We start from the raw sequence: 55781 nt of genomic DNA, 5'->3' as shown, positions 1-55781 counted from the left end.
TGTTGATTCGCCCTATCTTAATGCAAAGGGGACGCCTTGACCGGGAAAAGCGCAGTAAAAAAGGCAGCCGAAGCTGCCTTTTTTGCGCTGAACGCGGTATGCCGAGAAAGAGGGCTTATTCGCCTTTCTTGACGGTACCAGCCGTACGAGCAAAACGGGCGCGGAACTTTTCAACGCGGCCAGTTTCCACGATACGGGTTTGAGCGCCCGTGTAGAAAGGGTGCGACTCGGACGTCACGTCACACTTGAACAGTGGGTAGGTCTTACCGTCTTTTTCGGTGGTTTCGCGAGTCTGGACAGTGGAACGGGTGATAAAGGAGTTGCCCGTTTGCAGGTCCAAAAACACCACGTCACGGTATTCTGGGTGAATGCCTTCTTTCATGATGATTCCTGTTTTAACAAATAAGGACCGCCAGCAGGGCTCGTATTTACAAAAAACAAACCGCATCGCGCAGTTTTTCAAGCCTTGTAAATACCGGCACTAAAAAGCAAGAGGGCTGTTTTTTTAACCCGGTTTTAAAGGCCAGGTTGAATAATGCCTAAAGACTTTTTGCCACGTATCCGATGAAGCCTGAAATTTTAGCATCGAGCGGCCGCTTTTCAAAGAAAACTCCGTAAAAGCGGTGCACAAGTGCAACAAGGGGCTGTTTGGAGGTGGGGGCGTCGCCTGTAAAGCTCGGGAAATAGCAGTGCATACGGCATCGTTGATAATAAGAAAACACCCCAAAACCCAGACGATTGCTAGATTGTAGGGGTGTTTTAAGAGCCGGTTTCTGGAAAATCAGCCAGCTGTGTTGCGTTTGCGGAAGGATAGAATCCAGATACCTACAGCCAGTTCCAGCGCGGCAATGATCCATAAGCCGCTCTGGAAGTTGCCGGTGGAATCCTTCAGCGCACCCAACATGAAGGGAGCGCCAAAACCGGCCAGATTAGCAACCGAGTTGATGAAAGCCACGCCAATGGCAGCCGCAGAGCCGGCCAGCACGGCATTGGGTAGTTGCCAGTAAACGGGAATGCAGCCCATGGTTCCGGACACTGCAATGATCAGGCTGATGAAGGTCAGGATGGTATTGTTGCCCAGGAACAGACCGACACCGGCCAGGCCAATGGCACCAATGATCACCGGAATGCCTGTGTGTAGGCGCGCTTCGCGGCGGCGATCCGCACTAAAGCCCAGCGCCAGCTGGAAAATGGCCCCAAAGACATACACCAGCCCCACCAGCAAGCCGACCTGTAGGGGGTCGGTCGGGCCAAGTGAGCGTACCAAGGTAGGTGCAAAAAAGGCCAGGGTGGAGTTAGCGGCCACGATCCCAAAGAACATCAAGGTTAGTGTCCACAAGTCCCGATTACCCAGGGCTTTCTTGAAGCTGTGTTCACGTGGGCCGGCGGCCTTGGCGTCCAGAACCAGCTCTTCCTGGATCAGATCCTTTTCGCGCTGGCTGAGCCAACTGGCTTTGTTTGGGCTATCGACAATGAAGATGACCGCCAGAATGCCTGCGAAAATGGTGGGCAGGCCCTCCAGCAGGAACAGCCATTGCCAGCCAGACCAATCATTGACGCCATGCAGGCGGGTCATGATGAAGCCAGCCAAGGGTGCACCGACGACTGAGGCTACGGCCGAGGCGGAGATAAAGACCGCAAAGGCCTTGGCGCGACGGTGGGCGGGGAACCAGAAGGTCAGGAACAGCAGCACACCGGGTTGAAAACCGGCTTCAAAAGCGCCCAGCAAAAAGCGCATGACGTAAAAGTAGGCGGCTGTTTTGGTAAACATCATCAGCACGCAAATCAGACCCCAGCCAAACGCGATGCGGGCCAGCGTCTTGCGTGCTCCGATGCGTAGCAGCAGCCAATTACTGGGGACTTCAAAAAAGAAGTAACCCAGAAAGAAAATGCCTGCGCCTATGCCGTAGACCGTTTCAGAAAAGCCTAGCTCGGGCTGCATCTGCAGCTTTGCAAAACCAATATTGAGCCTGTCTATCCAGGCCAGCATCCACAGTAAAAAAATGAAGGGCAAAATGCGCCACATTACTTTTCGGTAGATCTGATCCAGTTCCTTCTTGCTGGCGGGCGAAGCGCGAGCTCCGTCCACGGGGATACTGCTTGTCATGGGGCCTCTCCTTGTTGTTGTGTGGGTACAGCGTGTTAGTGCGGCTCTGCAGGCAAGCGCTCGGCCATCAATTCGCAGGCGGCAATAATGGGATTGATCACTGGCACAGCCAGCTTGGTTTGCAGTGCCTGGGCGCTTTGCGCCAGGGGGCCGCCACCGATGATGACGGCGCGTGCCCCATCTTGTTGGATGCAGGCCAGAACGCTGTCTTCCAGTTCCTGGTTCTGGCGTTCAGGCTCCTGGGCCAAGTCCAGGGGGGCGGTGGGTGTCAGGCGCAGGCCTGAGAATTGCTCGCTCCAGCCGTAACGCTGCACCTGCTCCAGAATGGATTGCTCCAGGCCCGGTGTGGTGGTGGCGATGCCAAAGGGGGAGCCTGCTCGTGCGGCCTGCAGCATGGCGGCCTGGCCTATGCCGATTACCGGTACCGACACCTGTTCGGCCAGGGCTTGCAGGCCTGGATCGCCAAAGGCGCCCACAATGACGCCATCCGCGTGCTGCGCCTGGGCGAGCACCTGTGGATGTTGTGCAATGGCAGCGGCCTGCTCCAGTTCGTTCATCTCGGTCAGCATGCCTGGCCCTTGAGGAGCGGTGAGTCCTTGAACAAGGATGTCGCTGCGTCCCAGATGCTCGAAGCAGGCCTGGGCGATGGCAACCATCATGTCCGTGGTGGGACGGGAGGTATTGGGGTTAATGAGTAATACGGTATGAGACATAAATAGACGCAATGGCCGAATGAACCCGGCCGATAAAAATTGAAATCAAGTATCCAGAGGACGGCCGAAGGTTTCCGGCGCGAACTGCAGGACGGCAGCAAAGGAGAGGTACATGCCTGACATCAAAGTAAACATGCCAGCCACGCCGTAGAGTTCCAGCATCCAGCCGCTCAGGGTCGGTACGAAGGCACCTGCCAGTGTGCCCAGAGCCAGAATGAAGGCGGTGCCAAAGGCGCGTACGCGAGTGGGGTAGAGCTCGGGGGCGAAGATCCAGATCGTGGTGTTCAACAGCAGGACGCAGAATTGAAAGGACGCGCCGAACAGCAGCACCAGATAAATGTTGGAGCTTAGAAAGCCGAAGGCCAGACCACTGGCGCAGGCCAGCAGCGCACCGACTGTGAACACTCGTTTGCGGGGAGTGCGGGAACCCAGGTAGGAAGCCGTCAAGGCACCGAGCAGGCTGCCTGACTGCATCAGGATGGTGAAGGTATAACTTTTCACCAGGGAATAACCTTGCTCCACGAGCAGCGTGGGCATCAAGGTCAAGACGGTCAGCTGGGCGCCGTAGGTCATGCAGACGGCAATGCCGGTAACCAGAGTGCGCTTGGCCAATGCACCCTGGAAAATCTCCCCCAGACGTACACGTTCTGCTTTGACTGCCTGCGGTCCGCTACGCAAATAGGGGTAAGGGTTGGGGACCGTCCGTCCCAGTTTTCCCGAAGCCAGTATGTTTAGAACCTGATTGGCCTCTTCGATACGCCCTTGGGAGACCAGAAAGCGTGGTGTCTCAGGAATGTAGCGACGGTAGAACAGCACCATGAAGGCGGGCATGACGAGCAGGCCAAACAGCCAGCGCCAGCTCTCAGGGCCGGGAAACAGGGTGAAGACCAGCAGGCCAAAGGCAGGAGCCAGCATATTGCCCAGCCCCCCACCAGCTACGTTAATAGTGCCCACGGCCGTGCCGCGAAACCGCGAGGAGCAGAATTCGGCCAACATGGTAACGGCAATTGAAATTTCGCCACCCAGGCCAAAGCCCACAATCACACGGCCCAGCCCCAAGACCCAGTAGCTAGGCGCCAGAGCGCAGATCAGCGCACCCAGCGTAAACAGGGCCAGGTTAATGGTCAGCATGACGCGTCGGCCATAGTGGTCAGCGATATAGCCAGACAGCAGCCGGCCCAGGGCAGCAGCAGCGAAGGTCAGGGTGTTCAGAAAGCCCACGTCGCGTGGGGTAAGACCCCAGTGCTCCTGGAGCAGGGGGCCTACCAAGCCCACCGCATTTTGTTCCAGCACATCAAACAGCACGCCCAGCAGGATCAGGGCCAGCACCTTGCGGTGCGAATTAGTGACGCCTATGGTTTCCAGTGAGTTTTCCAGCTGATGCTGAACTGTATTGCCATTGGCCGCAGAATGAGCCTGTGCAGAATCTGCGGGCAGAGCTTGATGGGGGCTTGTCATGATTTCTCCTCGTTCAGGAACGTGCTGGGCACGTCCGCCTCCTAACAATATTTTTTCAGTAATTATTGATATGAAAAAATATTTTCAAAACTAGGGTAAACGAGAAAGTTTTTGCATGGGTGGAGATGTCCCATGCAATGCATTGATATAAAAGGGTTTTTTTTGGATATCAAATCATACGGATTTGGGTATGATCCTTATTTGATTCCCCGGATGGCCTAAAGCTCTTGAAAGTTGTCGTGGAAGGATTCCACCATGCCTAGATGGCGGCGTCCGGCCGGGCCGGCATTATCCATGACTTGGCTAAGCACCAAATGGCATAAGCCAATGACCGCGACGTGATTGTCCAGTACGCCAGGGGATTGCACATCGCAGCGCAGGGTCCAGCGACAGGCGCTTTTTTCCGAACTGAGCTGATCGCTGATATGCAGCACGTTGGGACTCAAGAGCGCCAGTTGTTCAATCAGCTGATCCATACCGTGGACCCGGCGACGCAGAGCAAAGATTACGACCACATCATCCTGCTGTATGCCGGCCAGATGCTCGCCCATGGTTTCGCCGGGGCCGGGGATTAACTGGGCATTGGGAACGATCTGCAGCAGTTGCCAGCGAAAGTAGCTGGCCAGGGATTGGCTGGACCGGAAGCCGAGCACCCAGACTTTGCGTGCGCCCAGAATGGCGTGGGCAATTTCGTCCAGTAGCGCTTCAGGAATGCGTCGATAGGTAGAGGCCAAATTGGCCTGGCTTTGCTGCAAATGCGTGGAGAGGGAGCGTTCCGTCTCGGTGGCGGCCAGCAGCAGGGGCGAGCCAGCGTTTTTCTCGGACCGCACTTGTTTGCGGGCGGCTTCGTAATTGGGGTAGCCCAGGCGTCGGATAAAACGGGTCACTGTGGCGTTAGAGACATTGGCCAGTGAGGCCAGCTCGGACGCCGTATAACCAGCCAGATCACCCGGAAAATCCAAGGCGAATTCCGCCAGGCGTCGCTCTGAAGGAGATAGATCGTGAAGAATCTCGCGTAGGCGTCCAACAAAGGACTTCACGGCGGTTTCAGACATAGCGTTCCGTACTCTGCTTTAGTGTGTTCTGGATTTTACGGGGAACCTAGTTTAACTGTATCAAAAAAGCGGGATCGCCCTGTTTGGCTTAAAGGTCGCCGCGCTCGGCCATGGATACGGTTTGGGTGGGGGTGACGATGATGTGATCCAGCAAGCGTATATCAACCAGCGCCAGGGCCTGACGGATGTGTCGGGTCAGTCTTATATCGGATGCGCTGGGGTGGGCCGCACCTGAAGGGTGGTTGTGCGCCAGAATAATGGCACAGCTGTGATGACGGATGGCCGCACGCAGGATCTCGCGCGGATAGACCGAGGCCTGGTTAATGGTGCCTTTGCTGATTTCTTCAGCACAGATCAGTCGCAACTGATTGTCTAGAAACAGGGCTAGGCAATGCTCTACTGGTAAATGACCAATATGCGCCAGACAATATTCGCGTACCTTGTCGGCCTGATCCAGGACAGGCTGGCCCGTCAGGGTTTCCAGTGCGCAGCGGCGGTGCAGTTCCCGGATAACCAACAGTTCGGTGCATTTTGCCGGGCCGATTCCGGCCAGCTGACGCAGCGCGGACGCATCGGCTGATAATAATCCTTTGAGTCCGTTAAAATGGTCCAGCAACATCTGGCCCAGTTCAACCGCATTAAGCCCGCGCGTGCCAGTACGCAGGACAATTCCCAGCAGTTCAGGAGTGGTCAGGCAGGCAGGGCCGTGCGCCAACATGCGCTCACGGGGTCCCTGACGGCGTAAAGTGGATGTGGCCATAAGAAACGCTAAAATGCGGTAATTGAATGATTTTCTATAGTGAGCGATCGTGAGTAACACTGCTAGTTCCGAACTTGGAATTGTCCGTCAGGATTCCTACCTGACCCTGCACTATCGTATTGAGCTGGCCAGTGGCCCGGCGGCAGGCTCTGTGTTTGCAGATACCTATACGGGGCGTCCTGCCACCTTGCAATTGGGTAATGGCCAATGGGCTCCCGGCATGGAAGCGCCCTTGTTGGGTCGTCGTGAAGACGAACGCTTTCAGGTAGAGATTGCCGCCCAGGATGCCTATGGGGCCCGTAATCCGGACTTGCTGCAGCGCATTACTCGCGAGATGCTGGCTGACAACGCCGCTGAAGGTGTGCAGTTCGAGCCCGGTGATATGGTGGAGTTCGCCGCACCGAATGGCAGCCGTTATTCGGGCGTCCTTAAGGAAATCGACGAGAAAACCGCTTTGTTCGATTTCAACCATCCCTTGGCCGGTGTGACCTTGCGCCTGGATGTTCATATTTTGGGGATTCTGTAATGAGCCAAGCTACTCCTGTTCAGAACGCTGAGGTTGTTCTGGCCCAGCCACGCGGATTCTGTGCTGGGGTTGATCGCGCGATTGATATTGTCGAGCGTGCCTTGGAATTGCACGGCGCACCCATTTATGTGCGCCACGAGATCGTCCACAACCGTTACGTAGTGGAAGACCTGCGCAATAAAGGGGCCATCTTTATCAAAGAGTTGGACGAGGCTCCTTCGGGTGCCATCGTGATTTTCTCGGCGCATGGCGTGTCGCGTCAGGTGCGGGATGACGCCGAGCAGCGTGGTCTGAAAGTATTTGATGCCACCTGCCCTTTGGTGACTAAGGTGCATATCGAAGTCTCGCGTATGCGCGCCGAAGGCCGTGAAATCATCATGATCGGTCACGTGGGTCACCCGGAAGTGGAAGGCACGCTGGGACAGGCGGATGGTGGCATGTATCTGGTGGAAACCCCAGAAGACGTGGCCAATCTGAAAATCAAGGACCCCGATAATCTGGCTTTTGTGACACAAACCACCTTGTCGGTGGATGATGCCGCCGTCGTCGCGCAGGCCCTGCGCGAGCGCTTCCCCAATATTGTGGAGCCCAAGAAAAGCGATATCTGTTACGCCACGCAAAACCGTCAGGATGCGGTCAAAATCATGGCACCCCAGTGTGATCTGGTTCTGGTTGTGGGCAGCACTAACAGCTCCAACTCCAACCGTTTGCGTGAAGTAGCTGAACGCAAAGGAGCCGAGGCTTATCTGCTGGACAAACCCGAGATGATCGACCCGGCCTGGTTGGTGGGCAAGAAACGGGTGGGTGTGACGGCAGGGGCTTCTGCGCCGGAAGTGCTGGTTAATCAGGTTATTCAGCGTTTGCAGGAATTGGGCGTAGGCCGTGTACGCGCTCTGGATGGGGTGGAAGAAAACATCGCCTTCCCCTTGCCGCGTGAACTCTCGCGCAAAATTGAAAGCCTGAATAAATAAGAAAATAGATTTTCCCAGGGTGGACAGGAGACAAAATGATTCTGTATAGCTACTTTCGCAGCTCAGCCGCTTACCGGGTGCGGATTGGTTTGAACCTGAAGGGTCTGGAGTATCAGATCAAACCTGTTCATCTGGTCAAAGACGGCGGCCAGCAGCACCAGCCTGAGTATGTGCAGGTGAATCCCGTGCAATTGCTGCCTGCGCTGGATGATGATGGTTTGATCATCACCCAATCTCTGGCCATTCTGGAGTACCTGGACGAGCGCTATCCCGAGTTGCCGCTATTGCCTAAAGCCTCGGCAGAGCGGGCCTGGGCGCGGTCCATGGCGCAAACCGTGGCTTGCGATATTCATCCTTTGAATAATCTGCGCGTCCTGCAGTATTTGAAGAACGAATTGAATGTCGAAGAACAAGCCCGTAATCAGTGGTATCGCCACTGGGTCAGCGTGGGCTTGGAAGGGCTGGAAGCTCTGGTGCAGCGACATGGCAAGAAAGACCAGCATTTTATCTTTGGTGATACCCCCGGTCTTGCTGAAATCTGCCTGATTCCGCAAATGTTCAATGCGCGTCGTTTTGAAATTGATCTGGCAGCGTTTCCGCGCCTGCTGGCGGTTGAAGAAAAATGCCTGGAGCTGTCCGCTTTTCAAGAGGCTGCTCCGGATCGTCAACCTGACGCTGCGTAAAGCTTGCCCTGATGGCCGTCCAGAACTGGGCTGGCCAGCCTCTACCCGCCGACAGGCGGGTTTTTCTTGCCCTCCAATCTGCATGCACTCCCGTCTCGGGAGGTAAAGGACTAGAGATGAATATTGGTTTTTGTGGTTTAGGCCGTATGGGCCAGCCTATGGTGCGTCGCTTGTTGGAAGCCGGTCACCAGGTTCGTATTTGGAACCGTTCCAAAGAGAAGGCCAGTGCCTTGATTCAAGCGGGGGCGGTCTGGTGCGATACGCCGGCGCATATGGCCGAGCAATGCGAGTCTGTGTTCTTGTGCGTCTTTGATGCTCAGGCTGTGCACGACACCGTACTGGGCGAACAGGGTTTGGCCAGCGTGCAGGGTGCCTTACGGATTGTGGTGGACCACTCCTCGATTCCTCCTCAGGCGACCCGTCAGATGGCAGCCCAATTGCAGCAGCGTTGTGGTGCGCATTGGTTGGATGCTCCGGTGTCGGGCGGTGTGGGTGGGGCGGAGCAAGGCAGCTTGGCGATCATGGTCGGGGGCGATGCGGCTCAACTGGACCAAGTGCGTTCTGTGCTGGCGGCCTATTCGCAGCGCGTCACCCTGATGGGGGCGGTAGGGGCTGGCCAAGTAACAAAGTTATGCAATCAGACGATTGTGGCCACGACCCTGACAGCGATTGCTGAAGCCTTGAGTCTGGCCAATGACAATGGCGTGGATGCATCCAAAATCAGTGAAGCGCTGGGTGGTGGCTGGGCCGATTCGGTCTTGCTGCAATTGTTCGTGCCACGCATGACCGCGCGCGATAGTCAGGTTAAGGCGTCGGTGGACACGATGTTGAAGGATTTGAACACGGTGGCCGCGCTGGCCAGTGTCAGCCACACCAGCATGCCAGTGGCCCATGCGGCCCAGCAAACGTATCGTGCCGCCCATCGCTTGGGCTTGGGGGAAGATGATGTCGCTCGTATTACGCAGGTGAATAGTTACAATTACGGGGAATAAACTACCATCTGTCAAACTTAGTTTCGGTATTATGTCGGCTATTTGAAGTTGGGACTGTAGGTCTACAAAAGGGAAGTCATGAAGAAAAGCACAGGGCTGGTCACACTGGTTGTCGTATTAGCGGCCGCATATGGCGGTTCAACCTGGTATACCGGCAAGAAAACAGAAGCGCTGGTCCAGGATAAAGTGGCCCAGTTCAATACCTTGGCCGCCGAGCAGCTCCAGCAAATGGGGATGAGCGAATCGGTTGTTATGAATGTGATCGAGTATCAACGTGGGGTATTGTCCTCCAACGCGCGTTACACCATCACCATCAAACCGACAGCCGCTGACGAAAAACCTCTGGAGCTGACCTTCGAAGACAAGATCAGCCACGGTCCACTGCCTATGTCGGCATTGGCGCTGGGTAACTTTACCCCTGTTGCGGCCTTGTCGCACAGCACCCTGGTCAAGACCAAAGACTCCGAGGGCTGGTTCAAGCTGACTGGCGACAAGACTCCTTTGTGGGCGGATAGCCTGGTGGGTTTTGACGGTGCCGTGGACTCTAACGTGCATTTTGAAGCCATCAAGCATCAAGGCGACGAGATCAAGGTTGATTTCAGCGGTGGTCAACTGCGCACCAAAGCCGGTGGCAAGAGCAAAGATATCGTTGTCACAGGTAGCTTTCCCAACTTGTTTGTGGATGACATCAGCGATGATCCTTTGACGCTGCAAGCTTCCAACTTCGTGCTGGACTTCAAGCAAGACGGTGACATTAATGTCAACGGCAAGCAAGTTGGCAAGCTGAGCGTTGATAACGTCAAGATGAGCACGGCAGAAACTGACGGTATTACCTTCAAGCAAATTGCGGTGAACTCCGATGCGGTCACCAAAGACTCCATCAGCGACACCAAGGTCAGCTACCAGCTGTCCGAGTTGGTTTTTGAAGACAAGGTCAAGCTGGGTTCGGCTGAGCTGGTCATGAATTTTGACCGTGTGTACGCTCCTGCTATTGCTGCTTTCTCCAAGCTGCTGTCGGATTCGAATCTGCAAAACGATATTGAATCGGTCGATTCGGCTACTGCCCAGAAGATGCTGGAATTGGTTCTGCAAGCTCTGGAACACAAACCTGTGCTGCGTATTGAGCCTTTGCGCTGGTACACCGCTGCCGGTGAGTCCAAAGCCAATCTGCGCGTTGAACTGCAAAAGCCTAACGCATCGGCTCAAGAGCTGAAAGAAAGCCCAGAACTGTGGGTGGAAGCGATTCCTGCCGCTCAGCTGGATGTGCTGATCTCCAAAGCCATGCTGCGTGGTCTGGCCGCCGAGATGGACAAGTCTGAAGGCCTGTCGGCTGAAGAAGGCAATGCTGCCATGCTGGATATGGTTCTGGATGCCGCCGTAGCTCCTTACGCCGAGTCCAAAATGGTCAAGGTTGACGAAAACAGCATCTCTACCGAAATCAAGTACAACGGTACCGATCGTGTTTTTGACATCAACGGCCAGCGCTTTACCTCCGAGCAATTGCTTGGCCTGGTTCTGATGGGCATGATGTAATTCGTCTGGGCTTTGTCCAGCGTGAAGCCCACCGATTCGGTGGGCTTTTTTTATGTATTTAAGGAAGCGAGAGGCTATGGCCAGCTTATCGGATCAATTATCTCGATTGGTGTACAGCACCGATCAGGGGCGTATGTGCCCGGATTGTGGGCAGCCACAAAATCAATGTTGTTGTGAAGAAACACGCCGTCAGGAACAGCTGGCTCAGGTCCAGGGGCCGGTGCGCTTGAGTCTGGAGACCAAGGGGCGTAAAGGCAAGGGTGTGACCGTGATTAGTGGATTGGTCATGCCGGAAGATCAGCTCAAAGCCTTGATCAAAGAATTGAAAAATGCCTGTGGAGCCGGGGGGACGCTAAAAGAGGGAACGCTGGAGATTCAGGGGGATCACCGAGCCGTTGTGCAGGCACGCCTGGAACACAACGGCTTGACGGTCAAGCGGGTCGGCAGACCCTAGTAGACGCTTAGAAGCTATAGCCCAAGCCTACGCCACCAAAGACACTGCTTTTCTTCTCGACCAGCGGGCTGTCTTTGGCTTCTTCACCCAGAGTGTTCACACCCAGCAAACCTTGCAGCGACCAGCTTTCGCTTAGCTTGTGAGTGTATTGGCCGTACAGGGCGTAGGAGCGCAGGCCCGAGTCAGGGCGGTACGTACGCAGTTGGCCGCCGCTATTGACGACTTCATGCGATTGCACGCCAAAGTAGGTGCGCATGGCTTTTTCGTTGGACCATTTCAATTCGGTGCCCACTGAAAAGCTGCTGTCCTGGTTGTTCCAGAGGCGGTAGCTCAGATCCAGCACGGCAGTGGCGCCATAGCCGCTTTTCAGGGCCTGGTAGTAGCTCCCCTCAATTTTTGCATCGCCCAACTGGTAGGCGGTAAAGACCCCCAGGTTTCCATGACGATCAATGTCATCGGTACCATGCAGGCGGCTGCCATCACCGGCATCGCGCGAACGCGACAGGGAGGCATAAGTACCAATGGTCCAGTTATCCGTCAATTGGGTTTGCAGACCAATGGCGGGCATGCCAGCCTTGGGGGCCAGAAAGAAGTGGCCATTGCGGTGGGAGATCAGGGGGTAGGCACGGCCGCTGTAGCTGTCCGAGCCTTCGTACTTGGGAGCAAAGCCCATGCCCAAACCAATAGTCGTTTGCTGAGCGAGTGCCTGGCTGCTTCCTATAACGCAGAGAGCCAGTAACAGGCAGGGACGCAGAGCAGAGCGGGGTAGTTGGGGCATGACAGATTCCTTTTGATACGGGGTAAAAATAAGCCCGCTCGTCGCGGGCTTCGTTATCGTATCAAGCTTTGGTGCAGGCTTGTCAGATTAATGACCGGCCAGTATGGTCCGTTGTTCTGGCCCTACACCCCACTCAAGCTCGGATATACAGCCAGTTTTCTGCCTGTAATTGAACCAAGGCAGTGATAGCACCTTGGCCTAGTGTCTGGAAGCGTTCAGGCGCCTGGAGAGCCTGGTTACGCAACGTGTTAGGACACAGGTAGGTGTAAGTGTCGCATTCGTCTTCAGCGCCTTGTATGCAGGTTTTGACAGCCTGGGCGTTGACGATGATGCGGATCTGGGCGTCGGGTATGTCTTTGAGCAGGTTGCGCGCATTGCTGCGGGCGCGCTCCAAAGCGTCGGGGGTGGGGGCGTGCAGGAGAACACGGGTGCTCATGAGCGGTATACCTTAGTGGAATTAGCGAGGGCCGAACACGCGGGCGGCTATGTCGGGCGAAGCACCTGTCTGCATCTGAATATGGCCTTGCTCATCTTTCCAGACCATGGCGGGGGTAGCGCGCAAGTCCCAACCCATCATCAGGTCTTCATTGCGTGTCAGGTCCGCCTCAATGTCGCTTGGGATCGCGTCTATGGCTTTGACACCGGCATTGCGGTCTTTCAGCATGGCAAGCGAATGCTCGTTTAACGCTTGAGTCGGATTTTTAGCCGCTAAAATAGCCGCCGATTTGGGGCCGCTGCTCGGTGCCAGAATGCCGACCATGATGTGGCGTAGCTGTACTTTGCCTGACTCTACCCAAGGGCGCGCCATTTGCCAGAACTGCATGCAGTAGGGGCAGTTGGGGTCGGTAAAGACGTAGACCACGCGTGGCGCCTTGTCGTCCCCGTCTTTGATCCAGCGGGATTGTTCCAGCTTGCCCAACATGTCTTTGGCAATAGCGGGTTGCACCAGCTTGTCCAGGCCTTCGGGGCGAACTTCTTCGCCGTTGGCATCAATCATCGTACCCACCAGCATATGCTGACCATCAGGCAGGGTGTACACGGCCAGGGCGCGGTTGCCGCTATAGGCCCCCCAGGCTTTTAGACCACCGGGAGCATCAAACTCGCCCACAATAGACAGCCCTTGCTCTTCCAGAGCCTTCAGGGCGGCAGGACGGTCTGCCGCTTGTGCGACGGTACTGGCACACAGCAAACCGGCCAGGGCAAGACGAATCGAAAAAGAGGAAAGCGGCATGGTGGTTAATCCTGCAAAACAGTCGTTAAATGTATATATCCAGAAAATATATACTAAGAACTAAATTGAATAAAAGAGTGGGACTAAGCCGTACCGGGATAGTTCCCCGTTCTTGTTCTGATCGAGCTGTTTCTCCGGCCTTGCCGGATGTTAGGTACGGATCTTCAGATTGGCCAATTCCAGCAAACGGTAGGTTTCGTGTACTGGCAAACCCATGACGCCGGTGTAGCTACCGCTCAAATGGCTGATGAATGCGCCACCCAAACCTTGAATGCCATAAGCACCGGCTTTGCCCATAGGCTCGCCACTGGCGCAGTATTCCTGGATTTCTTGATCACTCAAGGTTTTGAAGCTGACTTCGCTGATGCTGATGCTTTCAAATTCCACCCCGCCTACCCCTAAGGACAAGGCCGTCATGACTTGATGGCGTCGGCCCGACAGCTCGCGCAGAATGCGCGTGGCGTCCGCAATGTCAGCCGGCTTGCCAAAAATATCCTCGCCCATGCAAACCGTGGTGTCAGCACTCAAAATAGCGCGCTCCTGATCCAGGCTGTTTTCCTGAGCGCGCCATTCCAACGCACGCAGCAATTTGTCGCGAGCCGTGCGGCGAACGTAATCCAGTACGGCTTCCTGTTCCAGGCGTGGCTCATCCTCCCCGGGAGGGCTGGGGACATTCAGTACCTCGTGGTTAATCTGAATGCTGTTGAGCAAGTCATGGCGTCGCGGGCTGGCGGAGGCTAAATAGATGGGCTGAAAAGGCATAAGAGACGAAAACGAAGAAAAGAGGGCTCAGGCACGGTGATAAGGGTGACCGGTCATAACGGACCAGGCACGATACAGTTGTTCGGCCAGAAAAATGCGTACCAGAGGGTGGGGCAAGGTCAGGGAGGACAGGCGCAGCATGCCGTGGCAGCTTTGCTTTAGGGATGCATCCAGCCCATCAGGGCCACCGACCAAAATGGCAATGTCCTGACCGCTGCTACGCCAGCGCTCCAGTTCCTGGGCCAGCTTGACGGTGGTCAGGTCCTTGCCTCGTTCGTCCAGGGCAATGCGCATGGCCTGGGCAGGAATGGCAGCTTCAATACGTTTGGCTTCGGCCTGCATCATCTGGGCGGCTGTTTTGCCACTGGTACGTGGTTCGGCCTTGATTTCGCGCAGTTCTATCGCGCAGTCTTGCGGCATGCGGCGCGCGTATTCCTGCCAGCCTTGTTCCACCCAGTCGGGCATGCGCTGACCGACCGCGATGACAATGAGTTTCATGAAAAGTCGTCAGAAAAAAAGAGGGAAAAGCCCCCATGCTGCGCCTCTGGCTTGCTGCCCTCGAGGGAGCGTTTTTTACCTTGGGGCGGCCCGGCGGTAAAAATACCCCCACGCTGCGCCTTTGGCTTGCTGCCCCCCGAGGGGGTGTTTTTGCCTTGGGGCGGCCCGGCGGTAAAAAAAAGGCCGCCTGTTTAGGAGCGGCCTGGGTACCGCCGATAGGGCGGAGGAAGCGCTTAGTCCTCGTCCTCATCAGCGCTGGCGTAAAAGCCAGGCTGAGGAACTTGGCGCGATTGTGGCAGCAGCTCTACGTCGACTGGACGTTCACCCCACAGTTCTTCCAGGTTGTAGTACTGGCGAATGGCGGGCTGCATGCAATGCACCACGATATCGCCCAGATCCAGCAAGACCCATTCGCCGGTATCCTCGCCTTCGTGGGCCAGGATGTCGACTTTGTTTTGACGTGCTTTATCAAATACGCTTTTGATCAAAGCGCGGGTTTGCCGGTTGGACGTACCACTGGCGATCACCACACGATCGAACAGGCCGGTCATGTGGGTAGTGCTAAAGACCTTGATGTCTTGAGCTTTGACGTCCTCGAGGGCATCGATGACGAGACGTTGAAGTGTTTCTATATTCATAAAAAGAACTATACAGGGCGCACCTGTGGGTGGGAAAGATAGAGTCGTTTTTTGTCAATGTATTGAGCGACTTTTTCCGGGACCAGTGGGGTGATGTTGTCACCGCGCTGCACTCGCTCCCGAATTTCGGTGGCCGAGATGTCCATGGGAACAAAGTCGATCTGATGCAAACGACGCTGAAGCTGATTTAATTTTTGCTGCAAAGCGGCTGGCGTTTCCAGGGGATTGCCAGGGCGCTGGGCAACGGCCAGCTCGACGTATTCAAGAATTTCCTGCCAATCGTTCCAGCTGCAAAAATTATGCAATTGGTCGCTGCCTAAAATCCAGTAGTACTGAGACCCGGCAGGCAATTCGCGCACCGTGTCTATGGTGTACGTTGGGCCGCCGCGCAGGATTTCTACGGGGTTGACCTGCATGGCAGGGTGGCTCTGGGCTGCCAGCTCGGCCATGGCCAGACGATCCAGAGTGCTGGCACCCAGAGTATTGCGCTGCCAAGGCTGGGCTGCGGGCAACAACTGCACCTGGTCCAGCTTCAATTGCTCAAAAGCGGCCACCGCCAAGGCCACATGGGCCTTATGGATGGGGTCGAAACTGCCACCCAGCAAACCAACACGCTTTAAATCCATTCGCGTGGCACCAGGTACTGCGCCAGAGCGGCTTCCGGTGTGCCCGGTTCGGGCGACCAGTTATAGCGCCAATTGGCCTGGGGTGGCATGGATAGCAAGATGGACTCGGTGCGTCCGCCCGATTGCAGGCCAAACAGGGTGCCTCGGTCAAAGACCAGATTGAACTCGACATAGCGGCCACGACGTATGGCCTGGAAGTCCCGATGGGCCTGGGTGTATTCCTGATCCTTGTGGGCACGCACAATAGGCGCATACGCATCGGTAAAGGAATTACCCACTGAACGTGTCAGGGCAAAGCTGGCCTCAAAGCCGGGCTCGTTCAGGTCGTCGTAGAAAATACCGCCGATGCCACGGGTTTCATTACGGTGCTTCAGATAAAAATACTCATCGCACCAGCGTTTGTAGCGCGGGTAGTAATCCGCTCCGTGTGGAGCCAGCGCATCGTGGCAAACCTGATGAAAATGACGGGCATCATCTTCGTACAGGTAGTAAGGGGTCAAATCCAGACCGCCACCAAACCAGAACACGTCTTGTTGGTCGGCTTGCTGGGCTTGCGCCACAAACATACGCACGTTCATGTGTGTGGTGGGGACAAAGGGGTTGCGCGGGTGAATGACCAGCGAGACCCCCATAGCCTCCCAGGGACGTCCGGCCAGTTCAGGACGGTGGGCGCTGGCCGACGGGGGCAGGGTGTGGCCTTTGACATGGCTGAATAAAACGGCAGCCCGCTCAAACACGGGGCCGTTTTCCAGCAGGCGGGACAGACCGCCGCCGCCTTCCGGACGATCCCACTGGTCCGACTCGAAAGGCGTGCCATCCAGCTGCTCAAGTGTGTCCACGATGTGGCTTTGCAACTGACGGAAATAAGCCTGGACGGTATCAATGGGTAAAGACATGAAAAGACCTTGCTACGTGAATCAGGATTCGCTGCTGGGCAGAGCGCGCCAGCCAATATCAGTGCGAAATTGCTTGCCGTCGAAGTGCGTTTGGGAAATGGCCTGGTAGGTCGCTTCCTGGGCGCGTCGGATCGAGTCAGCCATGGCGGTGACACACAGAACTCGGCCACCCGTGGTAACTACCACATCGTCTTTCAGCTGGGTGCCAGCGTGGAAGGTAATGCAGTTGTCGGTATCCACGGCAAACTGAGTGATGGCGTCGCCCGTACGGGGCTCTTCGGGGTAGTTGGCCGCTGCCAGTACTACACCAATGGCGGTGCGGCGATCCCATTCGATGGTGGCCTCGTCCAGCTTGCCAGCCAGGGCCAGTTCGAAGGTTTCGGTCAGGTCGCTTTTGATGCGCATCATGATGGGTTGGGTTTCAGGGTCGCCCATGCGGCAGTTGAATTCCAGCACCTTGATAGGACGCGTGGCGTCCGGGCCATCGTCAATCATCACGCCGGCGTACAGAAAGCCCGAGTAAGGCAAGCCTTCTTTGGCCATTCCCTGCATGGTGGGGTGAATGACTTCACGCATGATGCGGTTGTGCAGCGTGGGGCTGACGATAGGGGCGGGGGAGTATGCACCCATGCCACCGGTATTCGGACCCTGGTCGCCGTCTTTCAAGCGTTTGTGATCCTGGCTGGTTGCCATAGGCAGAACATTCTTGCCATCACACATGACGATGAAGCTGGCTTCTTCGCCGGTCAGGCATTCTTCCACGACCACGCGTGCACCGGCTGCACCAAAGCGGCCGTCGCCCAGGATGTCGTCAATGGCGCCCAGCGCTTCTTCCAGGGTCGTCGCCACAATCACACCCTTGCCCGCAGCCAGGCCGTCGGCCTTGACCACAATGGGGGCGCCTTGCTGGCGGATGTAATCCTTGGCCGCTTCGGGATCGGTAAAGGTTGCGTAAGCAGCGGTGGGAATGTTGTGACGCACCATAAAGGCTTTGGCGTAGTCTTTGGAGCTTTCCAGCTGCGCCGCTGCCTGGGTGGGGCCGAAGATTTTCAGGCCGGCCGCACGGAAGGCGTCCACAATGCCTGCGGCCAGAGGGGCTTCGGGGCCCACGATGGTGAAGGCAATTTTTTCTTCTTTCACAAAGGCAATCAGTTCCTGAATATCGGTGATGTTCAGGTTTTCAATGCGCTCGGCACGGGCCGTACCGCCATTGCCCGGGGCAACATAAACAGTTTGCACCCGTGCAGATTGGGCCAGGCGCCATGCCAAGGCGTGTTCACGGCCGCCGCTGCCAACAACAAGTAGCTTCATAGTGATGAGTCGGGCAGGGCCCGCAAAGAGGAGTTTTCAGGAACCAGGTTATTCGGCTTCGTCCATGACCGCGGTGGTGTAGACCTCTTGGACATCGTCCAGGCCTTCCAGTGCGTCCAGAAGTTTTTGCATTTTGATGGCATCGTCGCCAGCCAATTCGGTCTCGTTCAGGGCTTTCATGACCACGCCTTCGACTTCAGGGGTCAATCCGGCTGCCTGGAACGCCGCTTGTACGGCGGGGTAGTCGCTGGGCGTACACAGCACTTCAATCAGGCCTTCTTCGTCGGTGACGATATCGTCAGCACCGGCCTCCAGACCGACTTCCATAATGGTGTCTTCCGAGGCGCCCGGTGCGAACAGAAACTGCCCACAGTGGCGGAATTGAAACACTACCGACCCGTCCAGACCCAGATTACCGCCATTTTTTGTAAAGGCATGGCGCACGTCCGAGACGGTACGCTGACGGTTATCGGTCATGCAGTCCACGATCACGGCTGCACCGTTAACGCCATATCCTTCATAGCGAATCTCTTCGTAATTGGCATCGTCTGTGCCACCTGCACCGCGCTGGATCGCGCGCGTGATGTTGTCCTTGGGCATATTGGCAGCGGTTGCCTTGTCCCAGGCCATGCGCAAACGTGGGTTGGACTCGGGGTCAGGGCCGCCGGCACGTGCGGCTACGGTGACCTCACGAATGATCTTGGTCCAAAGTTTGCCCCGTTTTGCGTCTTGACGACCTTTACGGTGCTGAATATTCGCCCATTTACTATGTCCGGCCATAAAGTATTACCAATTCAGTAGACTACGTTCAAAGAAAAACAGATCTATTTTAACCTGTCTGGACGACAAGGCCCGAGCTTGGGCGAAAGTCGCTAGAATCTAAGCACTTGGCATTCTATCCGGAAGAGAACAAACAATCATGGCCGATCCAATTTTGCTTGCTCAGAACAGCACGACTCCCCTTTACCTGCTGCCCGCTCTGGCCAACCGGCATGGTTGTATTACGGGGGCAACAGGAACGGGTAAAACGGTCACCTTGCAGGTACTGGCCGAAGCCTTCTCCCGTCAGGGCACGCCGGTGTTTCTGGCCGATGCCAAAGGGGATTTAAGTGGTATTTCCCAGGCGGCGCAGCCGAATCCCAAATTGCAGGAACGCTTGCAAAAGCTGGGCCTGCCCGAGCCAGCCTGGGGCGCGAACCCGGTCACCTTCTGGGACATTTTTGGCGAGCAAGGCCATCCGGTCCGGGCCACCATCTCCGATATGGGCCCTTTGTTGCTATCCCAGATTCTGGAGCTGAACGATACCCAGGAAGGGGTGTTGAATATCGTTTTTCGCGTGGCTGACGACGAAGGGCAACTGATTCTGGATTTGAAAGACTTACGTGCCGTGTTACAGGACGTTGCGGATCGGGCCGCGCAACTGCGTAATCAATACGGCAATATCGCTGCTGCCAGTGTGGGGGCAATCCAACGGGCCTTGCTGCGTCTGGAAACCCAGGGGGCGGATCGCTTCTTTGGCGAGCCGGCTTTGGATGTCATGGACTGGATTCGTACGGATGCCTCGGGTCGCGGGGCGATTAACGTGCTGGCTGCGGACAAGCTGATGCAGTCCCCTCGTTTGTACGCGGTGTTCTTGCTCTGGATGCTGGCTGACTTGTACGAGCGTCTGCCAGAAGTAGGTGATCTGGATAAACCTCGTCTGGTTTTTTTCTTTGATGAAGCCCACTTATTGTTTACAGGTGCACCCAAAGCCTTGCTGGAAAAAGTCGAGCAGGTGGTTCGCCTGATTCGCTCCAAAGGCGTGGGTATTTATTTTGTGACGCAGAACCCGCTGGATATTCCAGACACGGTTCTGGGCCAATTGGGTAACCGCGTGCAGCATGCCTTGCGTGCCTTCACGCCCCGTGATCAAAAAGCAGTCAAGACAGCTGCGCAAACCATGCGCCCTAATCCAGGCCTGGATATTGAAGCGGCCATTACCGAACTGGGTGTGGGTGAGGCCCTGGTGTCCATGCTGGATGCCAAAGGTACTCCAACGCCTACCGAGCGTGCCTGGCTGGTTGCGCCCGGGAGCCGGATTGGCCCCGCTACCGATGCAGAACGACAAGCGGTGCGCCAAGCCTCTTTGTTCGGCCTGAAGTATGACCAGGCTATTGATCGCGAGTCAGCCTATGAAGTGTTGGCTAAACGCACGACTGATGCCGCAGCCAATGGCGATGCGGGCGCCAGCAAGCCTGGAGCCGTGGATGGTAAAGAAGACGGTCTGATGGGCGTCGTGAATGATTTTCTTTTTGGATCAACTGGGCCGCGTGGTGGCAAGAAAGACGGTTTGGTGCAAAGCATGATTAGAACCGAGACCAAACGGGCCGCCACCAAAGTGCTGCGTGGGGTATTGGGTTCCTTGTTTGGAGGAAAACGCTAGTGCCCACGGAACAGCCTCATTTAATTGTTGCCACCCCTAGACCTTCAGAAACGGAGCGTTGGGCAGGGCATTTTCGGCAAGCTTATCCTGACTGGACTGTGGACGAATTTGCTGTGGGCCAGCCTAGTACGGGCGCTCAGTATGCGGTGGTCTGGCAACCGGATACGGCCTTGTTTGAACAGGAGCCAGGGCTGCGTGCGGCCTTTAATCTGGGGGCTGGGGTTGACGCTGTCGCCAGCAGCATCCCGTCCACGGTGCCTTTGTATCGTCTGGAAGATGCCGGCATGGCCGAACAAATGGCGGAATATGCCTTATATGGTGTATTGCAGGCAGTAGGGCGTTTTCAGCCTTACGAAGAGCAGGCCCGTCAGGGGCAGTGGAAAGCGCATCGTCCGGTGGACCGTCGGCAGTGGCCGGTAGCTGTGCTGGGCTTAGGGGTGATTGGGCGCAAAATCGCTCAGGTCATTGCCAGTCTGGGTTATCCCGTGCACGGCTGGTCGCGTCGTTTGCATGAGGCCGATTTCCCCTGCTACGCCGGTGAGGAGGGCTTGCAGCAGTGTCTGTCAGCCAGCCGTATTCTGATCAATGCCTTGCCTTTGACACCGCAAACCAAGGGTCTGATCAATCGTGACACCCTGGCTCAGTTGCAGCCGGGTGGCTATTTGATCAACGTGGCCCGTGGTGCACATTTGGTCGATCAGGATGTGCTGGACGCATTGAACAGCGGGCAGTTGGCGGGGGCGATGCTGGATGCCTTCACACAAGAGCCCTTACCGGCGGATCACCCCTATTGGGGAAATCCGGCCGTGATGATTACGCCGCATATTTCGGGTATTACCTTGCGTGAGCAGGCGCTGGAACAGATTGGTTCGCGCATAGCCCAGTTGCATCAGGGTCAGGCCGCCAGTGGTCTGGTGGATCAGTCTCAAGGTTATTGATCCGTTCTTCGTGAATGCAATGGGGGACTGGTTCCGTAAGGTAGCCAGTCCCTCAGATTTTGCTGGCGGCGCGATCGTATTGAGCATGCCTCCAGCGAGCAGGAAAATTTCAGAATAAGGCCGTTAAGGCCATGTAAAACCACAAGGAAAGGGAATGAGTAAAGTTCATCGTATTGCCGTGATCGCAGGAGACGGGATCGGTAAGGAAGTGATGCCGGAAGGCTTGCGTGTGCTGGAGATAGCCGCGCGTCGTCACTCGATTAATTTTGACTGGCAGGTACTGGACTGGAGTTCGGAGTATTACCAACAGCACGGCTGCATGATGCCGTCTGATTGGAAAGCGCAGTTGTCCGATGCCGAGGCGATTTTCTTTGGTGCTATGGGTTGGCCAGATCTGGTGCCGGACCATGTGTCGCTGTGGGAGTCGCTGTTTAAATTCCGCCGTGAGTTTGACCAATACATCAACTTGCGTCCGGTGCGCTTGATGCCGGGTGTGCGCTCGCCCCTGGCTGGTCGTGAGCCTGGCGATATTGATTTCTTCATCGTGCGCGAGAACACCGAAGGCGAATACTCCAATAGCGGCGGCATCATGTTTGAGGGCACGCAGCGCGAAGTGGTGATTCAGGAAAGTGTGTTTACCCGCACAGGTACCGACCGTGTCTTGAAGTTCGCGTTCGAGCTGGCTAAAAAACGCGGCAAGCACGTAACGGCTGCGACTAAATCCAACGGTATTTCCATCTCCATGCCCTGGTGGGATTCCCGCGTTGCGGCGATGGGCGAACAGTACCCGGATGTGAAGTGGGACAAGTATCACATCGACATTTTGTGTGCGCACTTTGTGCAGCACCCGGACTGGTTCGATGTGGTGGTGGCTTCCAACCTGTTTGGCGATATCTTGTCCGATTTGGGCCCGGCATGTACCGGCACGATTGGCATTGCGCCATCAGCCAACCTGAATCCAGAGCGTGTCTTCCCATCCTTGTTTGAGCCCGTGCATGGCTCGGCACCGGACATCTACGGTAAAGGCATTGCCAACCCGGTGGGGCAAATCTGGAGTGGTGCCTTGATGCTGGATTTCCTGGGTTATCCGCAGGCTGCGGCAGAAGTGGTGCAAGCCATTGAGCAGGTTCTGGCCAATGGCCCACGCACCCCTGATTTGGGTGGCCAAGCCAGCACCAGCCAGGTGGGTGAAGCCATTGCCCAAACCTTGGAGGCGATGGCCTAAACGGTCAGCTTGACTTGGGTGGGCGTAGCCCCGCCCAAGTGATGGTGCCAAACATGATGCTGGCTCCTTCAACATTGGCTGATTGTTGGGACATCTAAACTAAAGTGGCAAAGGTCTTGGTACAGGCTAGCTATGCTCTAGCCGTTTTATGACGTCTTGGTTCTGTGAGGTTTCGGCTTGCCTGGTATGGCGGACAGAACGTCGTGTTGGATATCAGTCTGTTTTAAAGCGTTTTCTAACTCTAGCAACAGTCGAGATGTGCTCAGGAAATCAGCGTTTGTGGATTCAAACTTTGGAAGAAGCATTTGAAGCCATACTTCGTAGCGACTCATAATGCTTTTATAGGTTTCGGCCCCTTTAGGGCTAAGTTCCCAGATGGGCGAGCGGTCATGACGTGGGTTGAGCAGAGGGTTGACCAAGTTATCTTCCGCGAGCTTGTTTAAACGTTTTTGCGCACCTTGCCGGGTCATTCCCATGCTTTCCGCGACCATCGGTGCTGTCATAGGTTGGGTTGCCAGAGCCAAAGCCCCTAAAACCTGCCAATCGGTGCTGTCAGCGACCAAGGTTCGTACCAGCTCATCCCCATTATTAAGTAACGCTGTTTTTAGCCGGAAAATGGAGAGGATAGTGTCCGTCAGTAATTTATGGCGGTTCTCGTCTGAAGAGTGAGTAATGGTGATGTACTCCAGTTTGCACCAGCTAGCGGATACTGTGGTGGATTGGTAGACATGTCATAGTAACGGTTTCAGCCTTGATCTCGCCGTTTACAGGGCTGACTGTTGCTACTTACATGTTTTTTTCTCTCGCTATTTTGGTGGAAATTGCTACTTTTTGGCGTCGGCTTTTTGTCAGCAAAACGCCGTCTCTAGCGTTCAATATGATGAGCGTCAGGTTGGTTGCACCAGCCAGGATCTCTATGATTTGAATGACTGTGAAGAGTGTTCCAAAGTTGTCTTTGCTCGCCATGTGGGAGAGCATGATGGCGCAGGGTATTAAGACAGTTATTCCTAAAGCGGCAATGATTTTCATGCGTTTCATTTTGTTTACTAGAACTGCGCTGGACGTCGAGCCCATCATGGCTCGGCCAAGTCCACCCGTGATTGCAAGCAGTGGAACCAAAATAAACAAACCTGGGAAAACGATTGCATTTTTTAGCTGTGCAATGTCTTGTCGCGTCCCAAGAGTTTCTACGAGAAGGGTGGACAGAAAGAAGCTAAAGATGACTAACCCGGCGAGACAGCCAGCAATGGTATGGATTTTTCGTTTTACCTTTAACGTTATGTGTGTCATCTAGATCTCCAAGGGTGTTTAAGACATGATGGATGCCACGTATAGCAGCAAGGTGGTCATTGATGGCTAGTTTGCTAAACTGACAAACCGTTTCCAATATGGTAACTGGTTGTCAGTTTGTTGTGCGTCAATGTTAAGACAATTTGCTCTGGCAAGAGAGCAGTAATGTTTAATTAAGCTTGCTGTCGTGGAGCTTTACCCTGGCGGCTGTTCGGCTAAGGCTTGCGTAATAAGCTGGGATGCCTTGTGTGATGGCTATGGGCAGCACACGTGCTGGTCAGAATCCGGACTGGCAGGAGGGAAGTGAACTGGCTGTGGTGATACGGCCAAGCCAGCACCAGTCAGGTAGGCGAAGCCATCGACCAAACTAGGGAAGCGATGGCTTAAATGGTCAGCTTGACTTGGGTGGGCGCAGCCCCGCCCAAGTGATGGCACCAATCATGATGGCGCCGCCCAGCAGTGCCCGACTAGTGGGGTACTGGGCAAAGAGCAGGGCGGCAAAGGCGATGGCGTAGACTGGCTCCAGGGCGATCACAATACCGGCGCTGCGCGCATTCAAAACAGTCAAGGCCGATACCAGCAGGTAATGCGAGAGTGCCGTGCAAAATACGCCCAGCAGTGCAATCCACATCCAGTCGACCAAGGTGCTATCGCCCAGCAGGTGGAGTGCAAAAGGCCAGCACATCAGGGCCACAAATAGGTTTTCCCACCAGGCCACTTGTTGTGCGGGCAGATGCTTGGCGGCACGACGATTGATCAAGGTGAACATGGCAAAGGTAAAGCCGGAGGCCACCGCCCAGGCCAGGCCGATGGTGGATTGATCCTGGAAATCAAATGAAGGGGTGACCAGCAATAAGCCGAAGGTCACCAAGGCCAGAATGATCCACTCAGACGAGGTGACGCGTTCGCGCAGCACGGCCCATTCACACAAGGTGATGAAGGCGGGGAAACTGGCAAAACCCAAGGTGGCAATGGCGACACCACCGACTTTGACTGCCACAAAAAATGTTGCCCAGTGAATGGCCAACATAAGGGAGGCCATCAGCAAGATGCGAAAATCGGCTGCTTTCATGCCTTGGCGCAACCCTCGCCCTTGAGAGCGAATGCTGATGAATAAAGCCAGTACCGCAAAGCTGGCACGGCCCGCTGTAATCAGCATGGCACCTACCTGAATCAACTCACCAAAAATACCGGTCAGTCCGAATAGAACGGCAGCCACATGAATGGCAGCCAGAGCACGTCCATGCGTCATGGAAAGCGATCCGAGAAAAAAAGAGTCAAATTAGGCTATTCTGGTGCTTTATATCAGCCAGTGATAGGGCAAGCGGGGCAGGCAGGCAATACGTGTAAGACATTATTCTAAGACATTGCTACAGCCCCCTCATCAAAGGAGTAAAACAATGACGCAGACGGTCAAGGCCATACGGATTGAACGTAATGGTGGCCCCGAGGTTTTGCAATGGGCCTCGGTAGAGTTAGCAGCCCCTCAGGAGAAGGAAGTCACCATACGCCAAAAGGCTGTGGGATTGAACTTCATCGATATTTATTTCCGCAATGGTTTGTATAGCAATCCTTTGCCACACGGCTTGGGGTTCGAGGCGGCTGGTATTGTCGAGGCGGTGGGCTCGGGTGTCACGCATCTGAAAGTTGGTGACCGGGTGGCCTATGGCCAAAGCCCTTTGGGCGCCTATGCCGAAGCTCGCAACCTGCCCGCGGATCGTGTCGTACGTATTCCTGATGGTATTTCGTTTGAGCAGGCGGCGGCCATGATGCTCAAAGGCTTGACCTGCTGGTACTTGCTGCGCCAGACCTATCGCGTTCACGAGGGCCAGACGATTTTGTTCCACGCAGCTGCCGGTGGCGTGGGTTTGTACGCTTGCCAGTGGGCCCGCGCCTTGGGTGTGAAATTGATTGGTACGGTGTCCAGCCCCGAGAAAGCGGCTTTGGCTAAAGAAAACGGTGCGTGGGAAGTGATTGATTACTCCCACGAGGATGTGGTGCAGCGCGTGCTGGAATTGACTAATGGCCAGAAAGTGCCGGTTGTCTATGACGGTGTCGGTAAAGACACCTGGGAGCGTTCGCTGGATTGCTTGCAGCCGCGTGGCCTGATGGTCAGCTTTGGCAATGCCTCCGGCCCGGTAACGGGTGTGAATCTGGCGACCTTGGCGTCCAAGGGCTCTTTGTACGTGACCCGTCCTGTGCTGGGTGCTTATGTGCCCACACAAGAGGCCATGCAGGAAGCGGCGGACGAAATGTTTGATCTGGTCCTGCAGGGCAAGATCAAGGCATTGATCGGTCAGCGCTTCCCCTTGGATCAGGTTGCCAAGGCTCATGAGGATTTGGCGGCACGCCGCACTACGGGTTCTACCGTGTTGACGCTGGATTGAGAAGAAAAATCGGGTGCTGAACCCGATTGTTTTGCCGCATAAAAAATGGCCTTCAATATGAAGGCCATTTTTATTCAGCAGCGTTTTATTCACCTGCATTCAGCAGGCGAAGATCAGCCCTGTTCGTGGTACTGACGTACGCGTTCGACTTCATTGCGTGAGCCCATAATCACGCCAATGCGTTGGTGCAGTTCGCTCGGTTGTACGTCCAGAATACGCTGTGTGCCGTCAATGGACAGGCCACCGGCCTGTTCCACCAGAAAGCTCATGGGGTTGGCTTCGTACATCAAACGCAGCTTGCCTTTCAGACCCGAAGGGCGGGAATCGCGGGGGTACATGAACAGCCCGCCGCGTGTCAGGATGCGATGCACATCGGCCACCATGGAGGCAATCCAGCGCATATTGTAGTTTTTACCCAAGGGGCCTTCAGGACCGGCCAGACAATCGTCGATATAGCGTTTTACCGGGGCTTCCCAGTGACGCATATTGGACATATTGATGGCGAACTCAGCAGTGTCTTCAGGGATGGTGATGCGCTCGGTAGTCAAAACCCAGGAGCCCATTTCCTTGTCCAGCGTGAAGGCAGCAACGCCGTCACCGACCGTCAGCACCAACATGGTTTGTGGGCCATAAATGGCATAGCCGGCAGCAACCTGACGCACGCCGGGCTGTAGGAAGTCCTGCTCTTCAATGATGCGCTCGCGAGCTTCAGGCGGCACGCTCAGCACCGAGAAGATGGTGCCAATGGACACGTTCACATCAATGTTGGACGAGCCGTCCAGAGGATCGAACAAGAGCAGGTTCTCGCCTTTGGGGTAGTAATCGGGAATACGGTGCAGGGTGTCCATTTCCTCGGAAGCCATGGCGGCCAGGTTACCGCCCCATTCGTTGGCTTCCAGCAGGATTTCGTTGGACAGTACGTCCAGCTTTTTCTGAACTTCGCCCTGGACGTTCTCGGAATCCAGGGAACCCAGAACGCCGCCCAGCGCCCCTTTGCTGACGGCATGGCCAATGGCCTTGCACGCCCGTGCCACTGTTTCCAGCAGCAGGCGCACATCGGCGGTGACCGTTTTCTTCTGGCGCTGTTGCTCCACCAGATACTGAGTAAGGTTTTTCTTCAAGACAGACTCCGAGGTCAAAGAGTTAATGCTTTATGTACGATTTCGGCCACATTGCCCGACAAGCCCGGTTCGGCCTGGATACGCTCCAGCGCCGCTTTCAGCGGATCGCGGGCTTCGGGTTCAAAGCGGGCCCAATTATCAAACACACGGGCCAGACGGGCCGAGATTTCCGGGTTGAGCTTGTCCAGGGCAATGACTTGCTCGGCCCAGAAGTCGTAGCCTTCCGGTGTGTGCACAGCCTGCATATTATTAATGCAGAACTGGAAAATCAGTGAGCGGGCGCGGTTCGGGTTGCGCAGTGAGAAGGCAGGATGCAACATCAAGGCGCGTACCTGGGCAACTTGTGTGCCGGGGGCGGTAGCCTGCAGGCTGAACCAGCGATCCAGCACCAGAGGATTGTCCTGCCAGCGCTGGAAAAAGTCATCCAGGCCATCCTGACGATCCTGGGCGTCGCCGTAATTGACCAGGGCACTCAGGGCGCCCATGCGATCCGTCATATTGCTGGCCTGATCGTATTGATTGCGGGCCAGTTGTGTGCCTGTATTCACACCAGCGACCAGCAGGTAGTTCAGGGCCAGGTTGCGCAAGGAGCGCTGACCCGCTTGCAGAGCATCCGGGCTGTAGGGGGCTTGCTCCAGGCTCAAGTACTGATACAGCTCTTGCCAGTAAGGAGTCAAGGCCAGGCCCAGCTCACGTTGCAACTGACGGCGTGCCTGCACAACCGCGCGTGGGGTCATGGGTTGGGTCTGCTCCAGCAACTCGCGCTCGCTAGGCAGGGACAGAATACGGGCTTTATAGGCAGGGCTCAGAACTGGGTCTTGTACCAACGCATGCCAGGTTTGTACAACGGTGGCTAGTTGGGCGGCAGATGGTGCACGACCTGAGGCGGCCGACAGAATCAGACGACTTGCCAGCAGTTGTGCGGCTTCCCAACGGGCAAAGGGGTCGGTGTCATGACGGGCCAAGAGGGCCAACTCAGAGTCGGGACGGTAATAGTCCACCCGCACAGGTGCGGAGAAGTTACGCAGCAAGGACAGAACCGGAGCATCGGGGATTTGGCTGAAGGTCCAGCTTTGTTCGACTTCGGTGAAGTCCAGAACCAGCGTATCGCCCTGGTGTTCGTCCAGATGCAGGGTCAAGGGCTGGCCTTGCTGATCCAGCATGCCCAGGGCAAAGGGGATATGCAAAGGTGGTTTCGGGGTGGACTTGTTCTCGATGCCGGCCGGTGCATTACTCTGGCGCAAGGTCAGAGTCGCTGTCTGGGTGGCTGGGTCGTGCTGCAGGCTGACTTGAACACGTGGCGTGCCGGCTTGCTGATACCAGCGACGGAATTGCTCCAGACTGTGGCCGGGTTTGGCTTGGCGATACACGCTGTCCATGCTGTCCACAAAATCATCGCAGGTGACGGCCTGACCGTCATGGCGCTTGAAGTACTCGCGGATACCGGCTTGGAAATTGTCTTCGCCCAGCAAGGTGTGCTGCATGCGAATGACTTCCGCGCCTTTTTCGTAAATGGTAGCGGTATAAAAGTTGCTGATTTCCTGATAGCTTTCGGGGCGAATGGGGTGCGCCATCGGGCCGGCATCTTCAGGAAACTGGGCGGCGCGCAACACACTGACATCATCAATACGTTTGACGGCACGCGCGCTGGCGGCTTGAGCACCGTCCAGACCCTTAGCCAGCATGTCGGCGGAGAATTCCTGGTCGCGAAAAACGGTCAGGCCTTCTTTCAGGGACAGCTGGAACCAGTCGCGGCAGGTGACACGGTTACCGGTCCAGTTATGGAAGTACTCGTGGCCAATAACGGCCTCTACGGCATGGAAGGACGCATCGGTGGTGCTTTGGGCATCCGCCAAGACATAGGCGGCATTAAAAATGTTCAGGCCCTTGTTTTCCATCGCGCCCATATTGAAGTCGCGGGCGGCCACAATCATGAAGCGGTCCAGATCCAGTTCCAGGCCAAAGCGTTGCTCGTCCCAGCGTACTGAATGTTCCAGGCATTCCATGGCCCATTCGGTTTTATCGCCGTCTCCTCGATCGCAATAAACCTGCAATAAGGCAGGGTGACCATTGGCTTTAACTATTTCGCGCTCGCGAACATCAAAGTCGCCCGCGACCAGAGCAAATAAATAGGCCGGTTTTGGAAATGGATCTTCCCATACGGCTTGTGTACGGCCATCTTCTAATAAGGTGCTGCTTAGCAAATTGCCATTGGACAGCAAATAGGGGTAGAGCGTAGCGTCGGCACGCAAAACCACTTCATAGCGGGCCATGACATCAGGGCGGTCTGGAAAGAAGGTAATGCGGCGAAAGCCTTGGGCTTCACATTGGGTAAACAAGTTTTGGCCGGAGACATACAGGCCCATCAACATAGTGTTGTCTTGCGGGCGGCAACGGCTGACCAGCACCAGATCGAATTCTGGCTGCTGGGGTGAGAGCGTCAGGCCCTGCTCATTGAGCTGGTAGTCCTGGGCTGTCAGGGTGACGCCGTTGATACTGACTTCAAGCAGTTCAATGTCTTCGCCATCCAGCACCATAGGGTGGATCTGGCCGTCCTGGCTGCGGGCTCGAAAAGCCAGGCGAACCAAGGTTTGCTCGGCCGCCAAATCAAACTCCAGCCGAACCTTCTCTATTTGGTAGGGGTAGGGCTGGTAATCGTGGCGGGAGATCGTAGGTAAGGTGTCTGTGCGCATGTGATCCTGGTCCGACAATCGAAAAAAGATGGTCTATTGTAATGTTGTTTGAACGCCCATACTGATGGCTGGAAACAGGCAGTAAACTAATTGTTCGTTGTCACTTCGGTGCCGTAATCAATCGGGCTTGAACGTGTACGCGAAAAACAAGCAAGGGTGAAACTATGACGTTATTTTCTGAAGGGTTTTCCTGGCGCGCCCTACGCCTGATGAGCCTGGCGTTTGCGGTATTGACTACGGCTTGCGCTGCGCCCAGTTGGTCTGCCAAATTAACGCGCTACCAGCAGTGGCCCGCAGTGACCAGTGGCGATACCTACTACATCAAGTCCGCGCCGGATAAAAGCAGCAATCTGCAAGATCAGTCCTTTGCCGATTCGGTGCGTGCCGCGATTGGGGTAACAGGACTGGTTCAGGCGCAGGATTTGAAATCGGCGCGTTTTGTGGTGCAAATGGATTATGGCAATCCGCAGGAGCAAAGTTGGGTTCCGCAGTTTGCCGATAGTTTTTATGGTCCGTCTGCCTGGGGAATAGGGCGCGGCTATTATGCGCCAAATGATGGGTGGGGCGGCGGTTTCTTTTATTCTCCGAATGTGGTGAATGTTCCTGTCACTGTGTATAAAAATTATCTAAATGTAATTATTACAGATAATCAAAACTCGAACGCTGAAGTGTATCGTGCCACTGCGGTGTCTTATAGCCATTCTGACAATCTGGACCAGCAGATGCCATTTTTGTCCCAGGCCATATTTGATCGCTTCCCCGGCAATAATGGACAGGTCATTGATATCCGATATCCCTTACCTAAGGATTGAGCCGCAAGAAACCCGGCATTATGTAGGGGATTTATAAAAATAAGAAAGGGACCACTTTTTCAAGTGGTCCCTTTCTTTTGTTTGGTTCCTGGCTTTATTTGATAAGGAACTCTTCACGGCTGCGGCCATTGGATTCAGCGTCAATGATCCAGCGTGGTGGGCGACCGCGGCCTGTCCAGGTGTCCTGGGTGCCGGGGTGGCGGTATTTGGGAGGCAGGCTGGTTTTAGGACTGTCAGAGCCGGCACCAGCACCGCGACGTGCGGATTTATCCATAGCATCAGCGACTTCTTCAATCGTGATCTCGTTATCTTGCATGGACTTGACGATAGACGCGATGACAGGACGGCGCTGTTTGACTCGTAGGGATTTCATCTGTTTTTGCAGACGCACAATCTCTTTTTCTATCTTCTGCTTTGCGGAGCTGTAAGTTTCGACTGACATATAGGATTCCTGTTTCATGTTTGTAGTTATCTGATAAACCCTGCCTGCACAAGCTCATGTTTATCATGCGAAAACAGTGTACTTTGATTCTCTTGAAAATATAAGTAGTTTGGATAAAAAATAAACGTTAATTTAAAAGGCTGTTTGGTTTTTGTAATTGTTTATAGCCATTAGCCAATTCTATGGCTCATGATTAATTAATCTAATCAGGGGTTATCATGAATTTGGATGGGTTTATACCAAAACCATATAGGTGATCGTCCAATTAAGAAAACTTTAAAATAGTTTTAATTCCGTATCAGAAAATGTCGTAATTGGTTTTTTTGTACCGCTCAGTGGAAAGAGGGCATTGGAAAGGCGATTAAAGCCGTAAAACAGCCCGATCAGTACGCCGGCATCGCATACGGTGGCACATTCTGTTTTAATGCTCAGATAGACGGAACCCGATCGGATGCTAGACGTCCCTTGGTACCCATTTTCGTCCCTTGCAGCCTTGGGCTTGCGGGGGATCTGTCAGTAGGAATAAACGATGAAGCTAGTTGATCCGGCTATCAATGCCCTGGAATGTGCCCGTGGACTGTTGCTTGACCCCTGGGGGCTGAACGAGAGCCATTTGTCTGGCGCGCTCGGTGAAATCTTCACCCATCAGGCTGACTATGCCGATTTATATTTTCAATACACCCGCAGTGAAGGCTGGAGCCTGGATGAGGGGATTGTAAAAAGCGGTAGTTTTTCGATTGAGCAGGGTGTGGGCGTACGGGCAGTCAGCGGTGAGAAAACCGCTTTTGCCTATTCGGATTCCTTAAGCCCCGATGCCTTGTTGTCCTCGGCGCGCGTGGTGCGCTCGATTGCCCGTCAGGGCGGTTCAGGTAAAAGCGGGATTCTGGTGCCGTCCAGCTCGCTGCGCCCCACGTTGTATACCGGTACAGACCCCATCGCTAGTTTGCCCGCCCCTGAGAAAGTGGCGTTGCTGGGACGGCTGGATACTCTGGCCCGTGCGGCTGATTCGCGCGTAGTGCAGGTCATGGCTAGCCTGGGCGCGGAATACGATGTGGTGTTAGTAGCGGGTAGTGATGGCCGCCTGGCCGCTGACGTGCGTCCTTTGGTGCATTTGTCGTTGTCCGTCATTGTTGAACACAATGGCCGTCGTGAACGTGGCTCGGCGGCGGGCGGCGGGCGGGTTGATCTGTCCTACTTCTCCGACGATATGTTGCGCAGCTATGTGGACAAGGCCGTGCGTTCGGCTATGACCAATCTGGATGCCAAACCTGCGCCTGCCGGACAGATGACGGTGGTTCTGGGCCCAGGCTGGCCTGGCATCATGCTGCACGAAGCTGTGGGACACGGCTTGGAAGGGGATTTCAACCGTCGCGGCAGCAGCTTGTTTGCCGGTCGGATTGGCCAACGAGTGGCTTCTAAAGGCGTTACCGTCATTGATGATGGCACTTTGGAAAATCGCCGTGGTTCGCTGAATATGGATGACGAGGGCAATGCCACGCAACGTACGGTCTTGATTGAAGATGGTATTTTGAAAGGCTATTTGCAAGATACTCATAACGCTCGCCTGATGGGCGCAGCCGTGACCGGAAATGGTCGTCGTGAATCTTATGCCAGCCTGCCCATGCCCCGTATGACCAATACCTTTATGCTGGGTGGCGATAAAGATCCTCAGGAAATTATTGCCTCGGTTAAAAAAGGTCTATATGCCGTGGACTTCGGTGGTGGGCAGGTTGATATTACGAGCGGTAAGTTTGTTTTCTCGACCTCGGAAGCCTGGGTGATTGAGAACGGCAAGCTGATGTATCCCGTTAAAGGTGCGACCTTGATTGGCAGTGGCCCTGACGCCATGAATCAGATCAGCATGATTGGCAATGATATGCAGCTTGATTCGGGTGTGGGCACTTGCGGTAAAGAAGGGCAGAGCGTACCGGTCGGGGTGGGTATTCCGACTGTGCGTATGGAAAATTTGACGGTAGGTGGCACAGCCTGATTTTATTCGTCGCCTAATAAAATGGCTTGAAATGAAAATTGCCCAAGATCATTCCATCTTGGGCAATTTTTTTTACGGTATTTTTTTTTTGCGCTGCAGCATATTGTTTTCTGTTTTGGCGTGGACCGTGCTTTCGGTTCCACTTTTTGGTCGACCCTTAGTTCGTCCTTTAACCGCCCATCAAGAGGCTTGTCTACTTTTGATGGGGATCGGTTTACGGGCACGGGTGGCTAGCCAACACAGAAGTGCACCGCAGCAGACCATGGCAGAACCTTGCCAGAATGTCAGCGTTAAAGGCGCTTGCAGCAAAAGAGTGGACAGGGCTGCCGAGAGTACCGGAATAAAGTAAGAGGCCCCTGCCAATATCGTCACATTGCCATGCAGAATGCCGACATTCCAGGCGGCATAACCAAAACCCATGGCAATTGCGGCCAGCAATAAGTACACCAGCGCCGGGATGGTAAACACCATTTCCTGTGCTCCTTCGCCCAGGTATTTAATCCACAGTACGCCAGCGGTCAGCATAAAAAATAAAGTGATGCCGTTTTTGCCCTGGGCGATACGGGCGGTCAGGGTGCTGTAGCTGGCCCAGATCAGTGCGCCGGCACCAGCCAGGCCATAACTTAGCGGGTTGTCCTGCACATTCAGCCAGATACTGTGCAGGCTTAAACCCTGTTCGCCACCCAGAATCCAGCCGATGCCCATCATGGACAAGAGCAGGCCCGGCGCGATCAGCCAGTTGGTTTTCTGCCCATTGAACAAAATAGCCGCCACGATGGTGAAGGTGGGCCAGAGATAATTGACCATACCCACTTCAATCGCTTGCTGGCTGTTGTGGGCATAACCAATGGACAGAGCCAGACACAGCTCATAACAGACAAACAGAATGCTGCCCCAGAGCAGGTAGCGGCTCGGGAACTCTCGCAGACGTACCCAGCCTACGGATAAAAGAAGGAAAACAGAGGCCAGGGTGTAGATCATGGCGGCCCCGCCAGTGGCACCCAGATAGTCGCTGACGCTACGGATCAGGCCGACGATGGTGCTCCAGAGGATAATGGCGATCAGCCCAATCAGGGTTGCCTTATCAGATTGCTTCATGCTGGTTTCAATGCCTGCAAGGCACACCGTGTACGGGCAGCGGCTTTACTTGGCTAAGAGACTTATGGGTTAATGGGCCGGGTTTGGTTCAGGCTGGGGCGGTTTGTCTGCACGGTCCTGATGCAGCACGCCATGTTTGGGCCGGGCCCAGACAGGCAAGCTTCGGCCAGATCGCTTGACCGTGTATTGTAAGCCTCGCGCCGTCTGGGGCCACTTAGGGATAAAAAAAGGTAAGGGCAGGGCATGGTGCTCGCTTTTCTGGCGAATTCCTGAGGATTCAGGCGCTTATATTTTTTGGACTTTGAGTCAGATTCACGTGTTTACGCTCTCTATGATTTTGAGTGTAAATCGGTTTGACTTAGATCTTTTCTAGGCATATCATTTCAACACGAATTAATCGTGCTGAATTATTTTGTTTGGCTAATTAAATGACTACAGATCAACACTACGATTTACGAATTTTGCGGGCACTGCGCCAGATTACGCGCTCGATTGCCCTGCATTCCAGGCAGCTGTCGGCGTACAGCAATATCACGGCGCCCCAGTTGATCTGCCTGCGCACCATTATCGAGAAAGGCCCGTTGACAGCCACGGCGATCAGCCGCGAGATGCACGTCAGCCCCAGTACCGTCGTCGGTATTTTGGATCGCCTGGAAGATAAGAAACTGGTGCTGCGTGAGCGTGGTCGTGAAGATCGTCGCATTGTGTTTGTCAGTGCGACGCCTGAAGGGGTGACGCTGGCACGCGATACCCCGTCTCCCTTACAAAAGAAGCTGTCGGACGCCTTGAAAGAGTTGCCCGAGCTCGAGCAAGCCACCATGACTTTGTCGCTGGAGCGCATTGTGCGTTTGCTGGATGCTGACCCGGATGTTGTGCTGGAGGCCGATGAGACGGCCTCGCCCATTCTTGAGGTCCCGGAAGGGGATGTACCCCCCGAATCCGGGTTGGTGGTTTGACGGTTCCCTCTATCCCGGACAGCTCGGCAGCTCATATACCCGCTGCCGATGCGGTCCCCAGTGAGCTGACGCGGGTATTGCGCGCCCCTTTATTGCGCGACGCCGCGGCCATCCATCAGCTGATTGCCGATTGTCCGCCACTGGATCTGAATTCTGAATATCTCTATTTGCTGCTCAGCGAGCACTTTTCCCAGACCTGCGTTGTGGCGCAGAACGGGGAACAGATAGACGGTTTCATCTCTGCCTATTTTCCTCCCGACCGTCCTGATGTGCTCTTTGTATGGCAAGTGGCCGTGCATCAGCGCGCCCGTGGGCAGCGTCTGGGTCAGGCCATGCTGGAGCATTTGAAGCAACGCTTGCGTGGCCGTTCCTTGCGCTATCTGGAGACGACGGTCAGCTCTGGCAACCGGGCCTCGCGTGGCTTGTTTGCTGCGATGGCTCGGCGTTGGGCAGTACCTTTACAGGAACAGGAATTTTTCGATACCGCCTTGTTCGCCAATCAGGCGCACGAGGCAGAACCTCTATTACGAATCGGCCCCTTGGACTCTGGATAAGGGGACTTTACGCAAAAGAACGGTAGGGCCGGTCTGGTTCGCTGATTGTTGTTTGTCGGCTCGCGACATGCCGTTCTATAACCAGGAGAGGAAACATGACTGATTTAAAAATATTCGACCGGATGGAGTCTGAAGTAAGGGGCTACGTCCGGTCCTTCCCGGTCATTTTCAACAAGGCCCGAGGCTCGGTTTTGGAGGACGAGTCAGGCAGACAATACATCGATTTTTTCAGTGGGGCCGGTACGCTCAATTACGGGCATAACAATCCCCAGCTGAAAGAAAAGTTGATTGACTACCTGAATACCGACGGCTTGGTACACGGTTTGGACATGGCCACCAGCGCCAAGAAATATTTTCTTGAAACGGTGGACAAAATCCTGCTCAAACCACGCGGGTGGGACTACCGCTTGCAGTTTACGGGGCCCACGGGCACCAATGCCGTAGAAGCGGCGTTGAAGCTGGCACGCCAGGTCAAGGGTCGCCAGAATGTGATTTCCTTTACGCATGGTTTCCACGGCGTCAGCACGGGTTCCCTGGCAGTGACGGCGAACTCCAAGTTTCGTAGTGCAGCGGGTGTGGCCCTGGGTAATACCTCGTTCATGCCTTATGACGGCTACTTGGGCCCGGACGTCAACACGATGGCTTATCTGGAGCGCTTGCTGGAAGATCCCAGCAGTGGCCTGGACCATCCTGCCGCGGTCATCGTGGAAACCGTGCAAGGTGAAGGGGGCGTGAATGTCGCCACACAGCGCTGGCTGCGTGAATTGCAACGTCTGTGCCGCGAGCACGATATGTTGCTGATTGTCGATGACATTCAGGTCGGTTGCGGGCGTACAGGCCGTTTCTTCAGCTTCGAGCAAGCGGGCATCAGCCCCGACATCATCACTTTGTCCAAATCTTTGTCCGGCTTTGGTCTGCCCATGTCCTTGGTTTTGCTGCGTCCTGAACTGGATGTGTGGAAGCCCAGTGCCCATAACGGCACCTTCCGTGGCAATAACCTGGCTTTCGTGACAGCCGCGCAAGCCTTGGAAAGCTATTGGGCTGATGAGCAGTTTGAAAATGAAATTCTGGCTAAGGAACGTCAAGTGCGTGACTGGCTGGAAAATCTGGTGCACAGCTACCCTGATCGTGGCTTGAGTGTGCGGGGTCGTGGCCTGATTCAAGGTTTGGTGACGCCACCCGGGGCCGGTCTGGCCAATGACATTGCGGCGCAGTGCTTCAAGCAAGGTTTGGTGATTGAAACCTCGGGTGCTCATGACGAAGTCCTGAAGCTGTTGCCTGCCTTGACGATCAGCAATGAGGAGCTGACTCAAGGTCTAGACATTATTGAGCGCAGTGTGGCTCAGTGCCTGTCCAAGCGCGGCAGTCAGGCCAAGATTCTGAAGATTGGAGGAGCACGCTAATGTTGGTGAAGAACGTACAAGATGTGATTGGAACCCGCGACGAAGTGCGCACGGACACCTGGGTGAGTCGCCGTGTCTTGCTCAAGAAAGACGGCATGGGTTTTTCCTTTCACGAAACCGTTATTTTTCCTGGCACCGAGACGCATATCCACTATCAGAATCATCTGGAAGCGGTGTGGTGCGTTGAGGGCGATGGTGAAATCGAAACCGTTGCCGACGGCAAGAAATACGATTTGGGTCCAGGCGTGGTGTATGCGCTGGATCAGCACGATGAACACTATCTGCGCGGTGGCAAAGAGCCGCTGCGGGTGATTTGTGTGTTCAATCCGCCCCTGACTGGTCAGGAAGTTCACGATGAGAAAGGGGTCTACCCAGCCATCGTGGAAGACTAAAGAAGGAAGGAGGTCATCATGACAGTGACCATGAGCGATCTGTACACATCCCGTACAGAGCGAACGGCGGCCATCGTCAGCCGCCAGGAACCGGTGGTGTATCCGGACCCGGTAGGTAGTCAGCCTTTGAATAAAGCCCAGCTGCGAGACTATGAGGGCAACGGTTTTCTGTTGTTACCCGATTTGTTCAATGCGCAGGAAGTGCAGGCTTTGCTGGGTAATGTAGAGGCCATGAGCTCTGATCCCGGCATTTTGTCGCGTGAAGAGGCCGTGGTGGAAAAAGGCAGTCAGGCCGTGCGTTCGATCTTTCGGGTGCATGAGCTAAGCGAGCTGATAGCCCGCCTGGTGCGCGATCCACGTGTGCTGGATGTGGCCCGTCAGATTCTGGGCTCGGATGTCTACGTACATCAGTCCCGTGCCAATCTGAAACCGGGCTTTACCGGCAAAGAGTTTTATTGGCATTCGGACTTTGAAACCTGGCATATCGAAGACGGCATGCCGCAGATGCGAGCCTTAAGCTGCTCGGTGCTGCTCACCGATAATAATGTGTGCAATGGGCCCTTGATGCTGGTTCCGGGTTCGCACCGTCAGTTCATTTCGTGCACGGGGCAAACACCGGACGATCATTACAAGGAATCCTTGCGCAAGCAGGAGTATGGCGTACCCGATCCGATCAGCCTGCGCTTGCTGGTGGATCAAGGGGGGATTGAAGCCATTACCGCTAAGGCCGGTTCGGTGATCTTCTTTGACTGCAATACCTTGCATGGTTCGGCCAGCAATATCTCGCCTTGGCCACGAGCCAATGTGTTCACGGTCTATAACAGCGTGGAAAATAGCGTGGGTGATCCCAAGCAGGGATTGACTCCGCGTCCTGCGCATGTGGCCACTCGGGGACAGTTCGCTGCTCTGAAGCCATTGAACGGACCGTTGCTGGAGTCCTAAGCAAGACTGTCTGCGCTTTACGTGCGGACTTGGCCGGATAAGATGCCCCCTGAATTGAGTTTCAGGGGGCACTTTTTTATGTGGTAGCGGTGTTGAGTAAAGGCAGGAAGTGGCAACGGCCCAGGGACCGGGCCGTTAGTAAAGCCAATTAACAACGTTTGTTTTATTTATATCCGGGTAATATTGATTAATTAATATTACCCGGGTAATAATTGGGCCTTCCTAGTTAAAAACGTGGTTTCGCCATGACAATGATTTATCCAAACACCTATACCAGCTTTATGGGCCACCGCTGTATTGCATCCGGCCCCATGCTTGCCAATGTACTGGCCGTCAAGAAAGCGCTGGAGAGCAAGCTCAATGATCCCGTTCTGATCTTTGATGATGTGACGGGGAGTTTTGTGGATGTGAACACCCAGGGCACAGATGAAGAGCTGGCGCAGCGCTATGCTCAGGTGGATGTAGCAGAGCCAGAAGCCGAACAGGTAGAAACAGACACTCCACGAGGGCGTGGTCGACCCAAATTGGGTGTGGTGCCGCGTGAAGTGACCCTGCTGCCACGCCATTGGGATTGGCTGGCCACTCAACCCGGCGGTGCTTCAGTTGCATTACGCAAACTGGTTGAAGAAGCACGCCGTGCCAGTGCTGATAAAGACCAACGCCGTCAGGCCCAAGAGAGAACCTATAACTTCATGACGGCTATGGGTGGGGATTTGCCAGGCTTTGAAGAGGCCATGCGGGCTTTGTTTGCCAATAAGCTGGAGCACTTTCAAGAGCTGCTAAATACCTGGCCTGAAGATGTAAGGGACTACGCCTTAAAGCTGTTGTCAGGAACGTAGCGGTTTGCCCATAGCCTTCATCAGGCGGTACCGTTTACGCCGCCTGAATGAAGTTGCTTAAAAAGGCCTGTGTACGTGCTTCCTGCGGATTGCAGAATACTTGTTCTGGTGGGCCGGATTCCACGATGACGCCTTTATCGAAAAAGCAGACACGATCCGACACTTCCTTGGCAAATTGCATCTCGTGCGTGACCAGCAAAATAGTCAGATCCTGCTCCTGGCTGAGCTTTTGAATGACGCCCAGCACTTCGCCTACCAGCTCCGGGTCCAGTGCCGAGGTAGGCTCATCAAACAGCAAGATATTGGGTTCCATCGCCAGCGCCCGTGCAATGCCCACCCGTTGCTGCTGCCCGCCTGATAGTTGGCTGGGGAATTTGTCAGCATGCTCGATCAGGCCCACCAGATTCAGATATTTAGTGGCCCGTTCGCGCGCCTGTTCTTTGGACAGGCCCAGCACATGCGTAGGCGCTTCGGTCACGTTGCGCATCACGGTCATGTGCGGGAACAGGTTGAATTGCTGGAACACCATGCCCATTTCCTTACGCATCTCGCGCAAATGGTTCTGGCTGGCGGGCACCAGCTTGTCATCACTATATTCGTGCCATAGGGGTTTACCGGCAACGGTGATGACGCCCTCATCTATGGTTTCCAGCGTCATCAAAATACGCAGTACGGTGGATTTGCCGGAACCAGAAGGGCCGATGATGGTGACTTTCTCACCCGGCTCTACCTGAAAGTTCAAGGCATCCAGCACGGTGACGTCGCCAAATTTCTTGGTGACGTTATCAAATTGAATGATGGGTTTTGTGTCAGTCATCGTAAGGGGATTCCTTGCTTGGGCAAACGCCGGTCCAGCGTACGTACCCCAGCCGAAGCCAATAGCGTCAGCAGCAGATACAGGCCGCCGACCATGGACAGGGGAATGATGTAGTTAAAGGTACGGTCACCAATAATCTTGGCCACATTCAAGACTTCCAGCACTGATACCACCGACAGCACGGGCACGTCTTTCATGATGGACACCAGGTAGTTGCCCATGGCGGGAATGATGCGTGGGATCGCCTGGGGCAGGGTGATAACCATAAAGGTGCGCAGCGGGGAAATATCCAGTGCGCGGGCAGCTTCGGTCTGGCCGTGTGTGACAGATTCCAGACCGGCTCGGTAAACTTCAGACAGGTACGCGCTGTACTGCACACCCAGCGCCAGCGCGCCAGTCAGGAAGGCGGGCAGCACAATGCCATAGTCCGGCAGCACGTAATACAGGAAAAACAATTGCACCAGCAAAGGGGTGTCTCGCAGGAATTCAGTCAGCACATAGGCAGGCCAGGAAATCAGGCGCAGGCGCACGCTTTTCAGACCCGCCAGGACCAGGCCCAGTATCGCGGCAACGCCAAAGCCTAATACTGCCGCCTGCACCGTTACCCACAAACCTTTAAGCAAGATGGGCAGGATAGACAGCGCAAATGCTCCGTTGCTGCTGGTGTCCCATTCAATACCAAACAGCATGTTCAGCTCCTTTGCGCGCGCCAGCGGCCGGTCGCGCGTTCCAGTAGTTTCATCAGGACTGTCAACACCAGTGCCATGCCAAAGTACATGAGCAAGAGCAGGGTGTAGATGGTGGTGCTGTCCTGGGTGAAGTTGCGTATTTGTTCCGCTCTAAAACTCAGGTCTCCCAGACTGATCAACGAGACCAGGGCCGTATCTTTCAGATTTTGCACCGCCAGATTGCCAAAGCTGGGCATCATTTCAGGGATGGCCTGGGGCAGGCTGATACGCCACAAGGTTTGGCGCTCGGTAAAGTCCAGGGCCTTGGCGGCCTCCAACTGGGAGTGGGGAACGGCCTGAATGGCACCGCGCACGACCTCAGCACCGTAAGCGCCAATATTCAAACCTAAGGCCAGCGTGCCGGCCACGACCGGGTCCAGGCGCAAGTCCACCCCAATCGCTTCACCTAGAATCGGCAGGGCGAAGTACAGCCAGAACAGCTGTACCAATAAAGAGGTGCCACGAAATACTTCAATAACGGTGATGGACAGCGAACGTACGGCCAAGGAGTGCGAGAGCCTGCCTATGCCCAAGGCAAAGGAGGCAATGGCACCCAGTATCGTTGAGTAAAACGTGAGCTGTATCGTGACCCAGGCCCCTTCCATCAGGGCCGAGCTGTAACTTAACCAATCCATATCAGGTTCCAGACAAGGGCGGGCGGTGTACTGTGGGTGCCTGGCAGGCCCTTGTCCGGGGCCGCGCAGGCCAGTGCGGCCGCCTCGCTATCAGGTGAAGGATCAGGCTTTACACAGCTGTTCCGTGGACTTTTCAAACGAATGGGTAGCGTCTTCTTCGGTAAAGCCGTGCTTGCTCAGGATGGCTTTCCATTCATCGGTTTTCTTGAACTCGGCCAGTTCTTTATTGACCGCATCGCGCAGGTCCTCGGATTCTTTGGCGAAGGTGAAACCGCCCCAGCTACGCACGGGATTGCCGTTGATGATCGGGTCCTTGAACTGCGCAGCTAGTTCCACCTTGCCCCCGCCCTTGGAAGCCAGATCGCTGGCGGTTTGGCCTGTCGCCGCGTACGCATCTGCCCGGCCTGTGGAGACGGTAGAGATGGCGTCAGCGTTGTTGGAGATGGTGATCATACGGTTATCAGGCACGCCTAGAGCCTGCATCATTTCCAGCTGATCGGCACCGGCCATGATGGCAATGGTGTGATCGGTCTTGGCGAAGTCTTCATAGGAGTGAATGTTCTTGGGGTTGCCCTTGGCGACCAGCAGACCCTCGCCGTAAGAGCTGTTGGGCTCCGAGAACAGCACGGTGTTGCAGCGTTGGGGCAGGATAGCCATCTCGGCCGCCACCATATCAAAGCGCTTGGCTTGCAGGCCAGGGATCAGCGAACCGAAGTTGGCGGTTTCCCATTTGATGTTCTTGACGCCCAAACGCTCCATGATGGCCTGGGCCACTTCAGGGCCGGCACCTTGGGCTTTGCCGGACATATCCATGTATCCGTAGGGAATTTCGTTAGCAACGGCGACGCGAATGACGCCGCGCTCTTTGACTTGCTCCAGTGTGACCGCTTGGACGCTGGATGCGGTGGCCATCGTACCCAGCAGGGCAAAGGCCAGCGCGCAGAGGGGCTTGGATTGTAGTTTCATCATTAGTCCTTTTCTCGCCTATACCATTTCGTTATGAATGATTTGTTTTACGAAAGATTTGCTATGAAATCATAGCGCATAAAATCATTTGTGCTCAAATTAAATGTATAGAAACTATCGGCCGGCGGGAGTGGGTAGAGTTTCTAAATAAGAAAAGAATCTGTGCTTAGGGAAAATGCGTGGTGCCTTGAAGGCGGGTTTTTACTATGCTCCCAAGGATTAAAGAGCGCTTGCCCCCAGAAAAGCGCCTGGTTTCTGCCTACCCCAGATCGATTCATGAATGAGTTTGGCGCGCCTTACGGTGCGCCGACACCCTTTTGGAGAGCACGCCTTGGCGGGCTCTCAACCCCCCTGACAGTTAAGGAAAAGCACAGCACCAACACGCTGTGCTGATCCAGCAAGGACTGACACCCCACGCGGTGCCAGGCTCTTTGTACTGGCAGTTGGCGGCTTCTTCAGATCAGAAGTGCGGCCAGAAGAAAAAGATGGTGACAGGCTTACTTAATGCAAAATCGTGGAGGCTCTATGAGCAGAGAAGAGGGCGGTTTTATAAAACAGCATCTGATTTGGTTGTTGGTTGCAGTGCTGGGGGCGTTTGCCCTGGGGACAGTGGCACTGAGCCGGGGGGAGAGTATCAATGCGCTATGGATCGTGGTTGCCGCAGTCTGCGTCTATTTAATTGCGTACCGTTACTACAGCCGTTTTATTGCTCGTAAGGTCTTTGAGCTGGATGCCACCCGCATGACGCCTGCCTGGCGTCATAACGACGGTCTGGACTATGTTCCCACTAATAAGCACGTGCTCTTTGGGCATCACTTTGCCGCGATTGCTGGGGCAGGGCCATTAGTTGGGCCTGTGCTGGCGGCGCAAATGGGCTATTTGCCCGGCATGCTCTGGATTCTGGCCGGGGTGGTGTTCGCGGGGGCGGTGCAGGATTTCACGGTTCTGTTCATCTCCATGCGTCGCGATGGGCGCTCGCTGGGGGATCTGATCAAATCGGAGCTGGGTACCGTTCCCGGTGTGATCGCCTTGTTTGGCGCGTTCATGATCATGGTCATCATCCTGGCCGTCCTGGCGCTGATCGTGGTCAAGGCCTTGATCAATTCGCCGTGGGGAACCTTTACGGTGGCAGCCACGATTCCGCTGGCTATTTTCATGGGGATTTATCTACGTTTTTTGCGGCCCGGCCGCATTGGCGAGGTCTCGGTTATTGGACTGGTCTGCTTGCTGGCGGCTATTACGTATGGTCAGAATGTGGCGGCTCACCCTTTCTGGGGGCCGTTCTTCACCCTGGACGGCGAAGAGCTGACCTGGGCGTTGATCATCTACGGTTTTATTGCAGCCGTCTTGCCCGTGTGGCTTTTGTTGGCGCCGCGTGACTACCTGTCTACCTTCCTGAAAATCGGCACGATTGTCGGACTGGCCATCGGGATTGTGATTGTGGCTCCTGAACTGAAAATGCCCGCCACCACCCAGTTCATTGATGGCACGGGCCCGGTATGGTCGGGCAGCTTGTTCCCCTTCCTGTTTATCACCATTGCTTGCGGTGCGGTCTCTGGCTTCCACGCTTTGATTTCCTCGGGCACGACACCCAAGATGATCGAAAACGAAACCCAGGCCCGCTATATCGGCTATGGCGGCATGTTGATGGAATCCTTCGTGGCCATCATGGCCTTGGTAGCCGCTTGCGTGATCGAGCCCGGTATTTACTACGCCATGAACAGTCCGGCTGCCTTGATCGGCACTACGCCGGAACAGGCCGCCCAAGTTGTATCTAGCTGGGGCTTTCTGATCACCCCGGCAGACCTGACCCAAATGGCCAGCGACGTAGGCGAGAACAGCATTATCTCGCGTGCCGGTGGGGCGCCCACTTTGGCGGTGGGGATGGCCTTTATCTTGCATAACGTTATCGGCGGGCCAGCGATGATGAGCTTCTGGTATCACTTCGCCATCCTGTTCGAGGCCCTGTTCATTCTGACGGCGGTTGATGCCGGTACGCGGGCAGGCCGCTTCATGCTGCAAGACTTGATGGGAACCTTTGTGCCGGGTTTACGGCGTACAGAGTCCTTGGTCGCTAACTTGATTGCGACGTCCTTGTGCGTGGCCGCGTGGGGCTACTTCCTGTACCAAGGGGTGGTTGATCCTCTGGGCGGCATCAATACCTTGTGGCCGTTGTTTGGGATTGCCAACCAGATGCTGGCGGCGGTGGCCCTGGTACTGGGGACGGTGGTGCTCTTCAAAATGAAGAAAGACCGCTATGCGTGGGTCACGGTGGTACCAACAATCTGGTTGCTGATCTGCACACTGTTTGCCGGCTTCCAGAAAATGTTCCACCCCGATCCCAAGATTGGTTTTTTGGCCCACGCTAAGGTCTATCAAAAAGGCTTGGCGGAACAAACCGTTATGGCACCGGCCAAATCCCTGGAGCAGATGCAGCAGGTGATCTTCAACGATTATGTGAATTCCACCCTGTGCGGTCTGTTCATCTTCGTGGTCTTGAGCATGGTGTTCTTTGGCATACGTTGCGTGTTGCAGGCGCGTCGCAGCACTGTGCCGCATTCGGCGGAAACCCCTTACGAGCCTTTACCGGCTCTGGCAAGTTCAGGAGCTTGATATGAAAGGATTATTCACGGGAGCCATTGCGCGCAGTGCCCAGGCAGGGCGGGGCACGGGACGCTATCTGGCCACAACCTTGCGCCTGATGGTGGGTGTGCCGGACTACGAAACCTATCTGGCTCATATGCGGGCGAATCACCCCGATCAGGAACCGATGGAATACCCCGCTTTTTTCCGCGAACGGCAACAAGCTCGTTATGGTGGAAAGGGACGCATAGCGTGTTGCTAAATTAGGCGGCTAAGGGCCAGAGCCTTGTGTTCTGGCCCTTTCGCATTTGACAAAGCGGCTTGCTATCAGGTTTGTATGTAGATGTAAAAATAAGACAGGCCGCTGATCAAAACGATTTATCGTAGTTTTTCTGGATAACACGAAACAAAAGGGCTAATAAAAAACGCTAAACGAAATTATTATTTCGTTTGTTGGTGTTTTTTACGGTGTAATTGATATAAATGTTTTGTCGTTCTGCGTTTTTGTGGATGAATCTTGCGGGTTTTGTTTGGCGGCACCTTAGGAACTGTGTTAGGATTTTTCCCATGACTTTCGCAACCCCTGTTTTCTTCTTTTATTTTTATGCTTTTCCAATACCGCTGGTGGAGGAAAGGACGGGTTGCAGCAAACATAAGTAAGACCTAAATCCTGAAATAAGCCGCCAGCATCGTCCGGGCGGCTTTTTTTTCGTTTGCCCCCGAACCTGGCAAACCAACTGGAGTTCAATCGTGTCGCACAATACTGATGATTTACGGATTCGTGAAATTAAGGAGTTGTCTCCCCCATCCCACGTGATGCGCGAGTTCCCGTGTACCTCTGCGGTATCGACCACGGTTCACAAGGCGCGTCGCAGCATTCACAAAATCTTGCATGAGCAAGATGATCGTCTGGTGGTCGTGGTGGGCCCTTGTTCCATTCACGATACCGAAGCCGCTCTGGACTACGCCCGCCGTCTGACGGTAGAGCGCAAGCGCTTTGCGCCCGAGTTGGAAATTGTGATGCGGGTGTACTTTGAAAAACCCCGTACCACGGTGGGTTGGAAAGGGCTGATCAACGATCCGTTCATGGATGGCAGCTTCAACATTAATCAGGGTTTGCGTACTGCTCGTGAGTTGCTGCTGGCCGTGAACCAGCTGGATTTGCCCGCTGGCTGCGAATTCCTGGACATGATTACGCCTCAGTACATTGCTGATCTGGTTTCTTGGGGTGCCATTGGTGCCCGCACGACGGAAAGCCAGGTGCACCGCGAGCTGTCCTCGGGACTGTCTTGCCCGGTGGGCTTTAAGAACGGCACAGACGGCAATATTCGTATTGCACTGGACGCGATCAAAGCCGCGTCCCAGCCTCACCATTTCTTGTCGGTGACCAAAGGAGGTCACTCGGCCATTGTGTCCACGGTGGGAAATGACGACTGCCACGTGATTCTGCGCGGCGGTAAAACACCGAACTACGACGCTGAAAACGTTGAGGCGACCAGCCAGGCCATGATCAAGGCCGGCATGGTGCCCCGTGTGATGGTCGATGCCAGCCACGCCAACAGCAATAAAGACTACCGCCGTCAGCCCGAAGTGCTGGCCGACGTGTCCGGTCAGATTGCCGGTGGCGATATGCGCATTTGCGGCGTGATGGTTGAAAGCCATCTGGTGGGCGGTCGTCAGGACGTGGTGGAAGGCAAGCCCCTGACCTACGGTCAAAGCATTACCGATGGTTGTATCGATTGGGATGACACCATCGTGGTGCTGGAAAAACTGGCTGAAGCGGTGCGTCAACGTCGCAAGACACGGGTCGCACTTGAAGAGGGGGCACTTAGCCACTCATAATAAGGTTTTGCCTTATTGGAATGTTCATGAATGCACCCGGCCATGCCGATTTAGCGCGGCGCCCTTTACCTGACGGTTTCATTGAAGCCTTGCAGGCGCAGTTCCAAGAGCGTTGCTCGCTTTCTCACGCTGTGCGTGAACACCATGGACGAGATGAATCGCCGTATCCACCCATGCTGCCTGATGTGGTTGTTTTTGCTCGCAGCACAGAGGAAGTAGCTTGGGTGGCGCGTCATTGCCATGAACACCATGTGCCTTTGATCCCTTTTGGTGCCGGCTCCTCGCTGGAAGGGCACTTCCTGGCGATTCAAGGCGGTGTCAGCCTGGACTTGTCCGGTATGGACGAGATCGTGGTGATCAATGCCGAAGACTTCACCGCCACGGTGCAGGCCGGCGTAACGCGTACGGCCTTGAACGAGCATATCCGTGATACTGGCCTGTTCTTCCCCATCGACCCCGGTGCTGACGCCAGCCTGGGCGGTATGGCCGCAACTCGTGCCTCCGGTACTAATGCCGTGCGTTACGGCACCATGCGTGAAAACGTTCTGACCTTGACGGTCGTGACTGCAGATGGGCGTGTGATCAATACGGCCAATCGTGCCAAGAAGTCCTCGGCTGGCTACGACCTGACCCGCCTGTTTATCGGTAGTGAAGGCACGCTGGGCATCATTACGGAAGTGACGGTACGTTTGTACCCGCAGCCCGAAGCTATTTCGGCCGCAATCTGTAATTTCTCCGATCTGCGCTCTGCTGTGCAAAGCGTGATCGAAGTGATCCAGATGGGTATCCCGATTGCTCGCGTCGAGTTCATGGACACGGCGGCTGTGCGTGCAACTAACGCCTATAGCAAGCTGACCCTGAAAGAATCGCCCTTATTGCTGTTTGAATTCCATGGCAGCCCCAGCGGTGTGCAAGAGCAGGCACAAGTCGTGCAGGAAATCACCCGAGATAACGGTGGCATGGACTTTGAGTGGGCCGATAAAGCTGAAGACCGCTCCCGCTTGTGGACGGCTCGTCACAATGCCTACTTTGCCGGTCTGCAACTGCGTCCCGGCTGCCGCTCCAGCACGACGGACGTTTGTGTGCCGATCTCCGCTTTGGCGGAGTGCGTGGCAGAAACGGCGGCCGATATGGATCAGGCTCCCTTCCCCTACACCATTGTCGGCCACGTGGGCGATGGCAACTTCCACGTTTTGATGCTGCTCGACGCCGACAACCAGCAAGAGTGGGAAGAGTCCGAGCGTCTGAATCATCGTCTGGTGGAGCGTGCGATTGCCATGCAAGGCACATGCACAGGTGAACATGGCGTGGGCTTGCACAAAATGGAATTCATGCTGGCCGAGCACGGTCAAGATGCTTTGGATATCATGGCCAGCATCAAGCAGGCACTGGACCCCCATAACATCATGAACCCAGGGAAAATGTTGCCTCCACGTCCTCTGGACTGATAGCAGGGCCGTTTTTCCTGAAACCCAGGCAACATTTTGTTCTGCCTGGGTTTTTTGTTTGTGTCCCAGATATCACAGTTATTTATAAACCCCAGGCGCTAATGGCGTCTGCCTGTACATGCGTCAGGGCAGGCGTACAATGCGTTTTTTAGTTAGACAGGTGCGCGCTGGGCTTTAAGCCCGGTATCAGCGGCACCGCTCATCATCACTGCAATGACTATTTCCACCAAAAAAGGTCGCGTCGTTATCGGAATGTCCGGCGGCGTGGACTCCTCCGTCTCGGCCTGGCTGCTTAAAGAGCAAGGCTATGAAGTCGTGGGCCTGTTCATGAAGAACTGGGAAGACGACGACGATTCCGAATTCTGTTCTTCGCGCCAGGATTGGCTGGATGCGGCCAGTGTGGCTGATCTGCTTGGGGTAGAGATTGAGGCGGTCAATTTCGCAGCAGAATATAAAGACCGGGTTTTTGCGGAGTTCTTGCGGGAATACTCGGCAGGCCGCACGCCTAATCCTGATGTGCTGTGTAATGCGGAAATCAAGTTCAAGGCCTTTCTGGATCACGCCATGACTTTGGGTGCGGACTGGATTGCTACCGGCCACTATGCCCGCGTGCGCGGGGTGCCCATGCCTGGGGGCGCAACCGACTATCAGTTGTTGAAAGGCGTGGATGCCTCCAAGGATCAAAGCTACTTTTTGCACCGCCTGAATCAGGCCCAGTTGTCGCGTACTTTGTTCCCCTTGGGCGAGATCAACAAGCAGGAAGTACGCCGTATTGCCGAGGAACTGAAGCTGCCTAATGCTGCTAAAAAAGACTCGACCGGGATCTGCTTTATTGGTGAGCGTCCTTTCCGCGAATTCCTGAATCGCTACTTGCCCACCCAACCCGGCCCCATCAAAACGCCGGAAGGGCAGGTGCTGGGCCAGCATGTGGGCTTGGCTTTCCACACTTACGGCCAGCGCAAGGGCTTGGGTATTGGTGGTGTCAAAGGCAAGCAGCGTGACGATGGCACGGCTGATGCCTGGTATGCCGCCCGTAAAGACTTGGCTAGCAACACCTTGTATGTAGTGCAAGGGCACGATCACCCCTGGCTGCTACAGTCTGAACTGAAGGCCGAACAGACCAGTTGGGTGTCCGGCCATCCGCCAGCTTTGGGCCCGATTCATGCCAAGACCCGCTATCGTCAGGCTGATGCAGCGTGTACGGTGCTGGCTGCTGAAGGCCAGAGCCTGGCCTTGCATTTTGACGAGCCCCAGTGGGCTGTGACACCGGGTCAATCCGTGGTCTTGTATGACGGTGACCGCTGCCTGGGCGGCGGCATTATTCAATAAGAGGCGGGTATGGATCCCATTCTTGTCATCAGTTTGCTGGTGCTGGGCGCCGGTATTGGTCTGGCCGCTGGGCTGTTGGGGATTGGTGGCGGGATGATTCTCGTGCCGTTTCTGACCTTCCTGCTGCCCTTGTTTGGTGTGCCGCAGGAACTGGCGGTCCATGCCTCCATTGCTACGGCTATGGCCACGATCCTGTTCACTTCCTTGTCCAGCGTGCGGGCCCACCACAAACACGGGGCGATACGCTGGGATGTGGTCAAAGTGATGGTGCCGGGTTTGCTCGTGGGCGGACTGGTGTCGGGCGGGGCGATTTTCGCCCTGATCAATAGCACTGCCCTGGCCATTGTGTTCGGCGTTTTCGTGCTGTATTCGGCATCCAAAATGGCGCGCAAGTCCACGCCGGTGCAGGGCCGCTCTTTACCTGCTCCGTTCTGGATTGCAGCGATGGGGGCCTTGATCGGTTTTGTATCGGGTCTGCTGGGCGCGGGTGGGGCCTTTTTGTCCGTCCCCTTCATGCTGCGCGGTAATGTACCGGTGCGTCAGGCCGTGGCTACGTCGGCGGCACTGGGCTTTTTCATCGCCTTGGCCAATAGCGTGGGCTATATCTGGTCGGGTCAGGCCAGCTTGGGCAACCATCCGGGTATGATCGGATTTATCTACTGGCCCGCTCTATTGATTGTGTCGGCCACCAGTATCTGCACCGCGCCCTTGGGGGCGAGCCTGGCACACAAAATTGACCAGGCCACGCTCAAGCGCATCTTCGCGGGTATGCTGACGGTTCTGGCGATCTACATGATTACGCAGGCTATTACTCAGGCTTGATGATTTCAGGTTGGGCTTTGTTAAAAACAGAGTCCAGCCCACTCAGCTCGGTTTCCTTGATCGAGTCAAAAACTCTCCCCTCTGTCCATTGAATTGCTGCCAACAAAGCCGTTAATGCCTGCTCGCTTTGCTGCAGCGTACTGCCGTGGGCGTGAAACTCGTGTGTCATGTCTGGCCACACATCCAGGCGTACCGGGGCTCCCTGGTTTTTCGCCTGCCGGGCAAAATCACGAATCATATCAACCAGAATCTCTTTGCCTCCGGCCTGAATATAAATAGGCGCCAGTTTGCGCAGATCCTGGGCAATGGGGGAGAGCTGGGTATCGCTCCATTCACCACTTCCTTTCAACCATTGACCATATTGCAGTGTTTGATAGCCCTGCACCATGTCGTAGCGATCATGGCCAAACTGGCTGGCTCCTCGACGGCCTATATCTGTCCACGGGCTGAGTGCCAGGGCCAGGGCAGGTTGGGGGAGCCCGGCTTGGCGCAGGCTCACCAGAGTCATCAGCACCAGGTGCCCGCCTGCCGAATCCCCTGCCAAGACAATCTCTGTGGGTGGTGCACCGCGCTCCAGCAAGTAACCATAGGCGGCTAGCGCATCTTCTTGTTGAGCGGGGTGTGCATGTTCCGGGGTCAAGCGATAGTCCGGGGCGAAGATGCGGATCTGAAGTTTATGGGCGAGCAGGGCAATGAAGTGGCGTGAAACCGTAGGGTAAAAAGCATAGCCGCCACCATGAAAGTACAGCATGGTTTTGGAGCCACTTGAAACCTCAGGAATGAACCAGTGCCCACGTGGTTCCTGTGCAGTGCTGGCCTGGATTCGGACGGGTAGCGTCGGTTCGGCAATGGTGTAAAGGCTATCGAAGTAGGCTCGGCCCTGAACCATGCTTGGCAGGCTAAAGGCGTGGTTGAACTGCTTACGATAGAACAGCGTGGCGATTTCAAAAGGGATGGTCCAGCCGGGCACCAGCGGTTTGGCGATAGCTCGTCGAGCCAATATGTTCATGGTGGTGATGCATAGCGTGGCGGCACTTCGGCAACGATGAGACCAGGAACCTTGAAAAACAGTTTTGGGCATAAGAGTGCGGGGTTGAAGTAGGATAAGAAGGCTTTCAGTGTGGCCCGTTCAGCCCGGGCCGGATAGAACGGAAACGACTTCTTATGTCCACTTTGCCTGCTGCCCGTTTACATCACCCGACCCGACTGACGGCGGGCAGTATCCACCTGGGTGTGGCACGCGATATCCGTGGTGTGGACTTGCGGCCGGAACAGCGCCTGAACTTCTATCCGGCCTCGCCTTTAGCCGTTTTATCGTGGATTTTTCATGGGCAACTGCATAGGGTACAGACGCAAGCGGATGGCTTAACGCCAGTGCTGTCTGCAGAACTTCCCAGGATGCTGTTTACCGGACCTTCACGCACGCCCTCTATTAGCTGGTCACCAGGGCCGGTCCACGCGATTTCGATAGGGATATATCCAGATGCGCTAAAGCGCTTGTTTGGTATTCAGGCAGGCGACGTCAGAGACCTTGTGCTTCCCATGGAGCAAGTCTTGTCCGCTTCTGCCTGCCAGATTTTGGGACAGGTGCAAACCGGAGAGGGGCCCTTATTTGCGCAGCTTGAAGTGGCGATTCAGCAATGTGCCCGTGGTGCAGGGGCGGCGGGGGGAGCCGCCACAGTGCATCATTGGTTGACGGGCTTGATGATGAGAATGGCGGCGACGCATACCGGAATCGGGCTACGTCAGGTGCAAAGGCAGTTCAAGCGCCAAGCCGGACAAAGCCAACGTGAGCTGCAACTTTATGCGCGGGCAGAGCGAGCCTTTGCCTTGGCCCAGCAGCAGGAGAACCCGATCTGGTCAGAGGTGGCGCTGCAGGCCGGCTATAGCGATCAGTCTCATTTTGGCCGGGAGGTCAAACGCGTTTCTGGTTTTTCTCCTGCCCAGTTCGCTCAAAGTATGAAGACTGATGAGGCTTTCTGGATGTATCGTTTGCTGGGGGAGACCTGAGGCTACAGACATAAAAAAACCCATTCAAAAGAATGGGCCCTGGCTTGCTCAAGCAGCACTCACGATGTAGGTGGTAGGGTGCTGGCAAACGAGGGGCGCGCTTGGAGTTTTTCGTCCAGGCGTTGCAAATTGCCATACTGGGAGCGCCAGTCCAGTTCGGAAAAGCGCAGGTCCAGATAACCCAGAGCGCAGCCTACGGCAACGTCGGCCAGGCTAAAGCTGGTGCCCATGCAAAAGGACTGATCACCCAAGGTGTTGTTCATGGATTGCAGGGCAGCCGTAATCTTGCTGTTCTGACGGTCGATCCAGGCGGGCAGGCGCAGCGCTTCGGGGCGGCGGTTTTCCACCACGATGGCGACGCACGCATCCAGCAAGCCATCAGCAATGGCTTCCCAGCATTTGACCGCAGCGCGATCACGTCCGGCTTGAGGAATCAGGCGGCCGACGGGCGAGAGGGTATCCAGATACTCGACGATCACGCGGGAGTCGAACAAGTTTGCCTGATCATCCATAATCAGACAGGGAACTTTGCCCAGTGGATTGTGCTTCAGAATATCGCTGTCATCGGCCCACACATCCTCCAGAATCAGCTCGTAATCGAGCTTTTTTTCCGCCATGACAACACGCACTTTGCGCGCGTATGGACTTGTGAGGGAAGCTAGAAGTTTCATAAAAAGCTATCAAAAGTTGCAGGCTCAAAAAGTATAGCAGGAACCTATGGGCGAACGCCCCGCTGGCCGGGCCCGACCCGCCAGCTTGGGACAATGTCTGAAAACTGTGGTTTATTCGTCAAACCACTTGGCAGCAGCGGCATTCTGACCCCCTCCTGAACACGCGGCGTACGGGTGTCAGTGCGCAATGTTAGAATGCGGGCTGACTTTATTCCCCCTTCTTTTCTGTAGAACGATGCACATAGCCGATACCCTGAGCACTCTGAATGCCTTGTCGCCATTGGACGGGCGTTATGGCAGCCGTACCGCCCCCTTGCGTGGCCTGTTGTCCGAAGCCGCATTTATGTGGCATCGCGTGGAGGTCGAAGTGGCCTGGCTGATCGGCCTGTCCGATGCGGGCCTGCCTGAACTTCCCGCCTTCTCCGCACAAGCCCGTGATGTGCTCAAGAGCCTGGTGCAGAACTTCTCGGAAGAGGACGCTGCCCGTATTAAAGCGATCGAACGCACCACGAATCACGACGTGAAAGCGGTGGAGTATTGGCTGAAAGAACAAGTGGCCGAGCACGCCGAGCTGTCCGCCGCCGCTGAGTTCATTCACTTTGCCTGCACCTCTGAAGACATCAACAACACCTCGCACGCCCTGATGCTGACGCGTGCTCGTGAACAGGTGATCCTGCCTCAGTTGCAAGAAGTCTGCGATGCCATCAAGGCCCAGGCGCGCCTGCACGCCCAGCAGCCTTTGCTGTCGCGCACGCATGGTCAGCCTGCTAGCCCCAGCACCGTGGGTAAAGAGTTTGCCAACGTGGCCGCTCGTTTGCAGAACGCTATTACTGCTATTGCCGCCGTTCAGCCTCTGGCGAAATTGAATGGCGCCACCGGCAACTACAATGCCCACTTCTCGGCTTACCCCGAAATCGATTGGCCTGCTTTCAGCCAGAAAGTGCTGGCTGGCCTGGGCCTGACGCAGAACGTGTACACCATCCAGATTGAACCCCACGACTGGATGGCTGTCTTGTTTGACGCAATTGCCCGCGCCAACACCATCTTGCTGGACTTCAACCGTGACGTATGGGGCTATATCTCCCTGGGCTACTTCAAACAGCGCCTGAAAGAAGGCGAGATTGGTTCCTCCACGATGCCACACAAGGTCAACCCGATTGACTTTGAGAACTCGGAAGGCAACCTGGGTTTGGCCAACGCCATGTTGCGTCACCTGTCGGAGAAACTGCCTATCTCACGTTGGCAGCGTGACCTGACTGACTCGACTGTGCTGCGTAACCTGGGCGTGGCCCTGGGTTATAGCGTGGTGGCCTACGATGCCTGCCTGCGTGGTCTGAACAAGTTGGAACTGAATGCGGCTGCTGTGGATGCCGATATCGACGCTTGCTGGGAAATTCTGGCTGAGCCTGTGCAAACTGTGATGCGCCGTTATGGCTTGCCCCAGCCTTACGAGCAACTCAAAGCCCTGACACGTGGCCGTGGTATTACTGAGGAAGCCTTGCGCGAATTTATTGGTGGTTTGGAACTGCCAGCAGACGCTAAAAGCTATTTGCTTGAGCTAACTCCACGCAGTTACCTGGGTGTAGCGGTACAGTTGGCCCAGGCGATCTAAATTCAAACGGCTGTTCCATTGCATGGACACAGCCGGACTGATTTCTTGAGCCGGTGCTTTATGAAGTGTTTTATGTTTCATCACACAGGAGTTTCCATGAAAAAATTTGCGTTTTTGACTGCCGCTGCCGCTTTGTGTGCTGCGTTTGTCACGCCAGCAACAGCCCAATTCGCCAAGCCTGAACAAGCTGTGAAGTACCGTCAGTCCAGCATGTCGCTGATCGGTTCGCACTTTGGTCGTATGGCTCCAGTGGCCAAGAAAGAAGCCCCTTACGATGCCGCTGCTATCGCTAAGAATGTGGAAGTGCTGACCGTCTTGGCTGCGCTGCCTTGGGCTGCTTTTGGTGCCGGTACTGAAGGTGGCGATACCAAAGCCGAAGCCTGGAGCGATGCTCAAGGTTTCAAACAAGCAACGGACGAGTTCAACACGGCCATCGACAAGCTGAAAGTAGCTTCCGATTCGGGCGACTTTGATGCTTTCCGTGTGGCTTTCGGTAATGTGGGCAAGTCCTGTAAGACGTGTCATGACGCTTACCGCAAAGAAAAATAAGCAGCCAGTACGCTTATAAAAAAAGCCCTCGAAAGAGGGCTTTTTCTTTTAGGCTTGTGCCTGTGTGTGAAGGGGGCAGTTTTCCTGCGCGCAAGATAAGCGAGAATCATGATGAGAACTCAGTGTTGATACCCCGTTTCGCCGTGGGTGCGGATATCCAGACCTTCGCGTTCATGGTCGGCATCGACACGTAAACCACCGCAGACGGCTTTAGCAATTTTGAAGGCAATCCAGGCAGCGATACCAGACCAAACCAGGGTCACCAATACGCCT

57 protein-coding genes (1 of these 57 only partly in view) are annotated in these 55781 nt (G+C 55.3%); 27 read left to right on the top strand and 30 right to left on the bottom strand.

Going from position 1 to position 55781, the window contains the following annotated elements; genetic code table 11:
- Positions 1-115: 115 nt before the first annotated feature.
- From IE156_RS03275 to radC, 6 genes are all read right to left on the bottom strand, one after another.
- Positions 116-382, bottom strand: a complete 267-nt coding sequence (locus tag IE156_RS03275) for a type B 50S ribosomal protein L31 (protein WP_003802796.1) — start codon at positions 380-382, stop codon at positions 116-118.
- Between the two features lie 399 nt (positions 383-781).
- Positions 782-2107: an MFS transporter gene (locus IE156_RS03270; RefSeq protein WP_189391038.1), complete on the bottom strand. Its 1326-nt coding sequence runs from the start codon at positions 2105-2107 to the stop codon at positions 782-784.
- Between the two features lie 35 nt (positions 2108-2142).
- A complete protein-coding gene (locus IE156_RS03265) occupies positions 2143-2820 on the bottom strand; it encodes an aspartate/glutamate racemase family protein (protein WP_189391037.1) in 678 nt (225 codons plus the stop codon).
- A gap of 45 nt (positions 2821-2865) precedes the next feature.
- Positions 2866-4278 (bottom strand): MFS transporter, encoded by a 1413-nt coding sequence (locus IE156_RS03260; RefSeq protein WP_189391036.1) that lies wholly within the window; start codon positions 4276-4278, stop codon positions 2866-2868.
- 218 nt (positions 4279-4496) lie between these two features.
- On the bottom strand, positions 4497-5333 hold the full coding sequence (locus IE156_RS03255) for a MurR/RpiR family transcriptional regulator (RefSeq protein ID WP_189391035.1): 837 nt from the start codon (positions 5331-5333) through the stop codon (positions 4497-4499).
- 88 nt (positions 5334-5421) lie between these two features.
- Positions 5422-6093, bottom strand: coding sequence for a RadC family protein (gene radC, locus IE156_RS03250; RefSeq protein ID WP_189391034.1), 672 nt, complete (start codon positions 6091-6093; stop codon positions 5422-5424).
- Between the two features lie 49 nt (positions 6094-6142).
- On the opposite strand from radC, the gene IE156_RS03245 reads away from it, so the two are divergent.
- The 6 genes from IE156_RS03245 (at position 6143) to IE156_RS03220 (ending at position 11252) form a co-directional block, all read left to right on the top strand.
- Complete coding sequence (locus IE156_RS03245; protein WP_229840929.1) at positions 6143-6619, top strand: FKBP-type peptidyl-prolyl cis-trans isomerase; 477 nt, start codon at positions 6143-6145, stop codon at positions 6617-6619.
- Positions 6619-7590, top strand: coding sequence for a 4-hydroxy-3-methylbut-2-enyl diphosphate reductase (ispH, locus tag IE156_RS03240; protein WP_189391033.1), 972 nt, complete (start codon positions 6619-6621; stop codon positions 7588-7590). Before IE156_RS03245 ends, ispH begins: the two co-directional genes overlap by 1 nt.
- A gap of 35 nt (positions 7591-7625) precedes the next feature.
- The gene (gene maiA / locus IE156_RS03235; RefSeq protein WP_189391032.1) at positions 7626-8273 is read left to right on the top strand and encodes a maleylacetoacetate isomerase; all 648 of its coding nucleotides are present in this window, start codon (positions 7626-7628) and stop codon (positions 8271-8273) included.
- 116 nt (positions 8274-8389) lie between these two features.
- Positions 8390-9265 carry an NAD(P)-dependent oxidoreductase gene (locus IE156_RS03230; protein WP_189391031.1) on the top strand — a complete coding sequence of 292 codons (876 nt, stop codon included), beginning with the start codon at positions 8390-8392 and terminating at the stop codon, positions 9263-9265.
- A gap of 78 nt (positions 9266-9343) precedes the next feature.
- The gene (locus IE156_RS03225; protein WP_189391030.1) at positions 9344-10798 is read left to right on the top strand and encodes a YdgA family protein; all 1455 of its coding nucleotides are present in this window, start codon (positions 9344-9346) and stop codon (positions 10796-10798) included.
- 76 nt (positions 10799-10874) lie between these two features.
- The gene (locus IE156_RS03220) at positions 10875-11252 is read left to right on the top strand and encodes an SUI1 family translation initiation factor (protein WP_189391029.1); all 378 of its coding nucleotides are present in this window, start codon (positions 10875-10877) and stop codon (positions 11250-11252) included.
- 7 nt (positions 11253-11259) lie between these two features.
- Here the strand turns inward: IE156_RS03220 and IE156_RS03215 are convergent, their stop codons facing one another.
- The 10 genes from IE156_RS03215 to IE156_RS03170 all read right to left on the bottom strand — a co-directional run bounded on the left by IE156_RS03215 (position 11260) and on the right by IE156_RS03170 (position 18772).
- Positions 11260-12030, bottom strand: coding sequence for a MipA/OmpV family protein (locus tag IE156_RS03215; RefSeq protein WP_189391028.1), 771 nt, complete (start codon positions 12028-12030; stop codon positions 11260-11262).
- A gap of 133 nt (positions 12031-12163) precedes the next feature.
- Positions 12164-12466, bottom strand: a complete 303-nt coding sequence (locus IE156_RS03210; protein ID WP_189391027.1) for a DsrE family protein — start codon at positions 12464-12466, stop codon at positions 12164-12166.
- 21 nt (positions 12467-12487) lie between these two features.
- Positions 12488-13261 carry a thiol:disulfide interchange protein DsbG gene (gene dsbG, locus IE156_RS03205; protein WP_189391026.1) on the bottom strand — a complete coding sequence of 258 codons (774 nt, stop codon included), beginning with the start codon at positions 13259-13261 and terminating at the stop codon, positions 12488-12490.
- A gap of 150 nt (positions 13262-13411) precedes the next feature.
- Complete coding sequence (locus IE156_RS03200; RefSeq protein WP_189391025.1) at positions 13412-14023, bottom strand: Maf family protein; 612 nt, start codon at positions 14021-14023, stop codon at positions 13412-13414.
- A 27-nt stretch (positions 14024-14050) separates the two neighbouring features.
- Positions 14051-14521 (bottom strand): 23S rRNA (pseudouridine(1915)-N(3))-methyltransferase RlmH, encoded by a 471-nt coding sequence (rlmH, locus tag IE156_RS03195; protein ID WP_189391024.1) that lies wholly within the window; start codon positions 14519-14521, stop codon positions 14051-14053.
- Between the two features lie 233 nt (positions 14522-14754).
- Complete coding sequence (rsfS, locus tag IE156_RS03190) at positions 14755-15159, bottom strand: ribosome silencing factor (RefSeq protein ID WP_189391023.1); 405 nt, start codon at positions 15157-15159, stop codon at positions 14755-14757.
- Positions 15160-15167: 8 nt separating this feature from the next.
- Positions 15168-15785, bottom strand: coding sequence for a nicotinate (nicotinamide) nucleotide adenylyltransferase (nadD, locus tag IE156_RS03185; RefSeq protein WP_189391022.1), 618 nt, complete (start codon positions 15783-15785; stop codon positions 15168-15170).
- A complete protein-coding gene (gene hemF, locus IE156_RS03180; protein ID WP_189391021.1) occupies positions 15776-16681 on the bottom strand; it encodes an oxygen-dependent coproporphyrinogen oxidase in 906 nt (301 codons plus the stop codon). The genes nadD and hemF overlap by 10 nt, the downstream gene beginning before the upstream one ends.
- Positions 16682-16702: 21 nt before the next feature.
- Positions 16703-17992 (bottom strand): phosphoribosylamine--glycine ligase, encoded by a 1290-nt coding sequence (gene purD, locus IE156_RS03175; protein WP_189391020.1) that lies wholly within the window; start codon positions 17990-17992, stop codon positions 16703-16705.
- A 48-nt stretch (positions 17993-18040) separates the two neighbouring features.
- Positions 18041-18772: a YebC/PmpR family DNA-binding transcriptional regulator gene (locus IE156_RS03170; RefSeq protein WP_189391019.1), complete on the bottom strand. Its 732-nt coding sequence runs from the start codon at positions 18770-18772 to the stop codon at positions 18041-18043.
- Between the two features lie 139 nt (positions 18773-18911).
- On the opposite strand from IE156_RS03170, the gene IE156_RS03165 reads away from it, so the two are divergent.
- From IE156_RS03165 to IE156_RS03155, 3 genes are all read left to right on the top strand, one after another.
- The gene (locus IE156_RS03165) at positions 18912-20414 is read left to right on the top strand and encodes a helicase HerA-like domain-containing protein (RefSeq protein WP_189391018.1); all 1503 of its coding nucleotides are present in this window, start codon (positions 18912-18914) and stop codon (positions 20412-20414) included.
- Entirely contained in the window at positions 20414-21352 is a 939-nt protein-coding gene (locus IE156_RS03160) for a 2-hydroxyacid dehydrogenase (RefSeq protein WP_189391017.1), read from the top strand. The genes IE156_RS03165 and IE156_RS03160 overlap by 1 nt, the downstream gene beginning before the upstream one ends.
- A 154-nt stretch (positions 21353-21506) precedes the next feature.
- A complete protein-coding gene (locus IE156_RS03155) occupies positions 21507-22577 on the top strand; it encodes a tartrate dehydrogenase (RefSeq protein WP_189391016.1) in 1071 nt (356 codons plus the stop codon).
- A gap of 146 nt (positions 22578-22723) precedes the next feature.
- Here IE156_RS03155 and IE156_RS03150 read toward each other — a convergent pair whose 3' ends face one another.
- The 3 genes from IE156_RS03150 to IE156_RS03140 form a co-directional block, all read right to left on the bottom strand.
- Positions 22724-23140, bottom strand: a complete 417-nt coding sequence (locus IE156_RS03150) for a MarR family transcriptional regulator (protein WP_189391015.1) — start codon at positions 23138-23140, stop codon at positions 22724-22726.
- A 223-nt stretch (positions 23141-23363) separates the two neighbouring features.
- The gene (locus IE156_RS03145; RefSeq protein ID WP_189391014.1) at positions 23364-23867 is read right to left on the bottom strand and encodes a hypothetical protein; all 504 of its coding nucleotides are present in this window, start codon (positions 23865-23867) and stop codon (positions 23364-23366) included.
- A gap of 391 nt (positions 23868-24258) precedes the next feature.
- Positions 24259-25119: a DMT family transporter gene (locus IE156_RS03140; protein ID WP_189391013.1), complete on the bottom strand. Its 861-nt coding sequence runs from the start codon at positions 25117-25119 to the stop codon at positions 24259-24261.
- Positions 25120-25267: 148 nt separating this feature from the next.
- On the opposite strand from IE156_RS03140, the gene IE156_RS03135 reads away from it, so the two are divergent.
- Positions 25268-26254 carry a quinone oxidoreductase family protein gene (locus IE156_RS03135; protein ID WP_189391012.1) on the top strand — a complete coding sequence of 329 codons (987 nt, stop codon included), beginning with the start codon at positions 25268-25270 and terminating at the stop codon, positions 26252-26254.
- Positions 26255-26367: 113 nt separating this feature from the next.
- On the opposite strand, the gene IE156_RS03130 is transcribed toward IE156_RS03135, so the two are convergent.
- Positions 26368-27393: a class 1 fructose-bisphosphatase gene (locus IE156_RS03130; RefSeq protein WP_189391011.1), complete on the bottom strand. Its 1026-nt coding sequence runs from the start codon at positions 27391-27393 to the stop codon at positions 26368-26370.
- The gene (gene pepN / locus IE156_RS03125) at positions 27390-30068 is read right to left on the bottom strand and encodes an aminopeptidase N (protein WP_189391010.1); all 2679 of its coding nucleotides are present in this window, start codon (positions 30066-30068) and stop codon (positions 27390-27392) included. The genes IE156_RS03130 and pepN overlap by 4 nt, the downstream gene beginning before the upstream one ends.
- Positions 30069-30232: 164 nt before the next feature.
- Here pepN and IE156_RS03120 point away from each other — a divergent pair, with 164 nt between their 5' ends.
- Positions 30233-30880 carry a DUF4136 domain-containing protein gene (locus IE156_RS03120; RefSeq protein ID WP_189391009.1) on the top strand — a complete coding sequence of 216 codons (648 nt, stop codon included), beginning with the start codon at positions 30233-30235 and terminating at the stop codon, positions 30878-30880.
- Between the two features lie 94 nt (positions 30881-30974).
- Here the strand turns inward: IE156_RS03120 and IE156_RS03115 are convergent, their stop codons facing one another.
- The gene (locus IE156_RS03115) at positions 30975-31322 is read right to left on the bottom strand and encodes an H-NS histone family protein (RefSeq protein WP_189391008.1); all 348 of its coding nucleotides are present in this window, start codon (positions 31320-31322) and stop codon (positions 30975-30977) included.
- A gap of 529 nt (positions 31323-31851) precedes the next feature.
- On the opposite strand from IE156_RS03115, the gene tldD reads away from it, so the two are divergent.
- Positions 31852-33312: a metalloprotease TldD gene (gene tldD / locus IE156_RS03110; RefSeq protein WP_189391007.1), complete on the top strand. Its 1461-nt coding sequence runs from the start codon at positions 31852-31854 to the stop codon at positions 33310-33312.
- Between the two features lie 180 nt (positions 33313-33492).
- Here tldD and yddG read toward each other — a convergent pair whose 3' ends face one another.
- Positions 33493-34410, bottom strand: coding sequence for an aromatic amino acid DMT transporter YddG (gene yddG, locus IE156_RS03105; RefSeq protein WP_189391006.1), 918 nt, complete (start codon positions 34408-34410; stop codon positions 33493-33495).
- Positions 34411-34838: 428 nt separating this feature from the next.
- Between yddG and IE156_RS03100 the strand changes: the two genes are divergently transcribed.
- From IE156_RS03100 to IE156_RS03075, 6 genes are all read left to right on the top strand, one after another.
- Positions 34839-35366, top strand: coding sequence for a MarR family winged helix-turn-helix transcriptional regulator (locus IE156_RS03100; RefSeq protein ID WP_189391005.1), 528 nt, complete (start codon positions 34839-34841; stop codon positions 35364-35366).
- Positions 35363-35920: a diaminobutyrate acetyltransferase gene (gene ectA / locus IE156_RS03095; RefSeq protein WP_373296479.1), complete on the top strand. Its 558-nt coding sequence runs from the start codon at positions 35363-35365 to the stop codon at positions 35918-35920. Before IE156_RS03100 ends, ectA begins: the two co-directional genes overlap by 4 nt.
- Before the next feature lie 95 nt (positions 35921-36015).
- Positions 36016-37323: a diaminobutyrate--2-oxoglutarate transaminase gene (gene ectB / locus IE156_RS03090; RefSeq protein ID WP_189391004.1), complete on the top strand. Its 1308-nt coding sequence runs from the start codon at positions 36016-36018 to the stop codon at positions 37321-37323.
- Positions 37323-37715 (top strand): ectoine synthase, encoded by a 393-nt coding sequence (locus IE156_RS03085; protein ID WP_189391003.1) that lies wholly within the window; start codon positions 37323-37325, stop codon positions 37713-37715. The genes ectB and IE156_RS03085 overlap by 1 nt, the downstream gene beginning before the upstream one ends.
- Before the next feature lie 18 nt (positions 37716-37733).
- A complete protein-coding gene (gene thpD, locus IE156_RS03080) occupies positions 37734-38657 on the top strand; it encodes an ectoine hydroxylase (protein ID WP_189391002.1) in 924 nt (307 codons plus the stop codon).
- Between the two features lie 245 nt (positions 38658-38902).
- Positions 38903-39496 carry a DUF2239 family protein gene (locus IE156_RS03075; protein WP_189391001.1) on the top strand — a complete coding sequence of 198 codons (594 nt, stop codon included), beginning with the start codon at positions 38903-38905 and terminating at the stop codon, positions 39494-39496.
- Positions 39497-39530: 34 nt separating this feature from the next.
- Here the strand turns inward: IE156_RS03075 and ehuA are convergent, their stop codons facing one another.
- The 4 genes from ehuA to ehuB form a co-directional block, all read right to left on the bottom strand.
- Positions 39531-40313 (bottom strand): ectoine/hydroxyectoine ABC transporter ATP-binding protein EhuA, encoded by a 783-nt coding sequence (ehuA, locus tag IE156_RS03070; protein ID WP_229840926.1) that lies wholly within the window; start codon positions 40311-40313, stop codon positions 39531-39533.
- Complete coding sequence (ehuD, locus tag IE156_RS03065) at positions 40310-41002, bottom strand: ectoine/hydroxyectoine ABC transporter permease subunit EhuD (protein ID WP_189391000.1); 693 nt, start codon at positions 41000-41002, stop codon at positions 40310-40312. The genes ehuA and ehuD overlap by 4 nt, the downstream gene beginning before the upstream one ends.
- A gap of 2 nt (positions 41003-41004) precedes the next feature.
- Complete coding sequence (gene ehuC, locus IE156_RS03060) at positions 41005-41676, bottom strand: ectoine/hydroxyectoine ABC transporter permease subunit EhuC (protein WP_189390999.1); 672 nt, start codon at positions 41674-41676, stop codon at positions 41005-41007.
- A 102-nt stretch (positions 41677-41778) separates the two neighbouring features.
- A complete protein-coding gene (gene ehuB, locus IE156_RS03055; RefSeq protein WP_189390998.1) occupies positions 41779-42645 on the bottom strand; it encodes an ectoine/hydroxyectoine ABC transporter substrate-binding protein EhuB in 867 nt (288 codons plus the stop codon).
- A gap of 522 nt (positions 42646-43167) precedes the next feature.
- Between ehuB and IE156_RS03050 the strand changes: the two genes are divergently transcribed.
- The 6 genes from IE156_RS03050 (at position 43168) to IE156_RS03025 (ending at position 50666) form a co-directional block, all read left to right on the top strand.
- Entirely contained in the window at positions 43168-45255 is a 2088-nt protein-coding gene (locus IE156_RS03050) for a carbon starvation CstA family protein (RefSeq protein ID WP_189390997.1), read from the top strand.
- 1 nt (position 45256) lies between these two features.
- Complete coding sequence (locus IE156_RS03045; protein WP_189390996.1) at positions 45257-45487, top strand: YbdD/YjiX family protein; 231 nt, start codon at positions 45257-45259, stop codon at positions 45485-45487.
- Positions 45488-45972: 485 nt separating this feature from the next.
- Entirely contained in the window at positions 45973-47067 is a 1095-nt protein-coding gene (gene aroG, locus IE156_RS03040) for a 3-deoxy-7-phosphoheptulonate synthase AroG (protein WP_308430467.1), read from the top strand.
- Between the two features lie 26 nt (positions 47068-47093).
- Complete coding sequence (locus IE156_RS03035; protein ID WP_189390994.1) at positions 47094-48515, top strand: FAD-binding oxidoreductase; 1422 nt, start codon at positions 47094-47096, stop codon at positions 48513-48515.
- A 213-nt stretch (positions 48516-48728) separates the two neighbouring features.
- Entirely contained in the window at positions 48729-49844 is a 1116-nt protein-coding gene (mnmA, locus tag IE156_RS03030) for a tRNA 2-thiouridine(34) synthase MnmA (RefSeq protein WP_189390993.1), read from the top strand.
- A 9-nt stretch (positions 49845-49853) separates the two neighbouring features.
- Positions 49854-50666 carry a sulfite exporter TauE/SafE family protein gene (locus tag IE156_RS03025; RefSeq protein ID WP_189390992.1) on the top strand — a complete coding sequence of 271 codons (813 nt, stop codon included), beginning with the start codon at positions 49854-49856 and terminating at the stop codon, positions 50664-50666.
- On the opposite strand, the gene IE156_RS03020 is transcribed toward IE156_RS03025, so the two are convergent.
- A complete protein-coding gene (locus tag IE156_RS03020; RefSeq protein WP_229840923.1) occupies positions 50653-51675 on the bottom strand; it encodes an alpha/beta hydrolase in 1023 nt (340 codons plus the stop codon). The genes IE156_RS03025 and IE156_RS03020 overlap by 14 nt on opposite strands.
- A gap of 155 nt (positions 51676-51830) precedes the next feature.
- Here IE156_RS03020 and IE156_RS03015 point away from each other — a divergent pair, with 155 nt between their 5' ends.
- Positions 51831-52676, top strand: coding sequence for a helix-turn-helix transcriptional regulator (locus tag IE156_RS03015; RefSeq protein ID WP_189390990.1), 846 nt, complete (start codon positions 51831-51833; stop codon positions 52674-52676).
- Positions 52677-52735: 59 nt separating this feature from the next.
- Here the strand turns inward: IE156_RS03015 and IE156_RS03010 are convergent, their stop codons facing one another.
- Complete coding sequence (locus tag IE156_RS03010) at positions 52736-53347, bottom strand: glutathione S-transferase family protein (protein WP_189390989.1); 612 nt, start codon at positions 53345-53347, stop codon at positions 52736-52738.
- Between the two features lie 235 nt (positions 53348-53582).
- On the opposite strand from IE156_RS03010, the gene purB reads away from it, so the two are divergent.
- Positions 53583-54959: an adenylosuccinate lyase gene (gene purB / locus IE156_RS03005; protein ID WP_189390988.1), complete on the top strand. Its 1377-nt coding sequence runs from the start codon at positions 53583-53585 to the stop codon at positions 54957-54959.
- 96 nt (positions 54960-55055) lie between these two features.
- The gene (locus IE156_RS03000) at positions 55056-55508 is read left to right on the top strand and encodes a c-type cytochrome (RefSeq protein WP_189390987.1); all 453 of its coding nucleotides are present in this window, start codon (positions 55056-55058) and stop codon (positions 55506-55508) included.
- Positions 55509-55627: 119 nt separating this feature from the next.
- Here IE156_RS03000 and IE156_RS02995 read toward each other — a convergent pair whose 3' ends face one another.
- On the bottom strand, positions 55628-55781 hold the 3' portion of the coding sequence (locus tag IE156_RS02995) for an ammonium transporter (RefSeq protein WP_189390986.1). It continues 1088 nt past the right edge of the window; the window shows 154 of its 1242 coding nt (coding positions 1089-1242); the start codon falls outside the window, past its right edge; its stop codon occupies positions 55628-55630.

The organism is Alcaligenes pakistanensis (genome assembly GCF_014652815.1).
Taxonomy (GTDB): domain Bacteria; phylum Pseudomonadota; class Gammaproteobacteria; order Burkholderiales; family Burkholderiaceae_B; genus Alcaligenes; species Alcaligenes pakistanensis.
Note: the sequence above shows the minus strand (reverse complement) of the source record. Positions and strands in the feature narration are given on the sequence as shown.

What these genes read in the sequence shown, in the direction of transcription:
- IE156_RS03140 (WP_189391013.1), bottom strand. Translation starts at nt 25,119, where the DNA reads ATGACGCATGGACGTGCTCTGGCTGCCATTCATGTGGCTGCCGTTCTA.
- IE156_RS03265 (WP_189391037.1), bottom strand. Translation starts at nt 2,820, where the DNA reads ATGTCTCATACCGTATTACTCATTAACCCCAATACCTCCCGTCCCACC.
- thpD (WP_189391002.1), top strand. Translation starts at nt 37,734, where the DNA reads ATGACAGTGACCATGAGCGATCTGTACACATCCCGTACAGAGCGAACG.
- yddG (WP_189391006.1), bottom strand. Translation starts at nt 34,410, where the DNA reads ATGAAGCAATCTGATAAGGCAACCCTGATTGGGCTGATCGCCATTATC.
- IE156_RS03120 (WP_189391009.1), top strand. Translation starts at nt 30,233, where the DNA reads ATGACGTTATTTTCTGAAGGGTTTTCCTGGCGCGCCCTACGCCTGATG.
- IE156_RS03050 (WP_189390997.1), top strand. Translation starts at nt 43,168, where the DNA reads ATGAGCAGAGAAGAGGGCGGTTTTATAAAACAGCATCTGATTTGGTTG.
- IE156_RS03270 (WP_189391038.1), bottom strand. Translation starts at nt 2,107, where the DNA reads ATGACAAGCAGTATCCCCGTGGACGGAGCTCGCGCTTCGCCCGCCAGC.
- IE156_RS03000 (WP_189390987.1), top strand. Translation starts at nt 55,056, where the DNA reads ATGAAAAAATTTGCGTTTTTGACTGCCGCTGCCGCTTTGTGTGCTGCG.
- rsfS (WP_189391023.1), bottom strand. Translation starts at nt 15,159, where the DNA reads ATGAATATAGAAACACTTCAACGTCTCGTCATCGATGCCCTCGAGGAC.
- ectB (WP_189391004.1), top strand. Translation starts at nt 36,016, where the DNA reads ATGACTGATTTAAAAATATTCGACCGGATGGAGTCTGAAGTAAGGGGC.
- pepN (WP_189391010.1), bottom strand. Translation starts at nt 30,068, where the DNA reads ATGCGCACAGACACCTTACCTACGATCTCCCGCCACGATTACCAGCCC.
- IE156_RS03170 (WP_189391019.1), bottom strand. Translation starts at nt 18,772, where the DNA reads ATGGCCGGACATAGTAAATGGGCGAATATTCAGCACCGTAAAGGTCGT.
- hemF (WP_189391021.1), bottom strand. Translation starts at nt 16,681, where the DNA reads ATGTCTTTACCCATTGATACCGTCCAGGCTTATTTCCGTCAGTTGCAA.
- rlmH (WP_189391024.1), bottom strand. Translation starts at nt 14,521, where the DNA reads ATGAAACTCATTGTCATCGCGGTCGGTCAGCGCATGCCCGACTGGGTG.
- IE156_RS03075 (WP_189391001.1), top strand. Translation starts at nt 38,903, where the DNA reads ATGACAATGATTTATCCAAACACCTATACCAGCTTTATGGGCCACCGC.
- IE156_RS03255 (WP_189391035.1), bottom strand. Translation starts at nt 5,333, where the DNA reads ATGTCTGAAACCGCCGTGAAGTCCTTTGTTGGACGCCTACGCGAGATT.
- IE156_RS03035 (WP_189390994.1), top strand. Translation starts at nt 47,094, where the DNA reads ATGAATGCACCCGGCCATGCCGATTTAGCGCGGCGCCCTTTACCTGAC.
- IE156_RS03155 (WP_189391016.1), top strand. Translation starts at nt 21,507, where the DNA reads ATGAGTAAAGTTCATCGTATTGCCGTGATCGCAGGAGACGGGATCGGT.
- IE156_RS03200 (WP_189391025.1), bottom strand. Translation starts at nt 14,023, where the DNA reads ATGCCTTTTCAGCCCATCTATTTAGCCTCCGCCAGCCCGCGACGCCAT.
- tldD (WP_189391007.1), top strand. Translation starts at nt 31,852, where the DNA reads ATGAAGCTAGTTGATCCGGCTATCAATGCCCTGGAATGTGCCCGTGGA.
- IE156_RS03135 (WP_189391012.1), top strand. Translation starts at nt 25,268, where the DNA reads ATGACGCAGACGGTCAAGGCCATACGGATTGAACGTAATGGTGGCCCC.
- ehuD (WP_189391000.1), bottom strand. Translation starts at nt 41,002, where the DNA reads ATGCTGTTTGGTATTGAATGGGACACCAGCAGCAACGGAGCATTTGCG.
- ispH (WP_189391033.1), top strand. Translation starts at nt 6,619, where the DNA reads ATGAGCCAAGCTACTCCTGTTCAGAACGCTGAGGTTGTTCTGGCCCAG.
- IE156_RS03165 (WP_189391018.1), top strand. Translation starts at nt 18,912, where the DNA reads ATGGCCGATCCAATTTTGCTTGCTCAGAACAGCACGACTCCCCTTTAC.
- ehuA (WP_229840926.1), bottom strand. Translation starts at nt 40,313, where the DNA reads ATGACTGACACAAAACCCATCATTCAATTTGATAACGTCACCAAGAAA.
- IE156_RS03220 (WP_189391029.1), top strand. Translation starts at nt 10,875, where the DNA reads ATGGCCAGCTTATCGGATCAATTATCTCGATTGGTGTACAGCACCGAT.
- IE156_RS03010 (WP_189390989.1), bottom strand. Translation starts at nt 53,347, where the DNA reads ATGAAACTTCTAGCTTCCCTCACAAGTCCATACGCGCGCAAAGTGCGT.
- dsbG (WP_189391026.1), bottom strand. Translation starts at nt 13,261, where the DNA reads ATGCCGCTTTCCTCTTTTTCGATTCGTCTTGCCCTGGCCGGTTTGCTG.
- nadD (WP_189391022.1), bottom strand. Translation starts at nt 15,785, where the DNA reads ATGGATTTAAAGCGTGTTGGTTTGCTGGGTGGCAGTTTCGACCCCATC.
- IE156_RS03275 (WP_003802796.1), bottom strand. Translation starts at nt 382, where the DNA reads ATGAAAGAAGGCATTCACCCAGAATACCGTGACGTGGTGTTTTTGGAC.
- radC (WP_189391034.1), bottom strand. Translation starts at nt 6,093, where the DNA reads ATGGCCACATCCACTTTACGCCGTCAGGGACCCCGTGAGCGCATGTTG.
- IE156_RS03015 (WP_189390990.1), top strand. Translation starts at nt 51,831, where the DNA reads ATGTCCACTTTGCCTGCTGCCCGTTTACATCACCCGACCCGACTGACG.
- IE156_RS03100 (WP_189391005.1), top strand. Translation starts at nt 34,839, where the DNA reads ATGACTACAGATCAACACTACGATTTACGAATTTTGCGGGCACTGCGC.
- purD (WP_189391020.1), bottom strand. Translation starts at nt 17,992, where the DNA reads ATGAAGCTACTTGTTGTTGGCAGCGGCGGCCGTGAACACGCCTTGGCA.
- IE156_RS03025 (WP_189390992.1), top strand. Translation starts at nt 49,854, where the DNA reads ATGGATCCCATTCTTGTCATCAGTTTGCTGGTGCTGGGCGCCGGTATT.
- IE156_RS03230 (WP_189391031.1), top strand. Translation starts at nt 8,390, where the DNA reads ATGAATATTGGTTTTTGTGGTTTAGGCCGTATGGGCCAGCCTATGGTG.
- IE156_RS03045 (WP_189390996.1), top strand. Translation starts at nt 45,257, where the DNA reads ATGAAAGGATTATTCACGGGAGCCATTGCGCGCAGTGCCCAGGCAGGG.
- IE156_RS03210 (WP_189391027.1), bottom strand. Translation starts at nt 12,466, where the DNA reads ATGAGCACCCGTGTTCTCCTGCACGCCCCCACCCCCGACGCTTTGGAG.
- IE156_RS03085 (WP_189391003.1), top strand. Translation starts at nt 37,323, where the DNA reads ATGTTGGTGAAGAACGTACAAGATGTGATTGGAACCCGCGACGAAGTG.
- mnmA (WP_189390993.1), top strand. Translation starts at nt 48,729, where the DNA reads ATGACTATTTCCACCAAAAAAGGTCGCGTCGTTATCGGAATGTCCGGC.
- IE156_RS03145 (WP_189391014.1), bottom strand. Translation starts at nt 23,867, where the DNA reads ATGACACACATAACGTTAAAGGTAAAACGAAAAATCCATACCATTGCT.
- ehuB (WP_189390998.1), bottom strand. Translation starts at nt 42,645, where the DNA reads ATGATGAAACTACAATCCAAGCCCCTCTGCGCGCTGGCCTTTGCCCTG.
- purB (WP_189390988.1), top strand. Translation starts at nt 53,583, where the DNA reads ATGCACATAGCCGATACCCTGAGCACTCTGAATGCCTTGTCGCCATTG.
- IE156_RS03260 (WP_189391036.1), bottom strand. Translation starts at nt 4,278, where the DNA reads ATGACAAGCCCCCATCAAGCTCTGCCCGCAGATTCTGCACAGGCTCAT.
- ehuC (WP_189390999.1), bottom strand. Translation starts at nt 41,676, where the DNA reads ATGGATTGGTTAAGTTACAGCTCGGCCCTGATGGAAGGGGCCTGGGTC.
- IE156_RS03215 (WP_189391028.1), bottom strand. Translation starts at nt 12,030, where the DNA reads ATGCCCCAACTACCCCGCTCTGCTCTGCGTCCCTGCCTGTTACTGGCT.
- maiA (WP_189391032.1), top strand. Translation starts at nt 7,626, where the DNA reads ATGATTCTGTATAGCTACTTTCGCAGCTCAGCCGCTTACCGGGTGCGG.
- IE156_RS03020 (WP_229840923.1), bottom strand. Translation starts at nt 51,675, where the DNA reads ATGAACATATTGGCTCGACGAGCTATCGCCAAACCGCTGGTGCCCGGC.
- IE156_RS03225 (WP_189391030.1), top strand. Translation starts at nt 9,344, where the DNA reads ATGAAGAAAAGCACAGGGCTGGTCACACTGGTTGTCGTATTAGCGGCC.
- IE156_RS03115 (WP_189391008.1), bottom strand. Translation starts at nt 31,322, where the DNA reads ATGTCAGTCGAAACTTACAGCTCCGCAAAGCAGAAGATAGAAAAAGAG.